51 protein-coding genes and 1 pseudogene (1 of these 52 cut by a window edge) are annotated in these 56,602 nt (G+C 64.1%); 29 read left to right on the top strand and 23 right to left on the bottom strand.

Annotation, left to right across the window (positions count from 1 at the left end):
• Window positions 1-459 precede the first annotated feature (459 nt).
• Window positions 460-2,301, bottom strand: coding sequence for a dihydroxy-acid dehydratase (ilvD, locus tag J2Y55_RS20425; RefSeq protein WP_310157353.1), 1,842 nt, complete (start codon window positions 2,299-2,301; stop codon window positions 460-462).
• Window positions 2,302-2,500: 199 nt separating this feature from the next.
• On the opposite strand from ilvD, the gene J2Y55_RS20420 reads away from it, so the two are divergent.
• Window positions 2,501-3,382 carry a LysR substrate-binding domain-containing protein gene (locus tag J2Y55_RS20420; RefSeq protein WP_310157351.1) on the top strand — a complete coding sequence of 294 codons (882 nt, stop codon included), beginning with the start codon at window positions 2,501-2,503 and terminating at the stop codon, window positions 3,380-3,382.
• A 6-nt stretch (window positions 3,383-3,388) separates the two neighbouring features.
• On the opposite strand, the gene cobT is transcribed toward J2Y55_RS20420, so the two are convergent.
• Window positions 3,389-4,420 (bottom strand): nicotinate-nucleotide--dimethylbenzimidazole phosphoribosyltransferase, encoded by a 1,032-nt coding sequence (gene cobT, locus J2Y55_RS20415; RefSeq protein ID WP_310157349.1) that lies wholly within the window; start codon window positions 4,418-4,420, stop codon window positions 3,389-3,391.
• Between the two features lie 115 nt (window positions 4,421-4,535).
• Here cobT and J2Y55_RS20410 point away from each other — a divergent pair, with 115 nt between their 5' ends.
• Together J2Y55_RS20410 and J2Y55_RS20405 are read left to right on the top strand one after the other, a co-directional pair.
• Window positions 4,536-5,408: an adenosylcobinamide-GDP ribazoletransferase gene (locus J2Y55_RS20410; protein ID WP_310157348.1), complete on the top strand. Its 873-nt coding sequence runs from the start codon at window positions 4,536-4,538 to the stop codon at window positions 5,406-5,408.
• Window positions 5,405-5,587: a DUF1289 domain-containing protein gene (locus J2Y55_RS20405; protein WP_310157345.1), complete on the top strand. Its 183-nt coding sequence runs from the start codon at window positions 5,405-5,407 to the stop codon at window positions 5,585-5,587. Before J2Y55_RS20410 ends, J2Y55_RS20405 begins: the two co-directional genes overlap by 4 nt.
• Window positions 5,588-5,714: 127 nt before the next feature.
• Here the strand turns inward: J2Y55_RS20405 and J2Y55_RS20400 are convergent, their stop codons facing one another.
• Together J2Y55_RS20400 and J2Y55_RS20395 are read right to left on the bottom strand one after the other, a co-directional pair.
• Window positions 5,715-6,206, bottom strand: coding sequence for a GNAT family N-acetyltransferase (locus tag J2Y55_RS20400; RefSeq protein ID WP_310157342.1), 492 nt, complete (start codon window positions 6,204-6,206; stop codon window positions 5,715-5,717).
• A 13-nt stretch (window positions 6,207-6,219) separates the two neighbouring features.
• Window positions 6,220-7,053, bottom strand: a complete 834-nt coding sequence (locus J2Y55_RS20395) for a sulfite exporter TauE/SafE family protein (protein ID WP_310157340.1) — start codon at window positions 7,051-7,053, stop codon at window positions 6,220-6,222.
• A 323-nt stretch (window positions 7,054-7,376) separates the two neighbouring features.
• Here J2Y55_RS20395 and J2Y55_RS20390 point away from each other — a divergent pair, with 323 nt between their 5' ends.
• Window positions 7,377-8,603, top strand: a complete 1,227-nt coding sequence (locus tag J2Y55_RS20390; protein ID WP_310157337.1) for an SMP-30/gluconolactonase/LRE family protein — start codon at window positions 7,377-7,379, stop codon at window positions 8,601-8,603.
• 85 nt (window positions 8,604-8,688) lie between these two features.
• Here the strand turns inward: J2Y55_RS20390 and J2Y55_RS20385 are convergent, their stop codons facing one another.
• From J2Y55_RS20385 to J2Y55_RS20370, 4 genes are all read right to left on the bottom strand, one after another.
• On the bottom strand, window positions 8,689-9,399 hold the full coding sequence (locus J2Y55_RS20385) for a DUF1428 domain-containing protein (RefSeq protein ID WP_310157334.1): 711 nt from the start codon (window positions 9,397-9,399) through the stop codon (window positions 8,689-8,691).
• 71 nt (window positions 9,400-9,470) lie between these two features.
• A complete protein-coding gene (locus J2Y55_RS20380) occupies window positions 9,471-10,220 on the bottom strand; it encodes a DUF899 domain-containing protein (RefSeq protein WP_310157331.1) in 750 nt (249 codons plus the stop codon).
• A gap of 107 nt (window positions 10,221-10,327) precedes the next feature.
• A complete protein-coding gene (locus J2Y55_RS20375) occupies window positions 10,328-10,798 on the bottom strand; it encodes an SRPBCC family protein (protein WP_310157327.1) in 471 nt (156 codons plus the stop codon).
• 89 nt (window positions 10,799-10,887) lie between these two features.
• The gene (locus tag J2Y55_RS20370) at window positions 10,888-11,232 is read right to left on the bottom strand and encodes an ArsR/SmtB family transcription factor (RefSeq protein ID WP_310157325.1); all 345 of its coding nucleotides are present in this window, start codon (window positions 11,230-11,232) and stop codon (window positions 10,888-10,890) included.
• A gap of 313 nt (window positions 11,233-11,545) precedes the next feature.
• Between J2Y55_RS20370 and treY the strand changes: the two genes are divergently transcribed.
• A complete protein-coding gene (treY, locus tag J2Y55_RS20365) occupies window positions 11,546-14,164 on the top strand; it encodes a malto-oligosyltrehalose synthase (protein WP_310157323.1) in 2,619 nt (872 codons plus the stop codon).
• Window positions 14,165-14,269: 105 nt separating this feature from the next.
• On the opposite strand, the gene malQ is transcribed toward treY, so the two are convergent.
• On the bottom strand, window positions 14,270-16,336 hold the full coding sequence (gene malQ, locus J2Y55_RS20360) for a 4-alpha-glucanotransferase (RefSeq protein WP_310157321.1): 2,067 nt from the start codon (window positions 16,334-16,336) through the stop codon (window positions 14,270-14,272).
• Between the two features lie 703 nt (window positions 16,337-17,039).
• Between malQ and J2Y55_RS20355 the strand changes: the two genes are divergently transcribed.
• The 3 genes from J2Y55_RS20355 (at window position 17,040) to J2Y55_RS20345 (ending at window position 19,470) form a co-directional block, all read left to right on the top strand.
• Entirely contained in the window at window positions 17,040-17,270 is a 231-nt protein-coding gene (locus J2Y55_RS20355) for a hypothetical protein (protein WP_310157318.1), read from the top strand.
• A 76-nt stretch (window positions 17,271-17,346) separates the two neighbouring features.
• Window positions 17,347-17,622, top strand: coding sequence for an acyl carrier protein (locus J2Y55_RS20350; RefSeq protein WP_310157316.1), 276 nt, complete (start codon window positions 17,347-17,349; stop codon window positions 17,620-17,622).
• Window positions 17,623-18,009: 387 nt separating this feature from the next.
• Window positions 18,010-19,470: a PAS domain S-box protein gene (locus J2Y55_RS20345; RefSeq protein WP_310157314.1), complete on the top strand. Its 1,461-nt coding sequence runs from the start codon at window positions 18,010-18,012 to the stop codon at window positions 19,468-19,470.
• 239 nt (window positions 19,471-19,709) lie between these two features.
• On the opposite strand, the gene J2Y55_RS20340 is transcribed toward J2Y55_RS20345, so the two are convergent.
• Both J2Y55_RS20340 and J2Y55_RS20335 read right to left on the bottom strand, forming a co-directional pair.
• A complete protein-coding gene (locus J2Y55_RS20340) occupies window positions 19,710-20,558 on the bottom strand; it encodes an IclR family transcriptional regulator (RefSeq protein WP_310157312.1) in 849 nt (282 codons plus the stop codon).
• Between the two features lies 1 nt (window position 20,559).
• A complete protein-coding gene (locus J2Y55_RS20335; protein ID WP_310157310.1) occupies window positions 20,560-21,576 on the bottom strand; it encodes an IclR family transcriptional regulator in 1,017 nt (338 codons plus the stop codon).
• On the opposite strand from J2Y55_RS20335, the gene J2Y55_RS20330 reads away from it, so the two are divergent.
• The 8 genes from J2Y55_RS20330 to J2Y55_RS20295 all read left to right on the top strand — a co-directional run bounded on the left by J2Y55_RS20330 (window position 21,575) and on the right by J2Y55_RS20295 (window position 28,495).
• The gene (locus tag J2Y55_RS20330; protein ID WP_310157307.1) at window positions 21,575-22,303 is read left to right on the top strand and encodes a shikimate dehydrogenase family protein; all 729 of its coding nucleotides are present in this window, start codon (window positions 21,575-21,577) and stop codon (window positions 22,301-22,303) included. The two genes, J2Y55_RS20335 and J2Y55_RS20330, sit on opposite strands and share 2 nt — an antisense overlap.
• 42 nt (window positions 22,304-22,345) lie before the next feature.
• A complete protein-coding gene (locus J2Y55_RS20325; protein WP_310157303.1) occupies window positions 22,346-23,014 on the top strand; it encodes an amino acid ABC transporter permease in 669 nt (222 codons plus the stop codon).
• 6 nt (window positions 23,015-23,020) lie between these two features.
• Window positions 23,021-23,671, top strand: a complete 651-nt coding sequence (locus J2Y55_RS20320) for an amino acid ABC transporter permease (RefSeq protein ID WP_310157300.1) — start codon at window positions 23,021-23,023, stop codon at window positions 23,669-23,671.
• Window positions 23,672-23,707: 36 nt separating this feature from the next.
• Window positions 23,708-24,553, top strand: coding sequence for a transporter substrate-binding domain-containing protein (locus J2Y55_RS20315; RefSeq protein ID WP_310157298.1), 846 nt, complete (start codon window positions 23,708-23,710; stop codon window positions 24,551-24,553).
• Between the two features lie 63 nt (window positions 24,554-24,616).
• Window positions 24,617-25,402: an amino acid ABC transporter ATP-binding protein gene (locus J2Y55_RS20310; protein ID WP_310157296.1), complete on the top strand. Its 786-nt coding sequence runs from the start codon at window positions 24,617-24,619 to the stop codon at window positions 25,400-25,402.
• A 74-nt stretch (window positions 25,403-25,476) separates the two neighbouring features.
• The gene (locus J2Y55_RS20305; protein WP_310157293.1) at window positions 25,477-25,944 is read left to right on the top strand and encodes a MaoC family dehydratase; all 468 of its coding nucleotides are present in this window, start codon (window positions 25,477-25,479) and stop codon (window positions 25,942-25,944) included.
• Window positions 25,941-27,470 (top strand): acyl CoA:acetate/3-ketoacid CoA transferase, encoded by a 1,530-nt coding sequence (locus J2Y55_RS20300; RefSeq protein WP_310157291.1) that lies wholly within the window; start codon window positions 25,941-25,943, stop codon window positions 27,468-27,470. Before J2Y55_RS20305 ends, J2Y55_RS20300 begins: the two co-directional genes overlap by 4 nt.
• A 38-nt stretch (window positions 27,471-27,508) precedes the next feature.
• The gene (locus J2Y55_RS20295) at window positions 27,509-28,495 is read left to right on the top strand and encodes an aldo/keto reductase (RefSeq protein WP_310157288.1); all 987 of its coding nucleotides are present in this window, start codon (window positions 27,509-27,511) and stop codon (window positions 28,493-28,495) included.
• Between the two features lie 744 nt (window positions 28,496-29,239).
• Here the strand turns inward: J2Y55_RS20295 and J2Y55_RS20290 are convergent.
• Window positions 29,240-29,887 carry a TetR/AcrR family transcriptional regulator gene (locus tag J2Y55_RS20290; RefSeq protein WP_310157287.1) on the bottom strand — a complete coding sequence of 216 codons (648 nt, stop codon included), beginning with the start codon at window positions 29,885-29,887 and terminating at the stop codon, window positions 29,240-29,242.
• A gap of 381 nt (window positions 29,888-30,268) precedes the next feature.
• Between J2Y55_RS20290 and J2Y55_RS20285 the strand changes: the two genes are divergently transcribed.
• From J2Y55_RS20285 to J2Y55_RS20255, 7 genes and pseudogenes are all read left to right on the top strand, one after another.
• Window positions 30,269-31,162 carry an NAD(P)/FAD-dependent oxidoreductase gene (locus tag J2Y55_RS20285; RefSeq protein WP_310157512.1) on the top strand — a complete coding sequence of 298 codons (894 nt, stop codon included), beginning with the start codon at window positions 30,269-30,271 and terminating at the stop codon, window positions 31,160-31,162.
• Between the two features lie 127 nt (window positions 31,163-31,289).
• Window positions 31,290-32,333, top strand: coding sequence for an efflux RND transporter periplasmic adaptor subunit (locus J2Y55_RS20280; RefSeq protein WP_404978988.1), 1,044 nt, complete (start codon window positions 31,290-31,292; stop codon window positions 32,331-32,333).
• Window positions 32,333-35,455 (top strand): efflux RND transporter permease subunit, encoded by a 3,123-nt coding sequence (locus J2Y55_RS20275; RefSeq protein WP_310157282.1) that lies wholly within the window; start codon window positions 32,333-32,335, stop codon window positions 35,453-35,455. The genes J2Y55_RS20280 and J2Y55_RS20275 overlap by 1 nt, the downstream gene beginning before the upstream one ends.
• Before the next feature lie 195 nt (window positions 35,456-35,650).
• A pseudogene (locus J2Y55_RS20270) lies at window positions 35,651-35,755 on the top strand (NAD(P)/FAD-dependent oxidoreductase); the annotation flags it as partial.
• Between the two features lie 58 nt (window positions 35,756-35,813).
• Complete coding sequence (locus J2Y55_RS20265; RefSeq protein WP_310157279.1) at window positions 35,814-36,191, top strand: antibiotic biosynthesis monooxygenase family protein; 378 nt, start codon at window positions 35,814-35,816, stop codon at window positions 36,189-36,191.
• Between the two features lie 82 nt (window positions 36,192-36,273).
• Window positions 36,274-36,747: a methyltransferase family protein gene (locus J2Y55_RS20260; protein WP_310157277.1), complete on the top strand. Its 474-nt coding sequence runs from the start codon at window positions 36,274-36,276 to the stop codon at window positions 36,745-36,747.
• Between the two features lie 223 nt (window positions 36,748-36,970).
• Entirely contained in the window at window positions 36,971-37,816 is an 846-nt protein-coding gene (locus J2Y55_RS20255; protein ID WP_310157275.1) for an alpha/beta fold hydrolase, read from the top strand.
• 548 nt (window positions 37,817-38,364) lie between these two features.
• Here the strand turns inward: J2Y55_RS20255 and J2Y55_RS20250 are convergent.
• The 4 genes from J2Y55_RS20250 to J2Y55_RS20235 form a co-directional block, all read right to left on the bottom strand.
• Window positions 38,365-38,523, bottom strand: a complete 159-nt coding sequence (locus tag J2Y55_RS20250) for a tripartite tricarboxylate transporter substrate-binding protein (protein WP_310157273.1) — start codon at window positions 38,521-38,523, stop codon at window positions 38,365-38,367.
• Window positions 38,524-38,539: 16 nt separating this feature from the next.
• Window positions 38,540-39,550, bottom strand: coding sequence for an aldo/keto reductase (locus J2Y55_RS20245; RefSeq protein WP_310157271.1), 1,011 nt, complete (start codon window positions 39,548-39,550; stop codon window positions 38,540-38,542).
• A gap of 81 nt (window positions 39,551-39,631) precedes the next feature.
• Window positions 39,632-41,221, bottom strand: coding sequence for an MDR family MFS transporter (locus J2Y55_RS20240; protein WP_310157269.1), 1,590 nt, complete (start codon window positions 41,219-41,221; stop codon window positions 39,632-39,634).
• A 31-nt stretch (window positions 41,222-41,252) separates the two neighbouring features.
• Window positions 41,253-42,443, bottom strand: a complete 1,191-nt coding sequence (locus J2Y55_RS20235) for an HlyD family secretion protein (RefSeq protein WP_310157266.1) — start codon at window positions 42,441-42,443, stop codon at window positions 41,253-41,255.
• 110 nt (window positions 42,444-42,553) lie between these two features.
• Between J2Y55_RS20235 and J2Y55_RS20230 the strand changes: the two genes are divergently transcribed.
• Window positions 42,554-43,201: a TetR/AcrR family transcriptional regulator gene (locus J2Y55_RS20230; protein WP_310157264.1), complete on the top strand. Its 648-nt coding sequence runs from the start codon at window positions 42,554-42,556 to the stop codon at window positions 43,199-43,201.
• A gap of 225 nt (window positions 43,202-43,426) precedes the next feature.
• On the opposite strand, the gene J2Y55_RS20225 is transcribed toward J2Y55_RS20230, so the two are convergent.
• The 6 genes from J2Y55_RS20225 to J2Y55_RS20200 all read right to left on the bottom strand — a co-directional run bounded on the left by J2Y55_RS20225 (window position 43,427) and on the right by J2Y55_RS20200 (window position 49,367).
• Entirely contained in the window at window positions 43,427-44,476 is a 1,050-nt protein-coding gene (locus tag J2Y55_RS20225) for a LacI family DNA-binding transcriptional regulator (protein WP_310157262.1), read from the bottom strand.
• The gene (locus J2Y55_RS20220) at window positions 44,476-45,117 is read right to left on the bottom strand and encodes a ThuA domain-containing protein (RefSeq protein WP_310157260.1); all 642 of its coding nucleotides are present in this window, start codon (window positions 45,115-45,117) and stop codon (window positions 44,476-44,478) included. Before J2Y55_RS20220 ends, J2Y55_RS20225 begins: the two co-directional genes overlap by 1 nt.
• 17 nt (window positions 45,118-45,134) lie before the next feature.
• Window positions 45,135-46,232 carry a Gfo/Idh/MocA family protein gene (locus tag J2Y55_RS20215; RefSeq protein WP_310157258.1) on the bottom strand — a complete coding sequence of 366 codons (1,098 nt, stop codon included), beginning with the start codon at window positions 46,230-46,232 and terminating at the stop codon, window positions 45,135-45,137.
• A 45-nt stretch (window positions 46,233-46,277) separates the two neighbouring features.
• A complete protein-coding gene (locus J2Y55_RS20210; RefSeq protein ID WP_310157256.1) occupies window positions 46,278-47,129 on the bottom strand; it encodes a carbohydrate ABC transporter permease in 852 nt (283 codons plus the stop codon).
• Window positions 47,122-48,027, bottom strand: a complete 906-nt coding sequence (locus tag J2Y55_RS20205) for a carbohydrate ABC transporter permease (protein WP_404978987.1) — start codon at window positions 48,025-48,027, stop codon at window positions 47,122-47,124. The genes J2Y55_RS20210 and J2Y55_RS20205 overlap by 8 nt, the downstream gene beginning before the upstream one ends.
• 80 nt (window positions 48,028-48,107) lie before the next feature.
• Window positions 48,108-49,367: an extracellular solute-binding protein gene (locus tag J2Y55_RS20200; RefSeq protein WP_310157251.1), complete on the bottom strand. Its 1,260-nt coding sequence runs from the start codon at window positions 49,365-49,367 to the stop codon at window positions 48,108-48,110.
• A 181-nt stretch (window positions 49,368-49,548) separates the two neighbouring features.
• Between J2Y55_RS20200 and J2Y55_RS20195 the strand changes: the two genes are divergently transcribed.
• Complete coding sequence (locus J2Y55_RS20195; RefSeq protein WP_310157249.1) at window positions 49,549-50,307, top strand: SDR family NAD(P)-dependent oxidoreductase; 759 nt, start codon at window positions 49,549-49,551, stop codon at window positions 50,305-50,307.
• Window positions 50,308-50,462: 155 nt separating this feature from the next.
• Here J2Y55_RS20195 and J2Y55_RS20190 read toward each other — a convergent pair whose 3' ends face one another.
• Window positions 50,463-51,389, bottom strand: coding sequence for a LysR family transcriptional regulator (locus J2Y55_RS20190; RefSeq protein WP_310157247.1), 927 nt, complete (start codon window positions 51,387-51,389; stop codon window positions 50,463-50,465).
• A 211-nt stretch (window positions 51,390-51,600) separates the two neighbouring features.
• Between J2Y55_RS20190 and J2Y55_RS20185 the strand changes: the two genes are divergently transcribed.
• From J2Y55_RS20185 to J2Y55_RS20170, 4 genes are all read left to right on the top strand, one after another.
• A complete protein-coding gene (locus tag J2Y55_RS20185; protein ID WP_310157244.1) occupies window positions 51,601-52,710 on the top strand; it encodes a pyridoxal phosphate-dependent aminotransferase in 1,110 nt (369 codons plus the stop codon).
• Window positions 52,707-53,636, top strand: coding sequence for an AEC family transporter (locus J2Y55_RS20180; RefSeq protein ID WP_310157242.1), 930 nt, complete (start codon window positions 52,707-52,709; stop codon window positions 53,634-53,636). Before J2Y55_RS20185 ends, J2Y55_RS20180 begins: the two co-directional genes overlap by 4 nt.
• A 459-nt stretch (window positions 53,637-54,095) precedes the next feature.
• Window positions 54,096-55,724 carry a PAS-domain containing protein gene (locus J2Y55_RS20175; RefSeq protein ID WP_310157240.1) on the top strand — a complete coding sequence of 543 codons (1,629 nt, stop codon included), beginning with the start codon at window positions 54,096-54,098 and terminating at the stop codon, window positions 55,722-55,724.
• 156 nt (window positions 55,725-55,880) lie between these two features.
• Window positions 55,881-56,602, top strand: the 5' portion of a protein-coding gene (locus J2Y55_RS20170; RefSeq protein WP_310157239.1) for an aldose epimerase family protein. It continues 364 nt past the right edge of the window; only the first 722 of its 1,086 coding nucleotides appear in the window; the start codon lies at window positions 55,881-55,883; the stop codon falls past the right edge of the window.

Below are 56,602 nucleotides of genomic sequence, written 5' to 3'. Positions count from 1 at the left end.
AACAACACAGCGAAGCAGCGGTGAGGTCACGGCCAAAGCGTCAAACGGCCGACACCTCACCCTGCCCTCTCCTTACAAGAGAGGGTTCCCCGCGCTTGCACGTGCGCACTTTCCCTTCTCCCCCGGCGGGAGAAGGTGGCTCGGCGAAGCCGAGACGGATGAGGGGGCGCTGTGAGCTCACCGTCTGGCCTGAAACGCCGCCAACCGGAAAGGGCACGGAGCCCCCTCATCCAGCGCTGCGCGCCACCTTCTCCCGCCAGGGGAGAAGGGAAGAGCGAGCGCCTCTGGATTGCTTCGCGGAGCCTGTACTCGGGCTTGCCGAAGGCAAGACCCGGGGGCTGCGCCCGGAATGACGCAGCGGAGGTGGTCAGGACAGGGCCATTGAAATCTTTGGCTTCATCTCGGGCCAGCCTCTGAAGAGGCGAATGGCGAGAGTGCTGCCTCTCGCTCCTCCCCCCTTCAATCCACGACCCGGACCGCGCCCTTGGCGGCGCTCGTCGTCATCGCGGCATAGGCCTTGAGCGCGGTCGTGATCTTGCGCTTGCGCGGCGCGGCGGGCTTCCAGGCGTCCTTGCCCCTGGCCTCCATCGCGGCGCGCCGGCGCGCCAGCTCCTCCTGCGAGACCTGCAGGCTGATGCCGCGATTCGGGATATCGATGGCGATGATGTCGCCGTTCTCGACAAGACCGATCGCGCCGCCCTCGGCGGCTTCAGGCGAGACATGGCCGATCGAGAGGCCGGACGAGCCGCCCGAGAAGCGCCCATCGGTGACCAGCGCGCAGGCCTTGCCGAGCCCCTTCGATTTCAGATAGCTCGTCGGATAGAGCATTTCCTGCATGCCCGGTCCGCCGCGCGGCCCCTCATAGCGAATGACGACGACGTCGCCCTCCTTGACCTTGCGGTTGAGGATGCCCTCGACGGCCGCGTCCTGGCTCTCGAAGATCACCGCCGGCCCGGAGAAGCTCAGGATCGAGGCGTCGACGCCGGCCGTCTTCACGATGCAACCGTCGAGCGCGATGTTCCCGGACAGCACGGCAAGCCCGCCATCCCTGGAATGGGCATGGTCCTTGTCGCGGATGACGCCACCGGCGCGATCGAGATCGAGTTCCTCGAAGCGGCGCTCCTGGCTGAAGGCGACCTGGGTCGGCACGCCGCCCGGCGCCGCGCTGTAAAATGAGCGCACCGCCTCGCTCTGTGTGCGCGTGATGTCCCAGCGCGACAGGGCCTCGGCCATCGTCGCCGCATGGACCGTCGGCAGCGAGGTGTCGATCAGCCCGGCGCGCTCGAGCTCGCCGAGGATCGCCATGATGCCGCCAGCGCGGTGGACATCCTCCATATGGACGTTGGCCACGGAGGGCGCGACCTTGCACAGCACGGGCACGCGCCGCGACAGCCGGTCGATATCGGCCATGGTGAAGGCGATCTCGGCCTCATGGGCGGCGGCGAGCAGATGCAGCACCGTATTGGTCGAGCCGCCCATGGCGATGTCGAGCGTCATCGCGTTCTCGAAGGCCTTGAAGCTCGCGACATTGCGCGGCAGCACGGAGCTGTCGTCCTGCTCGTACCAGCGCCGGGCGATGTCGACGATCAGGTGCCCGGCCTCGACGAAGAGGCGCTTGCGGTCGGCATGGGTCGCCAGCACCGAGCCATTGCCCGGCAGCGCCAGCCCCAGCGCCTCGGTCAGGCAGTTCATCGAATTGGCGGTGAACATGCCCGAGCAGGAGCCGCAGGTCGGGCAGGCGGAGCGCTCGATCACATCGACTTCGCTGTCGGAATATTTGCTATCGGCGGCGGCCACCATCGCATCGACGAGGTCGACCTTCTTGAGCACGCCCTCGGCGATGTATTTGCCCGCTTCCATCGGCCCGCCGGAGACGAAGACGGCGGGGATGTTGAGCCGCATCGCCGCCATCAGCATGCCGGGCGTGATCTTGTCGCAATTCGAGATGCAGACCATGGCGTCGGCGCAATGGGCGTTGACCATGTACTCGACGCTGTCGGCGATGATCTCGCGCGAGGGCAGGCTGTAGAGCATGCCGTCATGGCCCATCGCGATGCCGTCATCGACCGCGATGGTGTTGAACTCCTTGGCGACACCGCCGGCCTTTTCGATCTCTCGGGCGACGAGCTGGCCGAGATCCTTGAGATGGACATGGCCCGGCACGAACTGGGTGAAGGAGTTGACCACGGCGATGATCGGCTTGCCGAAATCGCTGTCCTTCATGCCGGTGGCGCGCCAGAGGCCGCGCGCGCCGGCCATGTTGCGGCCCTTGGTGGTGGTGTCTGATCTCAGCTTCGGCATGATTCACCCTCTCCGCCCGGGAGACTGGACGTCAAAATATCGCCGGCACGCTAATCGCTGTGCTGCCTCCCTCAAAATTGAATTCCTCGATTTCCAAGATCGGCATTGCCGATCATAGGTGGCTGGAGACGGCCCGCCGGAGTTGGCATAACGGGCTAGGCCGGCGGTTTCGACGGCAGGCGCGTCGGGAAGACACCGCATGATCCGCAACATCGACATCGACCTGATGCGCTGCCTGGTGACCATCGCCGAAAAGGGCAGTTTTACGCGCGCCGCGGCAGCGCTGTTCCGCAGCCAGTCGACGATCAGCTCGCAGGTGCGTCGGCTGGAGGAGCTGGTCGGCCACACCTTGCTGCAGCGCTCGCCCCATGAGGTGGCGCTGACGCGCGCCGGCGAGGATTTCCTGGGCTATGCGCGCCGCATCGTGGCCTTGCATGACGAGGCGCTCGACGTCGCCGATGCGCAGAGCGTGAGCGGGCCGGTGCGGCTGGCGGTGATGGACGACTATGCCACGATCGTGCTGCCGGAGACGCTCGCCCGCTTCGTGCGCTCCCATCCCGATGTCGAGCTCGAGGTCACGACCGGCTTCACTCGCGATCTGCTGACCAGGCTCGGCGAAGAGTTCGACCTCGTGCTCACCACCCAGAAGCAGGGCGACGGGCGCGGCGAGGTGCTGCGCAGCGAACGGACGCTCTGGGCCTGCTCCGACCGGCATGGCCTGTCACTGGAGGAGCCCCTCAAGCTGGCTCTGCTCAGCGCCCCCAACATGTACCGGGAATGGGGGCTTGCCGCCTTGAACGCGGCGGGGCTGAGCTGGCGCATCCTGTTCAGCAGCTCCAGCATCGGCGCGGTCGAGGCCATGGCGGCCTCGGGCGCCGCCGTGACCATCGTCAAGGCCGGCACGGCGCGGCCGGGCCTGCGCTTGCTCGACGCGAACGACGGCCTGCCGGCCCTGCCGGCCTCCGAAATAGCGCTGCACATGGCGCCTGGCCGCGCCAGCCCCGCCATGCGAGCGCTACGCGACTTCCTGCGGCAGGCGCTGACGCAAGGCGGCGACGAGAGCGGCCAGGGCGAAGCCTGACGAGGCTCAGGCCTCCGCCGTCCTCTTCCCCGCCACACCAGCCTGGGCGAAGGTCGCCATGCCGGAATGGATTGCGGCCGCGGCCTTGACCAGCGAGGCGGCGAGCGCCGCCCCCGTGCCCTCGCCCAGCCGCATGTCGAGCGCCAGCAGCGGCTGCTTGCCGAGCCGGGCCAGGACCTGCGCATGCGCGCCCTCGGCCGAGAGATGGCCGGCGAGGCAATGGTCGATCGATGACGGCTCCAGCGCGTGCAGGATCGCGGCGGCGGCGGTGACGACATAGCCGTCGAGAATGACCGGGATGCGCTGCGAGCGCGCGGCGATGATGGCGCCGCAGATCGCCGCGATCTCGCGCCCGCCGAAGCGGCGCAGGACCTCGAGCGGGTCGCCGAGATGGGCTGCGTGCAGGGCAAGCCCCGTCTCGACGGCGGCGACCTTGCGCTTCAGACCGGCGTCGTCGACGCCGGTGCCGCGGCCGCACCAGATCGCGGCATCGCCGCCATAGAGCGCGGCATAGATCGCGGCTGCCGAGGTGGTGTTGCCGATGCCCATCTCGCCGAGGCAAAGCAGATCGGCCCCGCCCGCGAGCGCCTCCATGCCGAAGGCCATGGTGGCGACGCAGGCGCGCTCGTCGAGCGCATCGCCTTGCGTGAAATCGCCGGTCGGCAGGTCGAGCGCGAGGTCGAAGACCTTGAAGCCGATATCGAAGGCCGCGCAGATCTGGTTGATCGCCGCGCCGCCGGCGGCGAAATTCTCCAGCATCTGGCGCGTCACCGCCTGCGGAAAGGCGGAGACGCCTTGCGCCACCACGCCATGATTTCCGGCGAAGACGCAGACCAGCGGCCGGTCGACGCGCGGGATCGGCTTGGCCTGCCAGGCGGCGAGCCATTCGGCGATCTCCTCCATGCGGCCGAGGCTGCCAGCGGGCTTGGTCAGCTCCTTGTCGCGGGCACGCACCGCATTGGCCGCGGCCATGTCGGGGCCGGGCATGGCGGCGATGAGCTCTCGGATATCGTCGAAGGGCAAGCCGGAAGCGGGCATGGGCGTCTCGTCGGGCGATGCGGAGATGGGCGCCGGGCGCTTCGCCATGGCGGCCGGCTCGCCGCTGCTGCTATAGGCTCGGACGCATGAAGACAATCGAGGACAACGAGACGGCATGAGCGAGACGCAGGCCGAGAGCGCAAACACCCGGCAAGGCGAGCCGTCATCTCAGGACAAGCTGACTTGGCCGGGCTGGCTGGCGGCAACCGCGATCTGCGTGCGCTTCTATTCGCGGCTGCCGTTTCCGCGCCTGGCGCGCGAAGGTGACGTCCACGCCATGCCGGATTTCCGGCTGGTGCCGCGCGCCCTGCCGCTCGCCGCTCTCCTCATCGCGCTGCCCGCCGCGCTGCTCCTGCTGGGCGCGGGCCTTGCCGGCATCAACCCGACGCTTTCCGCCGCGCTCGCCATCACCGCGCTCGCGCTCACCACGGGAGCCTTCCATGAGGACGGTCTCGCCGACGCCACTGATGGGCTGTTCGGCGGACATACCCCGGAGCGGCGCCTGGAGATCATGAAGGACAGCCGCGTCGGCACTTTTGGGGCGATGGCGCTGGGATTGTCGCTGCTGCTGCGGGTCACCGCGCTGGCCGCGATCCTGGCCGCGGCCGGCCCCTGGGCGGCGGCCGGCGCCGTCCTCATCGCCGCGCCCTGGTCGCGCACGGAGGGCATCTATCTGCTCGCGACCGAGAAACCGGCGCGCATGGAGGGGACGTCAGTGGCGGTCGGCCGGCCGACGGGACGCACCGCCCTGATCGCATTTTGCCTGTCGGCTGTCTTTGCGATCGCTCTCGACACCTTGCTCGCCTTGCCCCCCTTCGGCCTGGTACTCGGCTGGTTCCTCAGCTTCGGCACCGGGGCGGTCTTCAAGCGGCTCTGCCGCCGCCTGATCGGCGGGCAGACCGGCGATATCGTCGGCGCGATGCAGCAGCTCTCGGAAATCGCGATCTATCTCGGCTTCGCGCTGATGCTGGGTGCGGCCAAGCTGTGACCACCGCGTCGAGTCCCTGCATCAAGGTCTGCGTGATCGACCCCGCCAGCAAGCTCTGCCAGGGCTGCGGCCGGACGCTCCGGGAAATCGCGCAATGGGCCGGCATGAGCGAGGCGCAGCGGCTGGCGGTGATGGCGCTGCTGCCGGAACGCATGCGGGCGCAAGCCGATCGAAACTGAACATCCGCGACCCGTCATTGCGAGGAGCGAAGCGACGAAGCAATCCAGAGGACCGGGTAGGACGCCTCGCCCAGTCCCCTGGATTGCTTCGCTCCGCTCGCAATGACGGATGCGGTACCGAGCGGGCTTATTCCGGCCCTGCCGCCGTCGCAACGAGCGCTTCGCCCGCCAGCCGATAGAAGATCTTCTCCCGCTGCGCGACCGCGCCCAGGCTTTCATAGAAGCGCAGCAATTCAGGATTGGCGGCGTCCGCCGTCCAGTCGAGACGCTTATGGCCGCGCACTAAGGCGAGGTCGGCAAGGGCGCGCATCAGGGCGCGGCCGATGCCGGCTCCGCGCGCCTCACGCGCCACGTAAAGCTCCTTCAGGAAGAAGCCCGAGGTCAGGCCGGGGCCCGGATAGATCGCCGCGGCCGCGGCGAAGCCGAGCAGCGCCGCCCCGTCCCCAGCGATCAACAGCTCGACGCCGGCCGGCGGCGAGGCGATGCCGGCCAGGATCTGCGCCGGCTCCGGGCACGGCACACGGTAATGCCCCTGCATCTCGACCATCAGCGCCACCAGCGCCGGATGGTCGGCTTCCGTGAGAGGACGAATGCGGATTTGCCGGGTCTGAACAGCCATCATCCGCTCCCCTTCAGACAAGCAGCGACCAGAGGAAACGCGCGGCGATGACCAGCAGGAACAGCCCGAAGGCCACCTCCAGCTTGCGCTTCGAGAGCCTATGCGCCAGGCGCGCGCCGATCGGGGCCGTCCAGATCGAGGTCGGGATGAAGAGCAGGAAGCCGATGAAGGAGACATAGCCGAGCGAGAGCGGCGGCAGCACGTCCATCTTCGGCCAGCCGGCATAGATGAAGCCGAGCGCGCCGGGGATCGAGATCAGCACGCCCAGCCCCGAGGAGGTCGCGACGGCCTGGTGGATCGGGCGGCCATAGAAGGTCATGAACAGGCTCGATAATTGGCCGCCGCCAATGCCCATCAGGGCCGAGAGCACGCCGATGACGCCGCCATAGACCGTCATCAGCGGCCTGCCCGGCATCTCGGAGCCGAGCTGCCAGCGATCCGAAGCGAAGAGCAGGCGCATGGCGCTGGCGACCGCGACGACGACGAAGACGATCTTGAACAGATCAGGCGGCGCGAAGCGGGCGACATAGCTGCCGAGGAGGACGCCGAGCACGACCGGAACGGCCCAGATCCTGAGGATGTCGAGATCGACCAGCCCCTTGGCGCGATGGGCGTTGAAGGAGCGGATCGAGGTCGGGATGATGATGGCGAGCGAGGTGCCGACGCAAAGCGGCATGCGCACCTCTTCGGGCACGCCGATGACGCGGAAGACCTCGTAGAGCACGGGTACGATGACGGCGCCGCCGCCGACGCCGAAAAGGCCTGCGAGCACGCCGGTGAAGGCGCCTGCGACGACGAGCGAGACGGCGAGGAAGACGAGATCGCCGATCGGTATTCCAGCAAACATGGGATGAGCCCGGTGATTTCCAGGTGCATCCTGTGGGCGATTTCGCCTGCGACGGCAAGGCGCCTGCGGCAGAGCCGGCATGCCAGGACAGGAGCCGGGCAAGGAGTGGGGCAAGCAAGAGCCGGACCGTGGCGAGGCTCATCGCATGCGGTGGTGGCAAGGCAGCCCCGCTGCCATGAGGGCTCGACCGAGCGCAACAGCGCGGCCGATCCTGAGGCGGCACTGCTGCAACCCATCATCGGAAAGGATCAGAGACCACTCGGAGAGGCCGTGCAGCAGCCGGACTAAATCGTTTCAATCAATAAAAATTGAGGGAGGTTATGATGACAGACCCCTATGAAGCGACATCCCAGCAAGGCGCGCTTTCGCGGCGAGCCCTGATCAGGGCGACCGGCGCCGGCATGCTCGCCGCGGCAGCCGGCCCCGTTCTGGCGCAGACTGCAGCCAGCCCCGCCGCACCGCCCACCACCATCACCAATCCGCCGCGCGATTTCAGCCCGCGCGGCGCGCCTACGACCTATTTCTGGGACCCCGACATCATCGCGGTCGATCCCTCCTTCAACGGTCTGGCGCAGCCCAACAGCGCCATCAAGCGGCTCTGGACCGGCGGGCTCTGGGTCGAGGGGCCGGCCTGGAACGCGCAGGGGCAATACCTGGTCTGGAGCGACATCCCGCGCAACCGCCAGATGCGCTGGATCGAGGATGACGGGCATGTCAGCGTCTTCCGCGCGCCATCGGGCAACAGCAACGGCAACAGCTTCGATTTCCAGGGCCGGCAGCTCTCCTGCGAGCATCTCAACCGCCGCGTCGTGCGCTATGAGCTCGACGGCTCGGCGACCGTGCTCGCCGACGCTTTCCAGGGCAAGAAACTGAACTCGCCCAACGATATCGTCGCTCATCCAGACGGCAGCTACTGGTTCACCGATCCGCCCTATGGCGGCCAGCTCTATGAGGGTGCACCGGACGCGGCCGGCGGCCCGAGCAACGCCAATGGCAAGATCAATCCGCGGCTCGGCCAGCTGCCCGGCATCGGGCTGGCGAAGCGCGAATTGCCGACCAACACCTACCGGCTCGACCCGAGCGGGCGCCTCGACATCGTCGCCACCGAGCAGCAGGTGCCCGACCCCAACGGCCTCGCCTTCTCGCCCGATTTCAAGAAGCTCTACATCGCCTCGACCGGCAAGGGCCCGGGCGACACCGGGCCGGGCGGCAAGGGCGACATCCACGTCTTCGACGTCGGCGCCGACAACAAGCTCTCGAACCAGAAGCTCTTCGCCGATTGCATGATCGACGGCATCAATTGCGGGCCGGACGGCTTGCGCTGCGATGTCGAGGGCAATCTCTGGGCTTCGTCCAATGCCGGGCGCAATGTCGGTTATAACGGCGTCACGGTGTTCAACCCGGCCGGCAAGGTGATCGGCCGGATCAGGCTGCCTGAGGTCTGCGGCAACATCTGCTTCGGCGGCCCCAAGCGCAACCGGCTGTTCATGGCCGCGAGCCAGTCGATCTACGCGGTCTATCTTGCGACGCAGGGAGCCGGGCCGGGCTGAGCCGGCCTGACGGCACTTATGGAAGGAGCCCCGGGGCGTGTTGCTCCGGGGCTTCTGCGTCATTCCGGCAGCAAAGCAGACGTCCTTACGCGTCGAGGATCGGGGCGAAGCCGCCATGGATCAGGCGCTTGCCGTCGAAGGGCATCTCGCGCTGCATCCGCGGATCGGCCATGACCTTCTGCCAGCCGGCATCGCGGACCTGCTTTGAGGGCCATTCGATCCAGGAATAGACCACCTTCTCGTCGCCCGTCGCCTTCACCGCCCGCTTGAAATCGGTGAGCTTGCCGTCGGGGACATCCTCGCCCCAGCTGTCGACGACGCGAGCAGCGCCGTGTTCGCATAAAATCGCGCCATGATGCCTGGCGAAGTCGCGATAGGCCTCCTTGTTGCCGGTTGGAACCGCCGCGACCATGCCGTCGACATAAGCCATGCCGCCAAGGGCGCCCTGCTGGGCCAGCGAAGCGAAACCGCCATAGATCATGCGCTTGCCATCGAAGGGCATCGACGCGCCCATCTCCTTCATGCGCGGATCGCTCATCATCTTCTCATTTGCGGCGTTGGCGACGGCCTTGTCGGGAAATTCGAGCCAGGAGAAGACGACGACCTCGTCTGGTGTCGCCTGCACCGCGCCCTTGAAGTCGGTCAGCTTGCCGTCGGGGATGTCGTCGCCCCAGGCCTCGACGATGCGGGTCGCGCCGAACTCCCTGAAGATCGGGGCGGCATCAGCGGCATGCTTGCGATAGGCCTCCTTGTTCGCGGCCGGAACGGCGACGACGAATCCCTGCACATAGGTCATGGCTTCACTCCCATAGGTTCGAGGCGGGTTAGAGCAATTCCGATCTGATTGGATCGTTCAGTTGCGCGGGCTCAGCCGCAGCAGGCGCTCGCGGTCGCCGGCTCGGGGACTCCCTTCGCGGCGGGTTTGTTCTCGTAGCGATCATGATGGCGCATCCAGTCCATGATCGTCGTCTCGTTACGGCCCTTCGGCATCATGTCGAGAAAGTTGTTCGCACCGATCAGCAGGTCGCCGCCGCGCGCATAAGTCGAGTAGGTGTGGAAGATCTCGCCGGCCTCGTTGCGATAGAACACGCTGAAGCCCGGCATCTCGCCGCCCTCCCCGTCATGCGTCTCGTAATTGTACTCGTAGCGTCCCGCAGCGCGCTCGGCTGGGCTCGGCGAGACGTGGAAGTCGTAGTTGAAGTCGCAGCCCTCCGAGGAGACCCAGGCGAAATCCCAACCCATGCGCCGCTTGAAGGCCTGGAACTCGGCGAAGGGCGCGCGCGAGACCGCCACCAGGCTGACGTCATGATGCTTCAGATGGAGATTGGCGCCGTCGAAATGGTCGGCGAGGAAGGAGCAGCCCGGGCAGCCCTCGGTCCAGCCCGGCCCGAACATGAAATGATAGATCAGGAGCTGGCTGTTGGCGCCGAACAGATCGGCCAACGTCAGACGGCCACCCTGCCCCTCGAAGGCATAGTCCTTGTCGACCCTGACCCAGGGCAAGGCGCGCCGCTCGGCGCTGAGCGCGTCGCGCTGCCGGGTGAAGGCCTTTTCGCGGGCGAGATGCGCCTTGCGGGCTAGGAGCCATTCATCGCGGGATACGACTTGATGTTGCATCGTCTCGTCTCCTTTGTTGGTTTGGTTTTTTTGGTTGGGCCGGGCTTTTCGTCGACAGGGCTTTGCCCGGCCGGCTTCCTCCAAGCTGTTCCCGATCGCCTGCGCGGTCAGGCGAACAACGCCTCCAGCTTGACCATCGAGCCGGTCCAGCCATGGGTGTGGCCCTTGACCGCCTGCTCGTCGAAGAGCTGCTCATGCAGCAGCGTCAGGATGGTGATGTCGCCATCGGGCTTCAGCGTGACCGTGACGCGCGAGACGCGCTCGGGCGTCGTCACCCAGGACCAGCTGAAGACCAGCCGCTCATTCGCGACGACCTCGTGATAGGCGCCCGAAACCTGATGCCGCTCGCCGGTGTTTTCGAGCATCACGATGCGGTAGACGCCGCCCACGCGGACATCGAGCTCGGCCTCCAGCGTCTCGACGTTCTCCGGCCCGAACCAGCGCGTCAGCAGCTTGGGATCGGTCCAGGCCCGATAGACCTCGGCGGGGCTGGCATTCAAGCGCCGCTTCATCGTCAGGCTCGGAGTGGTCTTGGTCGGATTGATCTTGGTCGGAGTGGTCTTGGCTCGAGCGTCCATCGCATCGCCTCCCGGCGCGTTTCTTGTTTCAGGCGCGGCCCTCGTTGGGGCGTCGTCTTTCAGCGGTTCGCGTTCAGGTCTTCTCTCTTTCACGTCTTCTCTTGGCGCTGCGCGTTCAGCATCGCCTCCAGCGCATCGAGGCGCTGCGTCCAGAACCGTTGGTAGCGCGCGAGCCAGCCCATCGCCTCCTCCATCGGTTCCGCGTTGAGGCGGCACGACACCGTGCGCCCCTGCTTCGAGCGCGTGACCAGCCCGGCATCGGAGAGCACGTCGAGATGTTTCATGATCGCCGGCAGCGAGACCGGAAAGGGCCGCGCCAAGTCGCTGATCGAGAGCCCGTCCTCCCCCTCGAGACGCGCCAGCAGCGCCCGCCGCGTCGGATCGGACAGAGCGGAAAAGGTGCGGTCGAGCTGCGCCTCTTGAAACTTAACCATTGAGTTAAGTTTAGGGCGGCGACACGACGCCGTCAAGGCTCACGTCTCGCATGGGCAAGAAAGCCTGTAGGGAAGCCCAAGGTTTGCGACTGTTGAGCACAAGTGCAGCAAACTGCGCCAGCGCGCTGTCCGAGCGCAACGCGCGCAACGAAACGATCGACACCGCCTTCAAACGCATCGCCATTCGCGCGTCGCCCTTGGTCGCGTACGCGGCTGAGCCCATTCGGTCGGCAGCGTCCCGCGGAGGAACAAGCAGCGCCATTCGCCGTTCAAATTGCGGTCGTGTTCGCGGCTGCAAACTTGAAAGGCGATGATGACGAACGCGCCCCACGGCTCCATCGCAGCGTCGAGATCGACTCCAAATTCAACCTATCGCCTGCAGTTCCATAAAGGCTTTCCCTTCTCGGCCGGACGGGATCTCGCCGCCTATCTCGAGGAACTCGGGGTCAGCCATGTCTATTCCTCGCCTATCCTGACGGCGCGAGCCGGCTCGATCCATGGCTATGACGTCGTCGACTACGACGCGGTCAATCCAGAGCTCGGCGGCGAAGCGGACTTTCGTTCGATGGCGGAGGTTTTGCGCCGCCGGAACATCGGAATTATCCTCGACATCGTGCCAAACCACATGGCGGTCGGCGGCGCGGACAACAGGCTTTGGCTCGATCTGCTGAAGCATGGCCGCAACAGCGCCTATGCCTCCTGGTTCGACGTGGACTTCGATTGTCCTGATCCGGAACTGAACGGAAAGGTTCACGCACCCTTCCTGGGAACGCCGCTTCGCGAGGCGCTCGCGTCGAACGCGCTTTCACTTGTCGCCCATGGCAGCGGTTACGCCGTTGCCTACGGCGAGCATCTCTTCCCGATCCGCCCGGACGATGAGGAGGAGATCGCGAAAGCCGGGATTGCCGCCTATCGCGATGCCACCGTGCTGGGTGGCTTGATCCAGCGACAGAACTTCGTGCTCGACTGGTGGCGCAATGCAGGCGACCGGATCAACTGGCGCCGCTTCTTCGATATCACCCAGCTGGCCGCGGTACGGATGGAGGAGCCGGCGGCGTTCGCCGCGAAACATGCGGTTGCGCTGCGCCTCTATCGCGAAGGCCTGATCGACGGCCTGCGGATCGACCATGTCGATGGGCTCGCCGATCCCGCCGGCTATTGCCTTGAGCTGCGCAGGCAGTTGGATGATTTGCACCAGCAACGGCCGCAGGAGCTGAGCCATGAGCGCGCATGGCTGATCGTCGAGAAAATTCTCGCGCCGGGGGAGCCTATCCCGGCTGGCTGGGACGTGGACGGGTCGACCGGTTACGATTTCATGGACCAGGTGTCGGCCTTCCAGCACCAATGCGCCGCAGCTCCGGAATTGGCTGCGAACTGGGCGGCGATCAGCGGACGGCTGCGCGATTTTCACGGCGAGGAGGAAATCGCGCGCCACGAGATCCTGTCCCACAGCTTCGATGGGCAGCGCGAGCGGTTGGTCGACGCCCTGGAGGAAGCGGGCGCCGGACATCGCGCTGGCGAGGGCCTGACGCGCGCGGCTCTACGGAGAGCTGTCACCAGCCTCATAGCCCAATTGCGGGCCTATCGCAGCTATGCGACCGGTCGGGGTGACGGCGCAGCGGCTGGCCCGCCTTTCGAGGTCGCTCTGAAAGCGGCCCTGGCCTCACCCCTCAATGATCCTCCTGCCCTGCACTTGATCGCCTCCGTGCTTTCCGGCGAGGGCGTTGAAACCACGCGTCCTTCACGCATAAGGGCGATCCGCCGCTTCAATCAGCTGAGCGCGCCGCTTGCCGCAAAGGCTGTCGAAGACACGGCGTTTTATCGCTATGGGCGCCTCCTTTCACGCAACGACGTGGGCTTCGATGCCGGGCTTCTGGGGCTGCACGGCGATGCATTTCACGCGCTGATGCAGACACGTGCGGAAGTGACCCCGCATGCCATGTTGGCGACCGCGACGCACGACCACAAGCGCGGTGAGGATGTTCGCGCGCGTCTGGCGGTGGTCAGTGAAATCCCGCGAGAGTGGATCGCTGCTTCACAACGGTGGAGCGAGCTGAACGCGCCAATTCGTCCGGCAGAATTGGATCCGGGCGACGAGTACATGGTCTACCAAATGCTCATTGGCGCCTGGCCGCTGAACCTGACGGTCGGAGATGCCGGGGGGTTAGCGGAGTTTGCGGAGCGGTTGGTGGCGTGGTCGCGCAAAGCCCTGCGCGAAGCCAAGCTTCGCTCTGGCTGGGCCGCGCCCGATCGGACCTATGAAGCAAGCGCAGCTGACTTCATCTCAACCGCATTGACGCCATCGCGCAGCGCGGCGTTCTTGTCCGATGTCGAGGCTTTCGTCGAACGTGTCGCGCGCCCAGGCGCTCTGAACGGGCTGGTCCAGCTGGCACTGAGGGCGACCGTGCCGGGCGTCCCCGACACCTATCAGGGGACGGAGTTTTGGGATTTCAGCCTCGTCGATCCAGATAATCGCCGGCCGGTGGATTTCGCGGCCAGACGGATCGCATTGTCGCAGCATCTCACGCTTGATCTTCTGGCCGAGACCTGGCGCGACGGGAGGATCAAGCAGGCCGTGCTGCGCAAGCTGCTCGCCTTTCGCAAGGCCGAGCCCGAGCTATTTTCAAACGGGGGCTATGACCCGCTGAGAGTCCATGGAGCGCGGGCTGAAAGCACGATCGCCTTCATGCGCCGGCATCGAGACAAGGCCGTGTTGGTCGTCGCAGCACGGGCCTGCTCACAAGGCGTGAGTGCGTCTGACCGACTTGTCCCCGATCCGGGCTGGTGGGGAGATACCCACATCGCCTTGCCGACGATGCCGTCGCATTCTCGCGCTGTCCTGGGGCCCGAGATTGCATTTGGCGATCGCCTCGCTTTGCAGGAAGTCTTGCCCGTCGTGCCAGTCGGCGTCTGGGCCTTGCGATACAGCTAAAGCATTTTCGAGCGGAGTGGACACCGGCTCGCGTGAAGACAACGCGTTGAAACAAGGAGCTCGAGCCTTTCCGCGGCTCGAGGAAGCGCAGGAATGCTCTGGAACTCAGCTTTCGGCTCTTCGCGGCGGACCAAGGTGAGCCAGCCGACGACGGACGTCCTCGTCATCCAGCAAGGCTGCGGCGTCACCTTGAAGCCGGTGGCGCCAGTTCGGCTTTTCAGTTGTGGTGCCGGGGACGTTTGGCTGGGCGTCGATACCCAGCGCATCCTCGATGGACAGCAATTTGAGGGTGCATGGCGTCTTGGCGACAAAGCGTATCGCGGCGTCGACGACGCTTGAGGGGTTCTCCGGCGCAGGGCGTTCGCCATCGACAAGGGCGGCATTGTTGAATGCGCCCCACATAACTCCCCTATCCCACGCACGTATGCCCTGGTGGTCGACGCCGTCGTCGCTCGGTTCAAGATCGGCCCCGCGCCACCATCCTGCAGTGGGCATCAAATCATGTGTGGTGGTCAGGGCAGCCGCGGCGGGATCCCATTCCTCCGGCGGAATGTAGCCGTGTTCAGATTTCTCAAAGCGGAGAACCCGCAGGCCCGCGACCCCCTGCTCGCGAAGATAATCTCTAAACCCATCCGGCAGGGTGCCAAGGTCCTCGCCTATAACGATGGCCCTGTGCCGCCAGGATTCGAGTGCGATCAGTCGAAACAGCGTCTCGGAGGGGAAGTTCACATACGCACCATCCAGCGCGCTCGCGCCTTCAGGGACAAGCCAAAGCCGGCTCATGCCCATGACATGGTCGATACGGATGCCGCCGACATAACGAAGACTCGCGCGGAGTGTCTCGATGAAGGGCGCAAAGCCCGATGCCGCAAGCCCGCGCGGCGAGAAGGTCGTCAACCCCCAGCTCTGCCCTTCCGCCGAATAGTAGTCTGGCGGAGCGCCGATGCTGAGGCCGCCCAGGACCTCATGCTGGCGGCTCCAGGCATGGCTCCCTGATCCATCCATTCCGATAGCAAGGTCGGCGATAAGCCCAACCTTCATTCCGCTCTCGCGGCAGGCCCGCTGGGCCTCGCCATAGGATCGCCCGGTCAGCCATTGCAGGAAGACCTGATAGGCAACGTCATCGGCATGCTCCAACGCAAAAGCTGCAACCTCTGCGCTTTCCGGATCACGGTAGGCCGTCTCCCAATCGCGCCAATTCCAGGCGCCGGGTTCCCGGCCCAGCTGTCGCGCATGCAAGACTTCAAACGTTGCATGCGCTCGCAAGAGTGGAGAGGTGTTGGCCAGGGCAAGCTCGAAGTCGGCGCGGATGGGATCGGCGGCGAGCCCCGGATCTCGCAGCGCCTTGAACAGACCCCGCAAGAGCGTTTGACGCAAAGGAGTTGCTGCAATCCAGTCAACCTGGGCCAGGTTCGACAGATGCGTCATCTGCTCGGTGAGACCGGCCTTCTCCATGACGTTACGGAAAAGCCCCTCCGGCAATACGGCTTCAGGATCCGCGTGCAAGGGGTTGTAGAAAAGCCGCGTCGATGGAGAGTATGGGCTGAAATGGCGTGGCTCGACGCCATAGAGGGCGTGAACGGGGCTGATAGCCAAGGCATCTGCCCCCTGCTCGGCGGAACGACGCGCAAGTTCGGCAACGCCGGCAAAGTTACCGATTCCGCCGTCGCTCTGGCTTCGCAGCGAGTAGATTTGCGCAGCAAGCCCCCACCCGGGCGCACCGCCATTCAAATCGGCAAATGTGATGCAGCGCTCAGGAGCCGTTGCGACGGTAAAATCACCCACTGCAGTCCGCACAGTGTGGTAGCCCGGTTCGTCGAATGGGGGCAACGTTAGAGCGCCATCATATCCGTCCTCGGAGAGAACAACCCGATGAGCTCCGCTTTCGAGCACGATCTCGATAACGGATCCGCCTGGGGCGTGCAGCGGCAAGCTGACGGGTTGGCCCACGCGAGCTGTCGTGAATAGCGAAGCAGCGACAGGGCTGACACCGCTTTCGACAAGCGACAGCGAGTTTCGCAGCGCTGAATCGGTATCTGCCGGGAGACCCAGCGCGGCAAGAATGGCTCTCAGCGTTTCGGGTGTGACCGCTCGCTCACGACCGGCTTGATCGGTCCAATACGGCACAACGCCGGCCTTGATCGCCAGCTGTTGCAATGTGTCGTCACTCATGCGGGCCCCGCCACTCGTTTGATGAGGCCTTGGGCCCGGTTGCGTAACAACGGAGTCCGTTAGCGCGCGTGAGCGGTACGATCCGGAGCGATCATGGTCTTGGTCGCAGCACTTTGAGGTGCAAGCGGCGCCCGCGTCGGAGCGCCAATGCAATTGACGCACTCCCAAGCGTCGATGGCTTCGCTCAGCTCGGCCTGTCTAAGAACGTTCCGCTTCGGCGGCGTCGTGGCCAAGATCGACATCATTTCGTCGATGGCCTGGTGATGCTCCAACGCGCTTCTGATCATCATAAGTTCGGCCTCCTGGTCCCCGTTCAACTGATCCCGGCAACGATCTGTTCCAAGGCATCGCAGCATATTTCGAGCCGAGGACATTCGCAGATTTGAACTGTTTGCAACGATGGAACGGCCAGGTCGTCAGGTCGTTGCTCGTCGAGCTGGCGGAAGGTCGCATACCCTCGAGCACCCGCTGGCGGAGCGGAGAGATGGCATCAGCGCTCGTGGACGTCCCGTTTGAGGTGAGATGAACCCCTCGATCCTCAGATCGCCGCCCCCTACGTCATGCTCCGTAACACCACCGACACGCGCCGCCCCTGCCGCGAGAGTGGCTTAGCCCGCATCTGTCATGTGCTGGCAGACTCCTGTGACTGCAATGGAACACGTCTCCGGTGTCATTGGTTTCCTCGGCAGAAGAGGAGGAAACGATGGCAAAGCAACCCGAGGCCCTGGCCACTTTCGCGGCGAGTGCGCGCAACAACAGCAAGAAACCAGACGATGTCGGCTTGGAGGCCACGCCGGAAACAGACGGCCTGAAAACCAATCCGGCTCAGAAGGTCGAGGCGGCGACCAAGGTGCTGCGCGAGGGCGTCCTTCACCGTGACGAAGGAGCGGACGAAGCCGTCGATAAACTGCCGGACCGGACGCGGGACCTGTGAGCAGCTGATGGCTCGGAACCGAGACGCATATAGACGACGTGACACCCTGGCGTAAGCAAGCCTGACGAGGAAAGGCATGTCTGACACTACAAGCAGCGAATCCAGGCTCGTCGAGAAATTGTTGGAGATCATTGCCGCCGAAGGCTTGGTCCATCAAGAAAAGCTCGACCCAGCAGCAAGCGTGGAAAACGATCTAGGCTTGTCGGTCGATGATTTGACCTTGATCGGGAACGCGATCGAGCGGGAGTTCGATTGCGACATGCCCGACAACGACATGCAAGTGTGCAAAACAGTGCGCCAACTTGTGGATCTGATCGTCGTCCGGATTAACGCTAAGGCCAAACCGGCCTAGTCAAGGGCCGGTTTGGCAGCGTTCGGCCCGCGGGTAGCCAAGATGCTCGTTGCAGCCGGCCTTCATCGTGACGGACGCGGATGGGAGAAAGCGAGTGACCACGCGCTGGTATGGGTGGAGCTTTTCGGAGGTCCGCCTGCCAGACGGTGCCGGAGAGCTCGATGATCCCGACGAGCGGCCAATGGCAGCTTGCCTCATATCAACAGACGCATCTGCCGACCTGGGCAACTCCGGAACAGATCAGAACGGCGCTCGCCGAGGTTCAAGCGCGGCGGGGGTCGTCCGGGCATTCAGTGCAGCGCGGCATCGACAATCTTGACGCGCACGTGCATGGGACGGATGGTCTCCGCGGCCAGTCCAGTACCGGGTCGAGCTTCGGGAGAGACCATGCCGCTTGCACCTTTGAGCGATCAACCGGGTCCTTCAAGCGGTTTCGACCCGAAGCATGTCACTTTGCCCTCCGATACTGTTCAAGCGCTCACCGAGAGCGAGGCGTCCTACAAGGCGGCTCTTCAAGCCGGCAATATGGGTAGTTGGGAAACGGACCTGCGCTCGGGGCTGAGGATATGGACCGAAGAGGGCATGGCGCTTTTCGGGGTCGATTTGCCCGACGGCAAGGGATGCGTCGGAGGCCCGAACGATGAATGGGTGGCGGCGATCCATCCCGAGGACCGCAGCCTCGCATTGGAACTGCGTCAACTAGCCCAGACACGCGACTCCTTTCCAGCCGAGTACAGGATCAAGCGGCCGTCGGGTACGGTGGTCTGGTTGTCAGGTCGGGGGCGCGTCCTGGAACGCGACGATGCGGGCCGGCCAATCCGGCTCGTCAGCATCATGGCTGACATCTCAGACCGCAAGGCCGCAGAAATGGCATTGCGTGAGAGCGAGGCCCGTTTTCGCAGCCTTTTCGAGAATGCAGCAGTCGGCATGGCCTATGCAGATCTCGATGGAACGTGGATCACGGTCAACCAACGCCTCTGCGATATGTTGGGTTTTGCCGAGGCCGACCTGGTCGGTCGTTCCGCGGACGAGCTGGTCGAACCGCCAGAACGCGGACGGGAAGCCAAGGAGCTGGATCGCCTGCTCTCGCGAGAGATCGCGCATGCGGCATTCGAAATCCCGTATCGGCGTCGCGACGGCTCAAAGGTTTGGATCGGGCAGACGACCTCCCTCGTCCTGGATCGCGATGGCGTGCCCCTGTACTTCGTCTCCGTCTATCGCGACATCTCCGTGCAACGATCGGCGCTGGAGCGCCAGCGCTTCCTGCTGGCCGAACTGGCCCACCGCTCGAAGAACCTGCTTGCCGTGATTCAGGGCATCGCAGGCCAGACCATTCGCTCGGTCGAGACACTTTCAGATTTCAAGACGCGCTTCACGCAACGCTTGCAGGGAATTGCCGCGACGCAGGACATCCTGGTGCGTCAGGATTGGACCGGCGGGGACCTGCGCCAACTCGTCGCCACGCAACTCGAGCTCTTCGACCTGAGCAAAGCGCGCATCTCCGTCTCGGGGCCGGACGTCACATTGTCGGCTGACGCGGTGCAGAGCGTTGGTCTGGCCCTCCACGAACTTGCCACCAACGCGCTGAAATACGGTGCCCTGTCGGCGCCTGCGGGCCAGGTGCGTGTCAGATGGGATAGCCAGGCAGATGGAAGCCTGATCGTCACCTGGATCGAGGAGGGCGGACCGCCGGTCATCGCGCCGTCGCGGACAGGTTTCGGCAGCACGGTCTTGGACAGGATGGCGGCCTCGAGCGTCGATGGCGTCGTCGAGTTGGAGTATGCGCAAGGCGGTTTGAAGTGGGTACTCACCATCCCTGGCAAACATCTCACCATTCACGTCGACTGACGACGGACAGGGTCTGATCGCAGCTGCGCGGATTGCCGATTATTCGCAACTTGCGCGCAACGCATGCGAGCGCTCTTGCAGGGCATTCCCGCAGGCAAGCCGACCTGTCGCGTGTCGACCCGCATGGACATCGGTTGGCTCTCCTGAGACTGTGGAGGCGTAACACAGTCGGGTCGCCTCCCGGCGCGCTTCTTGTTTCAGGCGCCGCCTCGTTCGGGCGTCGTTGGTCATCTGCGCTCTTATCGTTCAGGTCTTCTCTGGGCGCTCAGCTCTTCTCTTAGCGCGGTGCGTTCAGCATCGCCTCCAGCGCGTCGAGGCAAGGCAAAGAGCGGGGAGGAAGCAGCGGCCGCTCCCAACTCCTCCGCACTGGACAGAAGCCACGGGCTGATCTCCGCCATCCTCGATGCGGTCATGCGGATCGTGGGACCGGCCACACTGACCGTGCCGACGGGCATGCCCTGCCCTCTTCGCCGTATCGCAGTGGCGATAGCGGATGTTCCGATCTCGTAGGCTTCGGTCACGGTGGCGAAGTTCTGTGCCCGTGCTAACTCGACTTGGAAGCGCAGGGAATCGATATCGTGGGGGGCGTTAGGACCAATACCAGACGTCTTTATGCCTTGCTTCTCGACGAGGCGCTGAACCTCGGAGTTCGGCAGGCAGGCGAGCCAAGCCTGGCCGTTGGCTGTGGCGGGAAGATACACCTCCGTACCGGTATCGGGCGTATAGAACAGGCCGCTGCGGGTACTCTGCGACTTTGCAACCCATGTCAGGCGATCGCCTTCGACAACGGCGAGCCTGACGAGTTCGCCGGTCCGCTTGGCGAGATCGTCGAGAATGGGCTGTACGAGATCCGTGATCCCGCTCGCTCCGAGATAGGCGAGGCCGAGCGCAGCGAGCCTGACGCGAAGCCGGATCAGGCCGGAGCCTTGATCGATGGTGACAAAGTCGCCATCGGCGAGACCGGCGAGAAGCCGGTCCGTAGCAGATATCGGAATTGCAAGACGCGCCGCGATGTCCCGTAGGGCAAGGCCTGCAGGAAACTGGGCGAGAAGCTCCAGGATGGCCAGGGCACGGATCCGGCTCGACATCCTAGTGCTCCGCTCGATCGAAGATCGGGAGGCCAGCGCCCTTCAGTCCGATTTCCCTCGCCGCCTCGACGAGAGCCGGAGTGATGCGATCCATCATGCTCTCAGTCATGCGGATGCAGGGTCCCGCGACGCTGACGGTGCCGATCGGCACGGTCCCGTCAGCCCGGAAGATCGGGACTGCCACCGCCGCGGTGCCTGCCTCATAGGTCTCGAAGATCTTGGCGCAGCCGGCGACGCGAGCGCGTTCGACGAAGTCGAGGAGCTCCTTCAGCGAGCGCGGCGCGTTGGGGCCGTAGCCCTCTCGTTTGAATCCCTGCTTCGCGACGAGTTGCAAGACGTCCTCATCATCGAGACACGACAGCCAGGCGTGTCCGTTGGACGTCGCGGCGAGATAGACCTCCGCCCCTTCATCCGGATTGTAGAGCAGGCCCCTGCGGGCGCCTTGGGCCTTCGCCAGCCTTATCAGCCGCCCAGCGTCGATGACGGCCAAGGTGACGAGCTCACCGGTCTCTTCAGCCAGGCGATCAAGTACGGGCTGGACCCGGCTGGTTGCCCCGGCCGCCGCCAAATAGGTGAACCCCAGCGCGACGATCTTCGCGGTCAGGCGATAGGCGCCACCTTCGTAGTCCTGCCTGACATATCCCTCATCACGCAGGTCGCCGAGCAGGCGATGCGTCGCGCTGCGCGGAATGGCGAGGTCATCGGCAATCGTCATCAAGGGCAGGCCGGACGCATGCCGCGACAATAGCTCAACGATTGCGACAGCCCTGTCCATCGGCGCCTCCGTTCCACAGTGGAATGTATTCCAATTGGAACGCAGTGTCACGCGCGTTGACAAACATGGAATGATGTCCATAGTGGAATGAATTCCACTTTTGATGGCGATGGCTCGTGAAAGCAATTTTCCAATCAGGTGCGAGGCCACAGTGAACGCGCTGACGGGCCGTTCCAGCATCCCCTGCCCTTCCGGCACAACGCGGTTGTTCGCCGTGATCGGGGATCCTGTCGCCCAGGTCATGGCTCCCGAACTGATGAACCCGCTGTTCCTTGATCGGGGCTGCGACGCCGTTCTGACGGCTGTCGAGGTGAAGCCGGAACACCTCGCGATCGTTCTTGCCGGGCTGAAGCAGATCGCCAACCTCGATGGCATCCTGGTCACGGTCCCGCACAAATTCGCCGTCTGCTCTCAGATCGACGCTGCCAGCGAGGCTGTGACACTTGCCGGCTCGGCTAACGCATTGCGCAGAGAACCCGACGGCTCATGGAGTGGCGACAATTTCGACGGCAAGGGGTTCGTGCGCGGCCTGCAGATCGCTGGTCATGCCCCCGCTGGAAAGGTCGTCAGCCTCGTTGGCGCCGGCGGCGCCGGCGTGTCCGTGGCCGTGGCCCTGATGATCGCCGGAGCTCGGCGGCTCCATGTGACCGATGTCTCCGCCGAGCGCGCCGGAGGTCTTGTCGATCGCTTGTCGAAAAAGTGGCCTGGCCGGATCTCGTTGGCAGCAGCTCCCGATTCCCGGAGCGATATCGTCGTCAACGCGACGCCGCTTGGCCTGGTGGAAACCGATCCGCTGCCGTTCGACCCGGCCCTGCTGCCTGCGACGGCCGTCGTCGCCGACATCATCATGAAGCCGGCGGAAACACGGCTGCTCAAAGCAGCGGCTGAGATCGGGCTCCCGACACACCCGGGCATCCACATGCTGACGAACCAAGTGGAGCTCTACCGGGAGTTTTTCCGCATTCCATAAGAACAACGATCCCCACGCAAAGCGGGGACGCCTGGAGGAAGCATGACCTACGAATTCGATTTCTCGGTGCTCCTGCCGTATTGGGAGCAATTCCTGCGCGGCTGCTGGCTGACGGTCCTGCTGTCGACGATCGCCATCCTGGCGGGATTGTCGATCGGCATCTTGACCGCGCTCGCCAAGCAGAGCCCGGCCGCGTGGGTGCGCCTCGCCGCCACGAGCTATGTCGAGGCGATCCGCAACACGCCCTTTCTCGTCCAGGTCTTCTTCATCTATTTCGGCCTGCCGACGATAGGCGTCAGCTTCCAGCCGTGGAGCGCCGCAGTGCTCGCCTTGAGCCTGAACTGCGGCGCCTTCTCGGCCGAGGTCATCCGCGGCGGCATCGACGCGATCTCGCGCGGACAGTTCGAGGCCGGCGCCGCGCTCGGGCTCAAGCGGCTGCAGGTCTACCGCTACATCGTCCTCAAGCCGGCGCTTCGGATCATCTTCCCGGCCCTCTCCGGCCAGTTCGTGCTCGCGCTCCTCACCACGAGCATCGTTTCGTCGATCTCGGCGGAAGAGTTGACCTCGATAGCCCAGTCGATCGATACCCTGACCTTCAGGAGCTTCGAGATCTACATCGTCACCACGGTGCTGTACCTGGTGATGGCGCTGGGCTTCGCCCACATCTTCAAGGCTGTCGACCGCGCCTACTTCTCCTATCCGGTGAAGTGAGGCGTCATGATCAGGCAATTCGGCCTCTCCGAGATCCTGTCGATCCTGGCCGGCGTCCAGTCGACGGTGATGCTGTCGCTGGTGGCCTTCGCGGGCGGTGGCATCGTTGGCCTCGCCATCGCCCTGATGCGGACCTCCGAGAGATCCTGGCTGCAGCGGCTCGCCGGCGGCTATATCGACTTCTTCCAGGGCACGCCGCTGCTGATGCAGCTCTTCCTCGTGTTCTACGGCCTGCCCGTGTTCGGCTACAAGGTCGGCCCCTGGACGGCCGTCAGCATCGGCCTGACCCTCCATGCGAGCGCCTTCCTCGGAGAGATCTGGCGCGGCTCGATCCAGGCCGTCCCGAAGGGCCAGACCGAGGCCGCCAAGGCGCTTGGCCTCCGTTACTTCAACCGGATGAGGGACGTCGTCCTTCCGCAGGCGATGCGGATCTCGATCGCCCCGACCGTCAGCTTCCTCGTTCAGCTCATCAAAGGAACGTCCCTGGCGGCGATCGTTGGATTCGTCGAATTGTCGCGCTCGGCTCAGATGATAGCAAGTACGACATACAAGCCTCTATTGGCCTACGGCTTCGCAGCGATCGTCTATTTCATCATATGCTTTCCACTCTCGCGCTTCAGCATGAAGATTGAGAAGAGATTTCAAGTAAAAACCTAAATCAACAATACGGAATGATCCGTAGGAGGAGGAAACATGCAAATGATCTCTCGCATTCGCGGCTTGCTCTTGGGCGCGGCGTTCGCCCTGGCGGTCGCTCCGCTCAGCCTCGGCAGTGCAGCCGCACAGACCGTCGATTCCATCAAGAAGGGCGGCGTTCTCAAGATCGGATCCCAGGTGGCGCAGGTTCCGTGGGGCTTCACCGACGGCGCCGGGAAACTCACAGGGTTCGACATCGAGCTCGGCGAGATGCTGGCGAAGGATCTCGGCGTGAAGGTCGAGGTCACGCCGGTGACGTCGAGCAACCGGGTCGCCGCCCTCCTGACGGGACAGGTGGACGTCCTGGCAGCCGTGATGGGCATCTTCGCCGACCGGCAGAAGGTCGTGCTCTTCGCGCGCCCCTACACGACGAATGACACGATCTACATCGGCAAGACCGGGGCGAACATCAAGGGCTGGGACGATCTCAAGGGGCTTCGCGTCGGCGTTCCCCGTGGCACGCCGCAAGACATCGCGGTGACCAAGGCCGCCCCCGCCGGCACGGTCATTCAGAGGTTCGATGACGACGCGAGCACCGTCCAGGCGCTGATCGCCGGGCAGGTCGACGTCATCGGCGGAGCGGCGACCCAGGTGCCCAACATCGCGCAGGTCGCCGGTCCCGGAAAATACGAGGAGAAGTTCGTCGTCGCCCGCGCGTTCAATGCTTTCGCGGTTCGACCGGCCTCGCGCGAATGGGCCAATTACCTCAGCGATTTCGTGGCGCGCAAGGTCGAAAGCGGCGAGCTCAAGGCCCTCTACAAGAAGTGGATCGGAAGCGAGCTCGCCGCGATGCCGACCACAGGGGAAGGCGAAGCCGCCCTGCCGATCTCGATGGTGAAGTGATGGCCACGGCGGGCGGCGAGCTGCCGCCCGCCGTCCCTCCCGCGTGTTTTTGAAAGTCGCGACATGAACCCAGCGCCTTATGGCTCGACCGAGACAGCGCCTGCTGCAAAGCAGTCGCCAATCATCGCCATCTCCGGCTTGCAGAAGTGGTACGACAGGTTCCACGCCCTCAAGGACATCGACCTGGATGTTCAGCGGGGCGAGCGGATCGTCATCTGCGGCCCGTCGGGATCAGGCAAATCGACCCTGATCCGCTGCATCAACAGCCTCGAACTCTACCAGGGCGGCCGCATCGTCGTGGACGGTTTCGACCTCGGCGAAGGCGAGAAGAGCATCGACGCCGTGCGCGGCGAAGTCGGCATGGTGTTCCAGCAATTCAACCTCTTCCCCCATCTCACGGTGAAGGAGAACTGCATGCTCGCCCCGATGAGGGTGCGCGGCATCGCCAGGAATCGCGCCGCTGAACTCGCGATGACCTATCTGGAGCGCGTGCGCATCGCAGAGCAGGCGGAGAAATATCCCGCCGAGCTGTCCGGCGGACAGCAGCAGCGCGTCGCCATCGCGCGGGCGCTCTGCATGAACCCCAAGGTGATGCTGTTCGACGAGCCGACCTCGGCGCTCGATCCCGAGATGGTCAAGGAGGTGCTCGACACCATGGTCGGCCTCGCCGAGGACGGCATGACGATGCTGTGCGTCACGCATGAAATGGGCTTTGCCCGAAGCGTCGCGGACCGGGTCATCTTCATGGACCGCGGCGAGATCATCGAAAGCGACAAGCCCGGCCCCTTCTTCGCCAACCCGAAGAATCCACGGACGCAGGCCTTCCTCGGCCAACTGCTCCATCACTGACCCAACCCGTTTCGAAGACGCCAGACCAGTCGCGCAACGGCCGCGCGACGACGACGCATCGCGAGGACATCATCATGCTTCCCGGCAAACTCTATGACGAGATCAAGGTGGGGGACGAGCAACTCACGCCCCGCGTGACGGTCACCGAAGGACACGTTCTCGCCTATGCCGGCGTGGCCGGCGACTTCTCTCCCGTCCACATGGACGAGGTCTACGCGCAGTCCACGGTATTCGGCGGCCGCATCGCCCATGGTCTCATGGGCCTTTCCCTGACCGACGGGCTCAAGGTCCAGTCGGGGTTCTTCAGAGACGGCATCGCCCTGGGTTGGACCTGGAACTTCAAGAAGCCGATCCAGATCGGCGACACCCTGCAGGTGAAGTTCAGGGTGACCGAGATGCGCATTCCGAAAAGCCGGAGCGACATGGGCATCCTGTTCATCGCGATCGAACTGATCAACCAGCGCGGCGAGGTCGTTCAAGAGGGCGAGCACCGTCTCATGGTGCCAAGGCAGCCGGCGGAGAGCCAAGAGGCCGTCCAATGACCCGCAACAAATTCATGACCGCCGAGGCTGCCGTCGGGCTGATCAAGGATGGCGACACGGTTGCGCTCGTGGGCGGCGGCGGCGGCCTCATGGAGGCCACGCATACGTTTCGCGCGGTGTCGCGGCGGTTCCTGTCGACCGGCTATCCGCGCAACCTGAAGGTCGTCCATGCGCTCGGCATCGGCGACAAGAAGAGCGAGGGGATGAATCACTTTGCCCATGAGGGCCTGGTGAAGCGCGTGATCGGCGGGCACTGGGTCTGGTCGCCCAAGATGCAGGAGATGGCCAGGGACGATAAGATCGAAGCCTATGTCCTTCCGAGCGGCTGCGTCATGCAGCTGTACCGCGAGATCGGCGGCAAGCGACCCGGCCTCTTCACCCATGTCGGCCTTGGCACCTTCGTTGATCCACGCCACCAGGGCGGCAAGATGAACAGCGCCGCCAGGGAGGATCTCGTCGAGGTCGTCACGATCGGCGGCCAGGAACTCCTTTGGTACAAGTCGTTCCCGATCAACGTCGCCATCATCCGCGGCTCTTTCGGGGATCCCGATGGCAATATCAGCCTGGACCAGGAGGCTGCGAACGTCGATGTCTACGCGGCCGCGCTCGCAGCTCATAACTCCGGCGGCATCGTCATCGCGCAGGTCCGCACGGCGGTCGACCTGAATTCGCTTCCAGCCCGCTCCGTGCGCGTTCCCGGCGCCATCGTCGACGCGGTCGTGGTCGATCCCGATCAACGCATGAGCTATGATCTGCCTTACGATCCCCTGATCTCCGGGGAGAGGCGCGGGCCGGTCATCATCGACCCGCCCGAGCCGCTGAACGTCCGCACGCTGATCGCGCGGCGCGCCTATCAGGAGCTCAAAGACGGCGATGTCATCAACTTCGGCGTCGGCATCGGCGAAGGCGTCGCCAAGATGGTCGCCGAGCGGGGCGAGGTCGGGCGCTACTACCAGACCATCGAGCACGGCACCTATGGCGGCGCACTCCTCGTCGGGCTGCTGTTCGGGTTCGCGCGAAGCGCCTCGGCGATGATCGACGGACCGTCGCAGTTCGATTTCTACGCAGGAGGCGGTCTCGACACCGCCTTCCTGGGCTTCGGCGAGCTCGATGCGGTCGGCGACGTCAACGTCTCCAAATTGGGCGGCCTGACCGTGGGGCCCGGCGGGTTCATGGACATCGCCCAGAACGCCAGGAAGGTGGTGTTCTGCGGCACCTTCGACGCCAAGGGCGGCAAGGTCGCCATCGGCGAGGGAAAGCTCTCCATCCACAGTCACGGCAGCGTGCGCAAGCTCGTGAGCAAGGTGGAGCAGATCACATATTCCGGTCGCCAGGCGCTGAAGCGCGGGCATGAGGCCGTCTTCGTTACCGAGCGGGCGGTCTTCAGGCTGACGGATGAGGGGCTGCGGCTCGACGAGGTCGCGCCTGGTATCGACATCCGTCGCGATATCCTCGACCGGATGGATTTCGCGCCGCTCATGCCGCGAGATCCAAAGGTCATGGATCAGGCCATATTCGCCGACTGAATGTCGGATCCGCATGATTGAAAAGGGGCCGCGGCCAAATGGAATACCGAAATCTGGGAAGCACCGGGCTGAAAGTCTCCCGGATCGCCCTAGGCTGCATGAGCTATGGAGATCCGTCCAAGGGCAACCATAGCTGGGTCATGACCGAGGCCGAGGGACAGCCGTTCTTCCGACGGGCGGTCGAGGCCGGCATCACCTTCTTCGACACCGCCAACGTCTACTCGGACGGCGCGAGCGAGGAGGTGCTAGGTCGCGCCATCCGGGCGTTCACGACCCGGGACGCCGCCGTCATCGCGACGAAGGCGTATGGTCGCATGCGGCCCGATGCCAACGGGCTCGGCCTGTCGCGAAAGGCGATCTTCTCGGAGGTCGATGCCAGCTTGCGGCGCTTGGGCACCGATTACATCGATCTCTACCAGATCCACCGCTGGGACTATGAGACACCGATCGAGGAGACGCTGGAGGCGCTCCACGACGTCGTGCGTGCAGGCAAGGCTCGCTATATCGGCGCATCCTCGATGTACGCCTGGCAGTTCATGAAGGCACTGGGGCTGCAGCGTCAGCACGGCTGGGCGCGCTTCGTCTCGATGCAGAACCACCTGAACCTGCTCTATCGCGAGGAGGAAAGAGAAATGCTCCCGCTCTGCATCTCGGAAGGGATAGCCGTCGTGCCATGGTCGCCTCTTGCGCGAGGGCGGCTGACCCGCCCCTGGGAGGATACGCCGTCCACGGCGCGCGCCGCGACTGACGAGGTCGGGAAGGCCTTCTACGCGAAAGCCCAGGAGGCGGACCGCATGGTCGTCGGTCGCGTCGGCGAGATCGCGGAGGCGCGCGGCATTCCACGCGCGCAGATCGCGCTGGCTTGGCTGCTTCACAAGAAGGGCGTCACGTCCCCGCTCGTCGGTGCGACCAAGATGCACCAGCTCGAGGACGCGCTCGCCGCGATGGACGTCAGGCTGAGCGGAGAGGAAATCCAATCACTGGAGGAACTCTACACGCCCCATCTCCTGTCCGGATACGCGTGATCGATGCTGCCGGCAGCAGGACGTCTCAACCGCGTCCAGTTGGACGAGCCATTGATCTCTTATGCCCGCGCCATCCCAATGGCGCTCTCGGACCTCTCTTCCGGAGCGCCCCCGAGACCGATAAGGCCGCTTGAACCGAATCGACATGTGACGGCGCTGTTGAGCGCGCATGCCCAACAGCGCGATTGAGCATCGTCACGAGCTGTTCTAGGCAAGTGTGTTACCCTCGTCAGCCCCGGTCCTTACAGGCCTTCTCGACGATTGGTTTGGGCTTTCCTCGGTCGAGGAAAGCCGCATTGCGGCGGGTGGCAGTGGTTTACGCCTTGAATGGCTTCGCCAAGGCTCCCCTCGCCTGCTCCATCGGTTCCGCGTTGACGGCACGGCGCCGTCAAGCCTCGTGCGTCGCAGCTGTCGCAGATGTAGGGAAACCCGAAATTTGCCGCAGTTGAGAAAAACTGCCGCAAACTGCCCCGTCAGCCGAAGTTCGTCACTCGCGCTTGATCAGCGAACGCGCAGATTGCCATCTCACGACGCGCCGGACTGGCGGGTCTGGTAAGCGACCCAGCGCTCCCCGCTTTGGCCATTCCAGTCGGCGACCTGATCGGCATTCTACTGTGCCATGCCGTTTCCTTGTTCTGATTTTGCGCTTCGCGCTTCGGCAGATGAAAACCTCATTGGCGCCGTTCCGGCTGCTCAAGTTCGGTCGAGGACGATGACCACACGCTCTCCGCAGCCTCGTCTAGGCTATCCGCCCGCGTGGTCGTTGCCACCGTGCGCGGCGATGAACATGGCGACAGCCGACCGGCAATAGGATTCGATTTCGTTGTCGTCCTCTGCTCTCGCCTGATCGAAGCGTGCGATAATCAGGAGATCGGATCCTTTGATAAGCGCGGCAAACAAGCGGGCGGACCGGAGAGGATCGGGCACGTTCAGAACCGCCTTCGCGTGCAACTGACGCAACAGGGCCTCGATTTGGGCGATGACATAGGCGGGGCCGGCTTCGTAAAACAGTTTGCTTAACGACTTTTGGTTCGTCTTGTCGGCCATGATCATGGCTTCGACACTGCGGACGTCCGGGCTCAACAGCGTGCGAAGCAGGGATATCCCCGCCGCCATGAGCTGATCTTCGGCCGAACCGTCGACGCCTTCAAAAAGGGCCTGTGGTGCAAACTGATGGCAGTGGGCCGCGATGGCCGCGCCGAACAGCGCCTCCTTGTTCTCGAAGTGCCGATAGATGCTGAGCTTGGAGATCTTCGCTCGCTGGGCGACCTTGTCCAAGGTCGTCGCTTGAAAACCCAACTCCACAAAGAGTTCGACCGCGGCGTCGACTATCGTTTGGCCAAGCGCCTCGTTGGCGGGCCGGCCGCGCCGGGCCTGGCTGTTTTCGGTCACCACAATTTCAGTCCTTGACAGTATCGTAATCCCTGCATTATGATACCATGCAGTATCTGAAATGTGCAAGCGACTGACTAGGTTTCAACTTGTCCTCCAAATCAAGTTTCCCCGGGCCGTCCGGCGACATCGAATGCGGCATTGCCCGGTCGGCCAAAACAGTGCCGGGCGACTTTCTCGTCGATGCCGAAGCCTTGCTCTCCGCCCGTCTCAAGCGCGTGTCGCTGGACGATATTGCGCCGCCTAAAACACAAGGGGACTTCCATGCAACGACGAGCCCTTTTGAAGTTGGCCGCGCTTTCCACCATCGGCCTCGCCCGCTCCCAGGCCACCGCCAAGGCCAGCCCAACCCCCTCCATCCGCAACACGGAGCTTATCACCATGGATGACGTCATCATCATCGGCGGCAGCTTTGCCGGTCTCGCCGGCGCCCTGCAGCTCGGCCGCGCCCGCCGCAAGGTCACCGTTCTCGATACCGGCCTGCCGCGCAACCGCTTCGCCGGCCACTCGCATGGCCTGCTCGGCCACGATCACAAGCCGCCGCTGGACATCCTGGCCGAGGCGCGGCAGCAACTGGCGCGCTATCCTACGATCAAGCTGGTCAATGCCCGCGCCGACAGCATTTCCGGCGCCATCGACAATTTCTCGGTCCTCACTGGCGATGGCGAAAGCCTTAGGGCGCGCCGCCTGATCCTGAGCTATGGCATCGTAGACCAGATGCCTGCTGTTCCGGGCTTTGCCGAAGGCTGGGGCACATCCATCATCCCTTGCCCCTATTGCGACGGCTTTGAAGTCGCCGGCCAGCATTGGGGTCTCGTCTGGTCCAGCCGGCAGTCGCACAATCAGGCCAGGCTGTTCCACGACTGGACCGACACGCTGACGCTCTTCGCCGATGGTCACGACATTCCGGCCGATATCCGGGCCGATCTGGCGCGTCGCAACATACCTGTCTTCGATGGCCGGATCACCGAGATTGCCCGTCACGGGAACCATAATGCCACCGTCAAGCTCGATACCGGCCCCGATGTCGCGGTCGATATCCTGTTCGCGCATCCGCGCAACAAGCCGTCTGCAAGCCTGCATGAATCACTAGGCCTCGCCACGGTCGATACGCCCGTCGGCATCGCCCTCAAGGTCGATGAGCGCCGCGAAACCAGCATGCCCGGCATCTACGCCGCCGGCGACCTCGCCAACCCCGGAATGCCCTCGGTCACTACGGCATCGTGGCAGGGCGCAACGGCCGGCATCTCCGCTCAGCAGTCGATGCTGGCTTGAGAGCAAGCACAATGAAGTTCGAACACGCCAACGCAACCTGTTCGGCAGTCGGCTTATGACACACAGATCTAAACTTCTTCTGATGGCGGTGGCCATTCTCGTCGCTGCTGGCATCCTTGGCGTTGTGATGCGGGCAGCCTCAAGGTCTTCGGCCTCTGCATCGGCCGATCCCCGACAGGATCCTCCCCTCGTGCGCGTCGCGATTGCGAGCCCGGTCTCCGGCGCGGAGCGCCGCTTCACCGGTGCCGTCGCGGCCCGGGTGCAGAGCAATCTGGGCTTCCGCGTTCCCGGCAAGATCGTCGAACGCCTGGTGAATGTCGGCCATGCCGTGGCGGCCGGCCAGCCGTTGCTGCGGATCGACGAGACGGATTTGCGGCTCGCCCTCGCTGCCAAACGCAACGCCGTTGCGGCGGCTCGCGCTGTCCTGGTTCAGGCCCGTGCCGACGAGAAGCGTTATGCCGTTCTGGTCAAGGACGGTTTCGCGGCCAGCCCACAGCGCTATGAACAGGCAAAGGCTGCACTCGACACCGCCGCCGCCCAGCTTGCGGCCGCCGAGGCCGACGAGAAAGTGGCTGAGAACGGATCGAGCTATTCGGTCCTGGTCGCCGACGCCGATGGAATCGTCGTCGAGACCCTCGGTGAGCCGGGCCAGGTCGTAACCGCCGGGCAGACCGTCATCCGGCTGGCCCAGGCCGGCCCGCGCGAGGCGGTCGTGGCGCTGCCTGAGACGATCAGGCCGGCCATCGGTTCTGCGGCCGTGGCCACTCTCTATGGCGCGGAGGCCCGCCGCTACGCGGCTACGCTGCGGCAGCTCTCGGATTCCGCAGATCCCCAGACCCGCACCTATGAAGCGCGCTATGTGCTCGACGGCGAGGCCGCCTCAGCGCCGCTCGGCGCAACCGTGACGATCCGGCTGGCGAGCCAGAGCGGCCGACCCGAAGTTCAGGTGCCATTGGGGGCTATGCTCGATGACGGCCAGAAAACCGGCGTCTGGGTATTCGACGGCACCACTGCGACAGTGCGACTTCAGCCCGTCGGCCTTGTACGTGTGACGAATGAAACTGCCGTGGTCACCGGTCTGAAGTCCGGAGAGCCGGTTGTCTCGCTCGGCGCTCACCTTCTGCAGGACGGTGCTCGCGTACGGATAGCATCTCAGAACAGGGGCAACTGATGAGCCTCAATCTTTCAGCGATCGCCGTACGCGAACGGGCCGTCACCCTGTTCTCGATCATCCTGCTGGTTGCGGCAGGCGCCTATGCGTTCGTGAAGCTTGGGCGAGCCGAAGATCCAAGTTTTACCATCAAGACGTTGACGGTCACATCCGTCTGGCCGGGCGCGACGGCGCGCGAGATGCAGGATCTGGTCGCCGAGCCGCTGGAGAAACGGCTGCAGGAACTCACCTGGTACGACCGGGTGGAGACGACGACACGGCCGGGATATGCCTACCTGACGGTCAACTTGAAGGACGCCACCCCGCCATCACAGGTGCAGGAGGAGTTCTACCAGGCTCGCAAGAAGCTCGCGGACGAAGCCCGCAACCTGCCGCCCGGCGTGCTCGGCCCCTTCGTCAACGATGAATATTCTGACGTCAGCTTCGCCCTTTACGCGCTGAAGGCCAAAGGCATGCCGATGCGGGAACTGGCCCGGCAGGCCGAGACCATCCGCCAGGACCTCCTGCACGTGCCTGGGGTGAAGAAGGTCAACATCCTGGGCGAGCGCCCCGAACAGATCTTCGTCGAGTTTTCCTACACCAAGCTGGCGACTCTCGGCGTCTCGGCCCAGGACATCGTTACCGCCCTGCAGCGGCAGAACGCCGTCACGCCGGCGGGCTCCGTCGACACCAAGGGACCGCGCGTCTTCATTCGGATCGATGGCGCCTATGACGGCGTCCAGGCCATCGCCGATACGCCGATCGTCGCTGGTGGGCGCACGCTGAAGCTGTCCGACATCGCCGATGTCCGCCGCGGGTATGAAGACCCGCCGAGCTTCGTCATCCGGCACCAGGGCGAACCCAGCCTCATGGTCGCCGCGGTCATGCAGGAGGGCTGGGACGGGCTCGCCCTCGGCAAGGCCCTGGAGAGCAAGACCACCTCGATCGCACAGGCGCTGCCGCTCGGGATGTCGCTCGACAAGGTAACGGACCAGGCCGTCAACATTTCCTCGGCCGTCGACGAGTTCATGATGAAGTTCGCGATGGCGCTCGGCGTGGTGCTGCTGGTGAGCTTACTCAGCCTCGGCTGGCGTGTCGGCATCGTCGTCGCCGCGGCTATTCCGCTCACGCTGGCCGTCGTGTTCTTCATCATGCTGGAGACCGGCCGCTTCTTCGACCGGATCACGCTCGGCGCCCTCATTCTGGCGCTCGGCCTTCTCGTCGACGACGCCATCATCGCCATCGAGGTCATGGTGGTGAAGATGGAAGAGGGCATGGACCGCATCAAGGCGGCCTCCTATGCCTGGAGCCATACCGCAGCGCCGATGCTGTCGGGCACGCTGGTGACGATCGCCGGCTTCCTGCCGGTCGGTTTCGCGCCTTCGACGGCCGGCGAGTATGCCGGCAACATCTTCTGGGTCGTGGGCTTCGCTCTCATCGTGTCCTGGATCGTCGCGGTGGTCTTCACGCCCTATCTCGGCGTCAAGATGCTGCCCGAGATCAAGCCGGTCGAAGGCGGTACGCACGCGATCTACGACACGCCGAACTATCGGCGCCTGCGACGGCTCATCACCTTTGCCGTGCGCCACAAGATCCTAACCTGCGCGGTCGTCGGCCTCGCCTTCGTAGCGTCGATCGTCGGCATGGGCGGGCTGAAGCAGCAATTCTTCCCCACCTCCGATCGGCCCGAGGTGCTCGTCGAAGTCCGTCTGCCGGAAGGCAGCAGCATCGAGACGACGACTGCGGCGGTCGAGAAGGTCGAGCGCTGGCTCGAACGACAGTCCGAGGCCAAGATCGTCACGAGCTATGTGGGCCAGGGTGCCCCGCGGTTCTTCCTCGCGCTGTCGCCGGAACTCCCCGATCCGGCTTTCGCCAAGATCGTCGTGCTGACCCCGGACGCCCATGCGCGCGAGGCGCTGAAGCAGCGGTTGCGTGAGGCCATCTCGAACGGGCTCGCGCCCGAGGCTTATGTTCGCGCCACTCAGTTCGTCTTCGGGCCTCCGTCGGTGTTCCCGGTCGAGTTCCGCGTGACCGGGCCCGACGCCTCCGAACTCTACAGGATCTCCGAAAAGGCTCTGGAGGTCATGCGCGGGGTCGCCGACGTCAGGGAGGCCAACCGCGACTGGGGCAATCGCACTCCCGTGCTTCGCTTTGTCCCGGACCAGGATCGGTTGAACCTCATCGGTCTCTCGCCGGCGGAGGTGGGCCAGCAGCTGCAATTCCTCCTCACCGGCATCGCCGTCACGCAGGTCCGCGAGGATATCCGCAACGTACCGGTCGTGGCCCGCAGCGCCGGCGCCGAGCGTCTCGACCCCACCCGCCTCGCCGACTTCTCCCTGATGAGCCGGGACGGCCGCCAGGTCCCGCTCGACCAGATCGGTCGCTCTGAGATCCGCTTGGAGGAACCTATCCTGAAGCGCCGCGACCGGATGCCCACGATTACGGTCCGGTCGGAGATCAACGACGCGACCCAGCCTCCCGAAGTGTCCAAGCAGGTCATGAGCGCCTTGGAGCCGCTGATCGCCGCCCTGCCCACCGGCTACCGCATCGAGATGGGCGGGTCGATCGAGGAGGCAACGAAGGCGAACGACGCGTTGGCGAAGATCTTCCCGGTCATGATCGCGGTCACCTTGATCGTCATCATGCTTCAGGTGCGATCGTTCTCGATGATGGCCATGGTGCTGCTGACCGCGCCGCTCGGCGTGATCGGGTTGGTTCCGACATTGCTGGCCTTCAACCAGCCCTTCGGCTTCAACGCCATCCTCGGGCTGATCGGCTTGGCCGGTATCCTGATGCGGAACACGCTAATCCTGACCGACCAGATCAAGGAGAACCAGATCGCGGGTCTGGACGACTATCACGCCGTGATCGAGGCGACGGTGCAGCGGACGCGGCCGGTGATCCTGACCGCACTCGCCGCCGTGCTTGCCTTCATTCCCCTGACGCATTCCGTCTTCTGGGGATCGATGGCCTACACGCTGATCGGCGGCACCGCCGTCGGCACCGTGCTCATTCTGCTCTTCCTGCCCGCGCTCTATATGGCCTGGTTCCGGATCAAGCCCTCATTGGCAAGCCCCAGCGAGGTCGAAGCCAGATCGAACGCCGGACATTCATTGCTCGCCTATGCGAAGGCGGCCGAATAGGCGATGGACCAGGTTAAATCAGAGCTCGGCTGCGAAGCCGTCACCAGGCACACGGCGTCGATCCAGCGGGCTGGGCAACTTTCTCGCCGACGCCAAAGCTCTGCTTGCTGCCCGTTTCGAGCGTGTATCGCTGGACGATATTGCGCGCCAGGCCCAGTCCAACCGCCTCCATCCACAACTCGGAGCCATCACCATCATGCTCCCGGCGATCTTGCAAACCCAGCCATGGCCTCGGTCACTACGGCAATAGCGCAAGGCGCGATGGCGGGGATCTCCACTCAGCAGTCGATGCTGGCTTGAGAGCAAGCAGCATCGATCACCTAGTTTCGATTTCTTCACACTAGACGGGAATACCGCCATGGAAGTCCTAAAGAAATTTAAGCCGCTAAGCGATGAATTCCCGCTTGAGCGCCAACTCGGCATCGCCGCCGCGCCGATCGTGCTCATCAACATATTCACGGTCGGTTCCGGCGACGAAGCGGGATTCCTGGATGCCTTTATGGCGGCTGGCGAAACCCTGAAGAAGCAGCCGGGCTTCATCTCCACCCAACTGCACCGAGCGATCGGCGATAGCCCAATCTTCCTGAATTATGTGGTGTGGGAATCCACCGAGACGCTCCGCGATGCCTTCGCCCGTCCCGAATTCGTCGCGAAGGTTTCTGCCTATCCGCCATCCGTCGTAGCCACCCCGCACCTGTTCCAGAAGGTCGCCGTCCCCGGCTTTTGTACCGCCTGACTCTGGAAATATGACAAGGCGCGGTGGCAGGTATCGTCGCCGGCAGTCAATACTGCTTTGAGAGCATGGATTGGAGATGACCATGGCCGTCGAACCGGACAGCGCGGGTGTGCGCTTCCCTCCGCCCTTCCTCTATCTGGGAGCGCTGCTACTGGGGCTGGCGGCGGATCGGTTCGTCACCCTGCGCTCTTTCGGCATCGACTGGCGGTTGCTGGTCGCGACGGGCGCGCTGCTGTGCGTTGCCGGCGCGGCGATGATGATTGCGGCGGCGGGGCTGTTCTTGCGGCTGGGCACCAACGTTCCGCCGTCGCGGCCAACGACCCTCATCGCAACGACCGGTCCCTATCGGTGGACCCGCAATCCCATGTATCTCGGCATGGCGCTCAGCTATGCCGGCCTTGCGATCGGCTGCGACGGGCCGATCGCCTTCGCCTTGCTCCCGTTGGTGCTGATCGTGATCCAGACGCAGGTGATCGCCCGCGAGGAGCGCTATCTCGAAGCGAAGTTCGGCGATGACTACCGCCGCTACAAGGCCGAGGTTCGCCGATGGCTCTGACTATTCCGCCGCTGCCGCCTGCGGGGCCGCGAAACCAGCATGGCCGGCATGGCCGCGGGCAATCAAATTCTGAAGGTTGCGGGCCGGTGTCACGGAAAACCGATGGGCCGGCTGACCTCTCAGTACCCCCCGCGCGGGAGGAAGCGCACATGCCCAAGACCAGAAACACCGAAGCCAGCCTCAGCATTTCTTCTCCGACCACTCTTGAAAAAGCCTGACACACATGGAGTTCGAACACGTCACCTTCGACCTGCCACACGGCACCTTTCACGCGTTGCAGGGTGGCGATCCCGATGGTCAACCGACGGTCGTCTTGCATGGTTTCCCGGACCATCCGCCGACCGCGAAGCCCTTCCTTGCCGAGCTCGGCCGTCGCGGACGTCACGTCGTTGCCCCCTGGCTTCGCGGTTACGCGCCGTCCCCGACCGCGGGGCCGTTCGACTTCGCAGCCCTCACCAGCGACGTGCTCGCGCTGATCGACCGCTGGTCTCCGGGGCGAGCCGTGGAGTTGATTGGCCACGACTGGGGCGCCCTGATCACATATGATGCCTGCGTCACCGCGCCGGAGCGGATCGAACGCGCGGTCACGCTCGCAATCCCTCATCCACTCACGTTCATGAGCCGGCTGACGCACCCCGCTCAGCTACGCCGGAGCTGGTACATGGGGCTCTTTCAACTGCCTGGAAGCGGCTGGGTGGCCACCGCCCGCGATCTCGCCCTCATTGACCACCTCTGGCGCCAGTGGTCGCCCGGCTTCTCGCTCGATCCTGCTCTCCAGGCGGAGCTGCACGAGCACTTGCGGGCGAGCATGCCGGCGCCTCTAAAGTACTACCGGGCGATGCTGCGACCCGGCATGCTTGGGGCGACGCGCCGCATGTCTCGGCCGATCACGGTGCCCCTGTTGCAGCTTCACGGTGCCAATGACGGCTGCATCCTCCCCGCGCAGGTCGACGACCGGCATCGGTTCGCCGCCCGGCACGCGATGGAGGTCGTCCCCGACGTCGGTCACTTCCTGCACATCGAGGCCCCCGAGGCGATCGCGGAACGGATCGCGGCATGGGCCGAGTAGCGGATCACTCGTCCAGGCTGAAGTCAGACGAGGGTTGGGAACGGACCTCCGCTTTGTGGTCTGGCAAAAGTCCGCTTCGCGGCGATAGCCCAATGTCAGCTCCGGGCGCATTTTTGCTCGGACAAAGGGGGACGTTCAGTGCCCTTTCCCGATCTTTGGCGCGTCTGCCTCGGGCAGCCATTTTGTTCAGCCCAAAAATGTCTTTCGAGGAGGCCGATAGCGTCTTTTGCCCAGCAATGCATAAACCACCGCGGCGGTGGAAAGTGTCCCTGTCGCGCCAACGAAGGCGATTGAAATCAACTGCCGTCACTGGGAACGGTTGGCGCGGGCGCTACGATGGCGTCGCATCGGCGGGTTCATGCGCTTGAACGACATCTGAGGCCTATTCCAGCGAAATACCGCTGGATCTTACGACCTCCCGCGCTTCTTGATTTCGGCGGCGATGAAGGTGGCATAGTCCTCCGCGCTGCCACCCCCCGGCAGATAGCCCCCAGATTCAAAGCGCTTTTTCATCTTCTCCTCTCGCAAAAACGCGTTTGCGAGAGTGTTCAGCTTCGTAATGATCGGTTGCGGGTACCGGCCGGGGCGGACAGTCTGAACCAGCCCTGTGCCTCGAAGCCCGGGAAGCCGCTCTCGGCAATCGTCGGGGCGTCTGGGTAGAGCGTGCTTCGAACGGGATGGGCGAGGATGATTTCGGTCTTCGGCATGATTGGCTCCTCTTTCTCAGGCGACCGCGCGCAGTGTCTTGACGGCGTCGCCCTGCGGCCTCGCCGGCTCGGCTCCGGCGGCACTAGCCGGGGCGCTCACCGCATCGAGCCGTTCGACTTCCTCTAACGAGAGCGCGAGATCCGTCGCGCCGAGATTGCTCCTCAGTTGATCGAGCGAGCGCGGTCCGATCATGGGGACGGCGTCACGGGCGCCCGCCCAGGCGATGGCGACCTGGTCCGGGCCAACACCGCGCTCTCCGGCAATGGCGAGCACGGTGTCGAGGATGGCGCTGCGCTGGGCTGAATCCTCGGCCTGGAAGACCTTGCCGCCCAGCGCCTCGGCCCTCCCCTTCTCGCCACGGCGATATTTGCCGGTCAGCACGCCGCCACCGAGCGGAGACCATGTGACGACCCCCAAGCCCAGCGCCTCACTCGCAGGGAAGAGGTCGGCCTCCGGCTCGCGGTGAACGAGGCTGTGCTCGAACTGCGCGGCAACGATCGGCACGGAACGCGTCAACTCCGCAAGAGTGACGGCGCGCGCCAGCCGCCAGGCCGGAAAGTTCGAGAGGCCGCCATAAAGGAGCTTGCCCGCCCGAGCGAGGTCGTCAAAACCGCGCACGATTTCCTCCGAAGGCGTCAAGCCATCGGGATGGTGCACCCAGTAAATATCGATCCGGTCGGTCTTCAGCCGCTTCAGACTCGCTTCGACCGAGGCGACCATCGCTTTGCGGCTGTTGCCGGTGACGAGGCGGCTGGCATTTGGGGCCGCACCATTCGTGAATTTCGTTGCCAGCACGAACTCCTCGCGCCGGCCTTGCAGCAATTCGCCGAGCATCGCCTCAGACTGGCCGAACTGGTAGATGTCGGCTGTATCGATGAAATTGCCGCCGGCCTCCGCAAATGCGTCGAGGATGGCGCGGCTTGTCTCGGCATCGGCGCCATGGCCCCAACCTGTGCCGAAATTGGCAGTGCCGAGTGCGATTTCGGAAACCCGCAGGCCTGTGCGGCCAAATAGCTTGTATTTCATGGGATGTGTCCCGGAGTGTGGAGGAGGTTGGGAATATTAGGGGAACTCGCCTGCGGCGGCGGCCGACCTCGGTTGTGGTGATCAGTGCGCGGCAGCCGAACTGCCCTGCCCTTTTCGGGCGAACAGGATCGCAACAGCCGCGATGGCCAGGATGACGCCGATGATCGCGAAGGTGTCGCTGAAGCCCATGACCAAAGCCTGCCGCTTCACCGTTTTGCCGAGCGCGATGACCGCCTGCTGCTGGGCAGCCGCATGATCCGAGACGCCGTGCGACATGAAGTAGCCCGTCATCTGGTCGAGGCGGCCCCTGACCTCCTCGCGGAAGGGCGTGACGGCCTGTCCGATGATGTTTGAATGGAACTGCTCCCGCTTGGTGATGATCGTCCCAAGCACCGCCGTGCCGACCGCACCTCCGAGATTGCGGAGCATGTTGAACAGTCCCGACGCGTTCGCCGCGTCCTTCGGCTGGATGCTCATCATCGCAATCGCCGTCAGCGGGGTGATCACCATCGACTGGCCGACGGCACGGACGACGTTGGGCCAGAACAGCTGGTCGCCGGAATAGTTCAGCGACATATGCGTGTTCATGAAACATGAGGCGGCAAACAGCGCGATGCCGACGAAGGTGATGTAACGGATGTCGAAGCGCTTCATCAGCATTGGGACGAGCGGAATGAGGAGAAGCTGCGGCAGCCCGGTCCACGCCAGGACCATGCCGATCTGCTCGGCGTTATAGCCCTGCACCTGGCCGAGATACTGCGGCAGGACATAGACCGAGCCGAACAGGCCAAACCCGACCAGGACGTTCGACAGCGTGCCGACTGTAAAGTTGCGGTTCCTCAACAGCGAGAGATCGACAAGCGGCTTTTTGACCGTCAGCTCGATCCAGATAAAGGACGCGAGAAACACAGCGGCAATCGCTGCGAGACGGACGATGAAGGTCGACTGGAACCAGTCCTCCTTGTTGCCCTCCTCGAGCAGGGTCTGCAGCGCCGACAGGCCGATCGCCATCGTCGCGATGCCAGCCCAGTCGCCCTCCTTGAGAAGGCCCAGCTGCAACGGCTGCTTTTCGAGCGTCAGTGAAAGCGCGACCACCATCGCGACGCTGGGCAGCGTGTTGATGAAAAAGATCGTCTGCCAGCCGTAGTTCTCGGTGAGGTAGCCGCCGATCGTCGGCCCGATCGCCGGAGCGAATGTCACCGCTAGCGCGAACATGGCCAGGCCCATCGGCTGCTGCGATTTCGGCAGGCGGGTCGCGACCATGGTGAAAGCCATCGGGATGAGCACGCCGCCGGCGAAGCCCTGAAGGCCGCGCATGGCGATCATCTCGCCGAGATTGCTGGCGAAGGCGCAGGCCATCGAGAACAGGGCGAACGCGATCGTGCTCCAGATCATATAGAGCTTGAACGAGAAGACGCGGCTGAGAAAACTCGTCAGCGGGATGACGATGATTTCGCCGATCAGGTAGGACGTCGAGATCCAGGCGCCGTTGTCGATGCCGGTGCCGATGCCTCCCTCGATATCGAGCAGCGAGGCATTGGTGATCTGAATGTTGAGGATCGCCATGAAGGCCCCGATGGCCCCGGCCGTGATCGCGATCCAGGTCGACAAGCTCGCCTTGTCCCCGGTTGACGGGGTCGATGGGGCAACGGTCGGCATCTGCGTAGACATGGCCCAGCTCCTTGCAAGCCGGGCGCGCGGATTACCGCGCGTCCGCCACTGAATTGTTCTTGGAAACCTTGGTATCGATAGTCGGAACGACCGACATTCCAGGTCGCAGGCTGCCAGTAAGGCCGTGGCCGGGATCGAGGACGATCTTGACCGGAACGCGCTGGACGACCTTGGTGAAATTGCCGGTCGCATTGTCGGGCGGAAGCAGGGCGAATTCCTGGCCGCTGGCCGGGGCGATGCTGTCGATATGCCCCTCCACCGTGACACCCGGGAACATGTCGACCTCGATCTCGACCTTCTGACCGGGCTTCACATTGGTCAGCTGTGTTTCCTTGAAATTCGCAACGACATAGGCGTCCGCAACCGGAACAACGGCCATCAGCTGCGTGCCCGCCTGGACATACTGGCCGACCCGAAGCGTCCGGTTTCCGACAACGCCATCCACGGGAGCGAGAACGGCGGTATAGGATAGGTTGAGTTCGGCCTGATGCTGAACGGCTTCGTCATGAGAGACCGTGGCTCTCGCCTGGGCCAGGTCGGCCTTGATCAGATCGACCTGCTTTCGTGCCTGGGCGAGCGAAGCGACATCGCGATCGATCGCAGCACGCGCAGCCGAGATTTTGGCGACCGCCGCCTGGGCGTTCTGCACGGAGCCATAGCCCGTCCTGGCGAGGTTGGCGTAGCGCTCGTTGTCCTGCTCGGCGAAATTCGCGTTGGCCTTGTCGACTTCGACCGTCGCCTTGGCTGTGTCGATCGCAGACTGCTGGGCCTCAAGCTGGGCCAGCTTGCTGGCGACGGCGGCTCGGGCTGCTTCGACGTCGGCCTTTGCCTGATCAAGCGCGACGCGGAAGTCTCGATCGTCGATCCGGGCAAGAGCCTGGCCGGCCTTGACCGGTTCGTTGTCGCGAACCAGCACTTCGCCGATATAGCCGGAGACCTTCGGAGCAATCGTCGTGCTGTCGGTCTTCACATAGGCATCGTCCGTCGAGATCTGAAAGCGACCGACGTTCCAATACCCATGACCCCAATAGCCGATGCCAACGAGCGCGATCAGTGCGACGCCTGCCAGCGCCACGCGGCGCAGGCCGTGGTTGCTGCGAGCTTTTTCCTCTGGCGGCGGCGACAAAGCAGAATCGACCGGCTTTTCAACGGCGGTTACCGGGACAACCCGCTCGCCAGGCACGGCGCGCTCGGCTTTGATGCGATCTTCATGTGTGCTCATCGATCCAGCTCCTACTGGGCGTCGTGATCGGCCGTTTCGTCATTTAGAAAATTGCTATTTTCCAAATAGTCCTTACATTGGCTGTGTCAATGATATTTTGGAAAATAGCCATGCGCCAAAATCACGAGACGGTGAAGCGTTCTCGCGGACGCCCCCAGAAGCGGTGCGATGCCGACACCCTGCATCTCATCGTTGAAGCGGCCGATCGCGAATTTCAGTCGAAGGGCTATGCCGGTACGAGCATCATGACGGTGGCGCAGCACGCCGGTGTCTCGACCAAGACGCTCTACAAGCTCGTCGCCACAAAGGCGGAGTTGTTCGAGCGTACGATCCAGGATCGCATTGGCCGCTTCCTGCTCGATGTGGTCGACGACATCAGCGACGACCTCGATCCGCGAGCCGCGCTTGAGCACATCCTGTTTGCATTCGGCGTCCTGACGCTGAGCCCGGAGACCATCGCGATCACGCGGCTCGTCATCAGCGAGTGCGAGCGGTTTCCCGAGGTCGCACGGGCTTTCTACCAATCAGCCATCGTGCCCGTGAACGGCATCATTGAAGCTTGGCTGACGAGGCAGAAGGACAAAGGTCTCCTGCGCTTTGACGACGTCCACATCACCTCGGGCCTGCTGCGCGGCATGATGATCATGGAGCCGCAGCGCACTGCGATGATGGGACAGCGAAGCGCTCCGCATCGCGACGAGATTGCGCTTCGGGCGAGGCAGTGCGCAGACGTCTTCTACAACGGCTGCAAGGCGTAACCCCAAGGCCCCAGCCCAGCCGAGACGACCCTTCAAGTGACGCCGTTGGCGGCAAGCTTCGTCTCGCCGGCGACGGCTAAGGCGAACAGAACGGGAGCGGATTTTGGGAAAGAAACTGGAGGCAAGTCGATCATCAGGAGAGGTCGCCGGGCCGAGCAAATCCTGGCTTGGACACCAAGATCCTGGACACCAAGATCCTGGACGCCAAAATCCCGAACACCAAGATCAAGGCAGATTGTCCCGCAGGAAGATATCGATCCCGATGCGTTCCTGATCCGCCACCAGCCGATCGCCTGAGCAGTATGCCAGCAGAACGCGCGCCGCCGAGCGCGCTTCGTGACCCGGATCCTGGCTGATGATCGCGTCGATGTCGCCGTGCAGCAGGAAGCGCCGCGTATGCGGCGTCAATTCATGAGCGACCCAGACGATCTCCTGGGCACGACCGGCCTGCTGCAGCGCTGCTGCGATGCCACGGTTGCCGGCGCCCGCATTATAGAGACCGACGAGATCCGTGTGCTGCCGTAACAGGGCCGCTGTCGCTGCCAGCGTTTGCTCGTTGTCGTCGCGCCCCTGTACCGCCGGAAGCATGGTCAGATCAGGAAATTCGCGCGCCATGACCTGATTGAAGCCATAGAGGCGCTCTGCATGGTCGCGTAGCGAAAGCGAACCGGCGACCACAGCGACGACGCCCTGGCGGCCGCGCAGGAAGCGGCCCATCAGCGTCGCCGCTGTGCGTCCGGCAGCGGGATTGTCGATGCCGACATAATGCAGGCGCCGCGCGCTCGGCACGTCGGAGACCAGGGTGACGACGGGGACGCCGCGATCGGTGAGATCGTCGATGGCGGCGCGCACGCGCGGATGGTCGAGCGCGATCGTCGCAACGCCGTGATAGCCGGGCAAGACGCCCTCGAGGACGCGCGCCAGCGCATCGGCATCAAATACGTCGACATGCTCCACATCGATGAAAGCGCGCTGGGCGGCAAGCCACTCGGCGGTGCGCGCAACCTGCTCGCCCAGCATGGTCATGAAGCTGTTGGCTCCGCTGGGCAGTACGAAGAGGAAGCGGAAGTTCTGATTGCGGGCGAGACGGGCGGCTGCGGGATCGGCCCGGTAGCCAAGCCTGGAGACGGCCGCCTCGACCCGCGCGATCGTCTTGTCGCGCACGCCGTCACGGCGGTTGACGACGCGGTCCGCGGTCGCGAGCGACACGCCCGCGGCGCGCGCGACATCCTCCAGCGTCGCCCGGCCGATGACCCCTGCGTCTCCTGCCCCCATTATCGCGCCGCCCAGAGCATCCCGCGCGTCAGCATGGTGCGTATCTCCGGCAGATCCAGCTCATAGGCGCGGTGACCCAGCGAGCAGTAGAACACGCGGCCCTGCCCATAGCGCTTCTTCCACACGACCGGCATCTCGACGCCATCGATCCAGGAGGCATGCTCGCCGCTGAACCGCGTCGTCGCCAGGACCTCGTTGGCGGGGTCGACATGCATGTAGTACTGCTCCGAACGGTGCTCGAAACCGGAAATGCCAGCCATGATCGGGTCATCGGGCCTCGTAATATCGACCTTGTAGTCGATGATGTTGCCGGGATGGGCAACCCACTGGCCGCCGCACATGAACTGGTAGTCCACAGAATCGCGAAACGCGTCGCACATGCCGCCATGATGGCCGGCCAGCCCGACGCCGCCGCGGACGGCATCGCACAGCGCCAGCGCCTCCGGCTTCTCGATCTTCGACATCGTGTAGATCGGCACGATCAGGGAGAGATCGCGGATCGCGGGATCGAGGAAGGCTTCCGTCGACGTCTCGACGCGCACCTCGAAACCCTCAGTCTTCAGCCAGCCCCTCATCATCGAGGCGCAGAGATCGGGATCGTGACCCGCCCAGCCGCCCCATACGATCATCGCCTTGCGCATTCCAGTTGTCCTTTGCTTCAGTCGATCTGGCCGGTCACGCGCCCGGCGGGCAGAGGCGCCGGTCTCTCGACACGGCTCTCGATTTTGATCCGGCGCCCCTCATCGGCCGATTTCTGGAATGCCTCCATCACCTCGAGGACGTGGAAGGCGAGTGCGCCGCTGGCGCGATGCGGGCGGCCTGCAATGATCGCGGCGGCCATGTCGGCAACGCCGATCGAGCGGAACTCGCCATCGGCATGGCCATGCGAAAGGGCAACCGATTCCCAACTGCCCCGCGGCTTGGCGATCTTGACCTCGCCGCCGAACTTGTTCGGATCGGGCACCAGCAGGCTTGCCTTGTCACCGTGGATCTCGATCGGCGAATGGGTGTGCTGAGGCACGTCGAAGCTCATCGTGATCGAGACCACGGCGCCGCTCTCGAACTCCAGCGTCCCGGCGACATGGGTTTCGACCTCGACCGGGATCAGCGCGCCGTTCATCGGCTGGCTGGTGACCAGCCTCTCGGAGCGCGGCCGCGCCGTCGAGCCCATCACGCCGGCCACGGGCCCCAGCAACTGCACCAGATCCGTGATGTAGTAGGGCCCCATGTCGAGCATCGGGCCGCCGCCGCGCAGATAGTAGAAGCCCGGCGCCGGATGCCAGCTCTCATGGCCGGGGCAGCCGAAAAAGGCGCTGCCGGCGACCGGCGTGCCGATCGCGCCATCGTCGATCAGCTTTCGCGCGGTCTGGTGGCCACCGCCGAGGAAGGTGTCCGGCGCGCAGCCGACGCGCAGATCTTTCTGGGCGGCGAGATCCATGACCTTGCGGGCCTCGAGCGTATTGATGCCAAGCGGCTTCTCGGAGTGGACATGCTTGCCGGCGTTGAGCACCGCGAGGCTGACATCGGTATGGGCCAGCGGCACGGTCAGATTGACGACGATCTCGACGTCGTCGCGCTTGAGGAGCTCGCCCACGCGCAGCCCGGGCACGCCGAACTCGGCGCCGCGCTTCTCCGCAGCAGTGCTGCGCATATCTGCGACGGCCTTGAGCTCCACCATCGGAAACTGCCTGATCGCCTCGAGATATTTCGTGCTGATGTTGCCGCAGCCGATGACGCCGATTCCGACTTTGCGCATTCTTGTCTCCATAGCTGATGTCCAAGGCCGTTTATTCGAGACGCGTCAGCCCTTGACCGCACCGGCGGTGAGACCCGCGACGATGTGCTTCTGGGCAAAGATGAAGAGCAGGATCGTCGGCAGCAGGGTCAGCGTGATGAACGCCAGGATCAGGTGCCATTCCGACGAGAATTCGCCCTGATAGATCATGATGCCGAGCGGCCAGGGATAAAGCTGTTCGGAATTCAGCATCACCAGAGGCAGCAGGTAGCTGTTCCAGCTGTGGACGAAGGTGATGGTGCCGACGGTCGCGAGAATCGGCCGCGACAGAGGCAGCGTCACATGACGGAAGAAGGCGAAGTAGCTGCAGCCATCGACGAGCGCCGCCTCCAGCAGTTCGTGGGGCAGATCCTTGAAGAAGCGCCGCAGGAGCAGGATGCTCATGGCCAGGCTGAAGGCGACCTGAGGCAGAATGACGCCGAAATAATTGTCCAGCAGGCCGAGATCGCGAACCTTGATGAACAGCGGCAGGATGGCGGTGGCGGCCGGGAACAACAGTCCCATGGTGAGGTAGCTCAGCAGCATGGAGCTGCCGAAGAAATGGATGTGAGCGAAGGCGAAGGCCGCCATCGACGCCACGATCAGCGTCAGGACGACAGTGAAGCTCCCGATCACCAACGAGTTCCACAGCAACTGCCAGTAGCGTTTGGATAACAGGATGCCCGTGTAGTTCTGCCACTCCCACGTCTGCGGCAGGCCGAACGGATTGGTGCGCAGCTCACCAAGCGTCTTGAAGCCGCCGAGCAAGGTCGCCAGCAGCGGCACGGCGACGAATGCCGCCACCAGCGCGAGGAACAGCACCTTGTAGACCAGGACGAGATCAAGCGGCCGGCGGCCAGCGACGGATGTGTCACTCATCGCGCATGAACCAGCGTTTGTAGGTGATGGCGAAGGTCACGCAGATCACGAACAGGATCACGCCGATGGCGCTGCCATAGCCGACGCGCATGCGCGAGACGCCGTGGTTGTAAAGGAAACTGACCATCGTGTTGGAGGAGTCGGCCGGCCCGCCCCGGGTCAGCGGCATGACGAGGTCGAAGAGCTGCAGTGAGCCGACGACGGCGAAGAACACCGAGAGGCGGATCGTCGGGTAAAGCAGCGGGACCACGACATGGCGCAGCACCTGCCAGCGCGAGGCACCGTCGATCCGCGCCGCCTCGACCAGATTGCGGTCCATGCCCTGCAGCGCGGCGATGAACAGCATCATGTGGAAGCCGAAATACTTCCAGATGACGACGACCAGGATGGCCAGCATCGAGGTCTGCGTGCTGGCGAGCAGGTGCGGCGCCTCGGCCCCAAACGTCCTGTAGACGGATGCGAGAAGCCCATAATTGCCGTCATAGATGAAGCTGAAGATCAGGCCGGTCGCGACCTCGGCCAGCACATAGGGCAGGAAGAACAGCATGCGCAGCGCCACCGAGCCGCGAAACTTCTCGGCGAGGATGAGAGCCAGCGTCAGCGCCAGAGGCAGCTGGATCACCAGCGACACCGCGATGATCAGCAGGTTGTTGCGAAACGCCGTGCCGAAGCCGCGCGTATCGAAGACGAAGCGGTAATTGTCGAAGCCGATCCAGCGCGTCGGGCTGCCAAACCCGTTCCAGTTGAAGCCGGAATACCAGGCGGCCTCGCCGATCGGCAGCACCACGAATAGCGTGAAGAGCAGCAATGCCGGCGGCAGGAACAGCAGGAGCGAGGCGAGGCGCCCGTCGCTCGCCGCTCTCCGGCGAGCGCTGGACGCTGCAGGCTTGCCGCTCATGATGGCCGCTGCGCTGTGTTGAGACATCGATGTCGCTCGCAGGTTGACGCGCCCGGGCCGGTCTCAATTGCCTTGCTTGCTCAATTGCCTTGCTTGAAGGCGTCCTGGATCGCTTTGGCGGCCTGTTTCGGCGTCATCGAGCCGCCGGCGATCTCGGCCGTCGCGTCATTCACCACCCGGCCGACCGAGGGACCCAGATCCTGGTCGTAGAAATTCTGGTGGTACTGGGACGCGGCGATGTTCTTGGCGACGTTCTGCATGAAGGCGGCGCTCAGGGCTGCTTCCGCCCCCTTGAAGGTCGGGATGATGAAGTTCTGCTTGGCGAGCTCGCGCTGGACCTCGTCCGAGATGAAGAACTTGACGAATTCGACGGCCTCCTTCGGCGCGCCCTTGGTGATGATCCAGCCATTGACGCCGCCGAGCGTGTCGGACGGCCGGCCCTTGGCGCCGGCGGGCATCGGGAAGTCAAACCAGCCCAGCTTCTCCTCGGAGATGCCCTTCTTGTCGGCCGCCAGCGCGCGCTGCGTCGCCGAGTGACTGGAGATCGCGAGGTTCATCGCGGCCTTGCCATCACCGAAGAAGCCGAGCGCCTGCTGGTTCTTGAAGCCGAGGAAGCCATTCTGGAACGGCTCGAGATCGACAAGCTGCTTCATCAGCTCGCCGGCCTTCTGGAAGGTCTCGCCTTCAAAGCCGCCATTCTGGCCCTTGAGCGCGGCCTCGAAGGCCGGCTTGCCGCCGAGCCGGACCGCGAGATGCGTCCAGTAGAAATGCAGCGGCCACTTGTCCTGCCCGCCAACGGCGATCGGCGTGACACCGGCAGCCTTGAGCGTCTTCACCGCGGCCAGGAGGTCGTCCCAGGTCTTGATCGCGCCGCCGTCGACGCCAGCCTTGGCGAAGAGGTCCTTGTTGTACATGAACCCGACCTGCGAGACCGTGTAAGGCAGGCCGTAGAGCTTGCCATCGATCGCGAAGGCTGCGACTGCGCCTGCCGACAGATTGTCCTTGTAGGCGCCGACGCCGGCGGTGACATCCTCCAGCACGCCAGCCTCGACCTGGGCTTTCAGCACGCCGCCGGCCCAGGAATAGAGAATGTGCGGCCGGTCCTTGGACTGCAGGATGGTCGGAAGCTTGGCCTTGTAGGCCTCGTTTTCGAGGAACTGCATCTCGACCTTGACGCCGGCGTTCTTGGCCTCGAAGCGCCGCGCGACCTCCTCCCAGATCTTCACCTGGGCGGGGTTCTGCTCGAGGTGGAGCCAGCGGACGGTGGTCTGCGCGGCCGCTGCGCCGGCGGCCAATGTCAATCCTGCGGCGGCGAGCGCCAGCCTCGTGAGAAATCGCATCGCATCCTCCCAATCCCGTCTGTCTGCGGGTTGACGCAAACCTAACTCAAATTCTGAGGTACGCAACTCAGAAAATGCGTTGCATGACCGCTCGGCAGATGCTTTCGTCGGTTTTGCAACTGACTGGCCGCTCAGCAGAACCGGGCCGAGCGGTCAGCGCCAATGCATGTCGGAGGAGATGATGTCTGCCGTATATCGCGATCTTGCCGGCAAGGTGGTTCTGGTCACAGGCGGCGCTTCAGGCATCGGCGCGGCGATCTCGCGCCGATTTGCCGAGCAGGGATCGACCGTGGTGCTGTTCGACATCATGCGCGACACCGGCGAGGCGCTGGCGCGGGAACTGGGTGCGGCTGGATTGGCGGCGCATTTCCAGCCTGTCGACCTGACCGACATCCCGGCACTGAGGGCCGGCATCGAACAGGCGCGCGCGCTCCACGGGCCGATAGACATCCTCGTGAACAATGCGGCCCATGATGAGCGGCATGCGACCGAGGAGGTCACGCCGGAGTACTGGGATGATCGGATCGCGGTCAATCTGAAGCACCAGTTCTTTGCAGCACAAGCGGTGCTGCCGGATATGAAGGCGGCCAATGGCGGCGCCATCATCAACTTCGGATCGACCTCCTGGATGGCGGGTCAAGGCGGCATGGCCGCCTACACCGCCAGCAAATCCGGCGTGATCGGCCTCACCCGCTCGCTGGCGCGCGATTACGGCGCCTACAACATCCGCGTGAACGCCATCGCGCCCGGCTGGATCATGACCGAGCGACAGATCGAGAAATGGCTGACGCCGGAGAGCGAGGCCGAGCTGATGCGGCGGCAATGCCTCAAGCGCCGGCTGACGCCGGACGAATTGGCGAAGTTCACCGTATTCCTCGCATCGGATGAGGCGTCGGCCTGCACCGCGCAGCATTATGTCGTGGATGGCGGGTGGGTCTAGATCTGCCCCCTGCCCGCCTTGCCCACGTCTGGCGCAGCCAGCGCATAAGCCACGATATCTGGAGCAGCGGCACGGTCTTGCCTGGGCTGGGCTTCCGAAATTCGCCCCGTTGCGGACTCCGGCAAGGTCCGCTTCCCGGCAATTCGGCTCGATGGCTATCCCGATCGTGACTTTCCGCCATGTGACGGCTGCAAAACCTGGCAACCGCTATCGAGGTCGACATTGTTCGTTATCGCTTTGCAAAGTGCGGCGCCAAGGCTCTGGGTTTGGCTGTTGTTGCGTTGCAGGAGCACGATGTTTCGAACGAGTTGGGGCTCGCCGAACGGCAGGCAGGTCAGAGCCAGTCTGCTGACGACGTTATCGGACAGGGCGATGACCGAAGCGCCCAGCCCCTTTTCCACCATCTTGATGATGACCTCCTGGCTATCGAGAACCATCTCCTCGCGAACAGGAATGCTCAGGCGCCGGAGCTCACGCTCGACCATACGCCCGGCCCAGGCGCGCCCGTCGAACCGGATGAAGGGGAACTGCAGGAGAAGTTCACGCGCGTTTTTGTCATCGTTTCCGGCGGGCGCGATCACCCAGAACCGGTCGGCGTAGAGCGGCGTCCAGACGAGATCGGCCGGATGTGGCCGGACCGGTTCGGTCGTCACGGCCGCGTCGAGGTCGCCGGCTGCGACCTTGCTCGCGAGTTCGGCGGACATGCCGGCTGAAACATGGACGCGTACGCGCGGATGCGTTCGGTTGAGCGCGATGAGCGAGTTCGGAAGCGGGCCCGACAGCGCCGTCTGGATGGCGCCGATCCTCAGCCGGCCAGCCAATGACCGCTCATTGCTGAGGTCCTGCGCGATTCCATCGTAAAGCCCGAGGACCTCTTCCGCCTTGGCCAGAACGATCCTGCCGGTTTCGGTCAATGTCGGATAGCGCCGGGTTCGGTCGAAGAGCCGTGTACCGAACTCAGCCTCCATCTCCTTGACCTGCAGGCTCACCGCGGACTGCGTCAGCCCCATGGATTCCCCTGCCCGGGCAAAGGAACCATGCAACGCAATGGCTCTGAGAATGCGCAGCCTCCGCAGCGACATTGGCGATCCTTCATCGGGAGGGGCGCCCGAACAACGCGTGGTCGACCCCGTTTAATCAGATAAACTCATGGTATGGTAGATATTTAAGAATTTCTTCTTGTCTAAGCGGCCGGCTATGAGGAGTGCGTCTCACCAGATCGCGAGTTCGCCTATGTCCTCATTCAACGCCCTGAAGAATGGTCCCGTTGTCAAAACATCGCCGATCCTGGCGATGGCGCGGCGAGCCGCCGAGTTGCGCGCCGCGGGCCGCGACGTCATCGACCTGACGCTTGGCGAGCCGGATTTCGCGCCACCTGCGCATGTCGGCGAGGCCGCCGTCGAAGCCGCCCTCCGCCCACTGGGCTACACGCCGTCAAACGGCATTCCAGCCCTGCGTGAAGCGGCGCTCGCGGCAATCGCGCGCGATCGTGGGCTGCTTTACGGGGGCGACGAGATCGCCGTCGGGTGCGGCGCGAAACAAGTCATCTTCAACGCCTTCATGGCGACCTTGACGAAAGGTGACGAGGTCATCATCCCAACGCCGTATTGGGCGAGCTATCCCGATATGGTGCGCCTCGTGGGAGCCTCACCGGTTTTCATTCACTGTCCGGCCGGCACCGGATTTCGTCTGTCGCCTGACGATCTCGCCGCTGCGATCACGCCGCGCACGCGCTGGATCATCATCAATGCTCCCGGCAATCCTTCGGGCGTCGACTACGATGGCGAGCATCTCCACGCCTTGGCCGAGGTCCTGCGCAGGCACCCCCACGTCATGGCGATGTCCGATGAGATCTATGCCCATATCCGCTACGCCGACGAAGCCTATGCCAGCCTGGCAATGGTCGCTCCCGATCTGCGCTCTCGCATTCTGATCGTCGACGGTGTCTCAAAAGCCTACGCCATGACAGGTTGGCGCGTGGGATGGGGTTTCGGCCCGGCCGATCTGATCGCCCGGATATCGGCGATCCAGGGACAGAACTGCACGCAGACAGCGACGCTCAGCCAGATCGCTGCCGTGGCGGCGCTGACGGGGCCGCAGCAAGTGCTCGCCGAGCGCAAAGCCATCTATCGCGCCCGCCGTGATTCCGGGGTCGCCCTGCTGTCGCGCAGCGATCACCTGCAGACGATCACACCGGCTGGCGCATTCTACCTCTTTCCCGCCTTGAAGCGGGGCCTGGACGATGTAGCGGTCGCCGACAGGCTGCTCGAGGCCGGCGTCGCCACAGTGCCGGGCAGTGCATTCGGGGCGCCTGGCCATTTGCGGCTATCATTCGCGACAGAGCTGGGCACTCTGGACGAGGGCTGCCGTCGCATCGTCGCCGCTCTGGGGGCTTCGCTGTGACGGGCGCGGTCATTCTGGCGCTGTTGCCGATCCTGCTGCTCATTGGGCTCGGCGTCGTCCTGCGCCAGCGCCGGTTTGTCGCCGAAAGCTTCTGGGCGCAGGCGGAGCGCCTCGGCTATTTCGTGCTGCTGCCCGCATTGTTTTTCCACGGGCTCGCCATGGCTGATCTCGGGTCGCTGGCAGTCGCCGAGCTCGCGATGACGCTGATCCTGTCGACCTTGATCGTCGCCTGTCTCGTGGTACTGGCCCGTCCGCTCATGGGCGTAGACGGGCCTGGCTTCACGTCGATCTTCCAGGGCAGCGTTCGCTTCAACAACTATGTTGGCGTCACGCTCGCAGCGGGCCTCTTCGGAGCCCAGGGCATCGCGCTTGCCGCAATCTGCAACGCTGCAATCGTGCCGACGGTCAATGTGCTTTGCGTGCTCGTCTTCGCGCGCCATGGCACGGCGCGGCTGGATGCACGTGGTATCCTCAGGCACCTGGCGATGAACCCGCTGGTCGTCTCCTGCCTTGCCGGCATCGCTTTCCAGTTGATCGGACTGCGCATCCCTCCCGGTGTTGAGCCCGCGCTGCGTTCGCTGGGCGCGGCCTCGCTGCCTCTGGGTCTTCTCTGCGTCGGCGCAGCGTTGGAGTTCCACGCGGCCCGAAGCTGGATCGCTCCGGTGGCCATCTCGTCGCTGGTCAAGTTTCTGGCAATGCCGCTGGCAACGCTCCTTGTGGCCAAGGGATTGGGGCTCCAGGGCCAGGCGCTGACAACCGCACTGCTGTTCCAAGTCCTGCCGACGGCCTCTTCCGCCTACATCATGGCCCGGCAACTGGGTGGCAACGCGCCACTCATGGCTGGGATCACCGCCACCCAGACAGTGCTTGCCTTTGCCATCATCCCCATCGTCCTGATCAGCCTTCTGACAATGGGTCTTTTCTAGATGCGGGAAACGTCCGCTGGCGGCCATCCGTGCGCGGCGCGGCCGCCCTGTGCCGCCTCAACCCCGCTTCGGGGCCCCTCCGCTTCGCTCTGGTGACGACGGCATCCCACGATCGAGATGCCCTGGACGAGCAGGCAGCCGCCTGCCCTAGCCTGCGTGTTCTGCCGCCTCGCGGGTAAAAACGACCCAGCAGCAATGACCGGCGACTGTCATGGGGGGCCGTTGATCGTGTCGGATTCCGATCTCGCGAAGGCATTGCGGGATGCAGACGTTGCGAGACGATCGGTTTTGAAAGCGGGCCATAGCGTCGCCGCGAATGTCCGAAAGTTCTGCAATCCGATTTGCGCGCCCGCCCCGGTGAGCGCTCAACCGCACAGGGTCAAAAACGCCGAAGCGAAAGCAAAATTCAATACTCTAGGCTATAAACTTCGATTCAAGGGGCGATAAAAGGCAGATGTAATGGCTGCGCTAACGCATAAATTACCATACAGCCTGCACGAAACCAGTATAAAAGTAAAATTTTATGTTGCGTTTTCCGGTTTATTAATCCTAATTCTGATGTTGGTCGCGCTTTCCGTTTATTCGGTCCGTGAACAATCCGCCTATCACGGGCAACTTGACGTTTCCTCGCGGGCTGCCGCCAACGTCGAAAAGGTCAACGGCCTGATCTTCGCCGTCGTCATGGAATCACGCGGCATCTACATGTCGAGCGATATGGCGGCTGTGAAGCGCTATGGCGACGCGCTCCTGCAGCGAAACCGCGAATTGGCCGAGGTCTTGGATCAATGGCAGCAGATCGTTCGCGATGACGACACGGAACTCTTCGCGGCCTTCAAGACCCGTGTCTCTGAGTTTATCCGTTTCCGCGCAGAGCTCGTGCGGCGCGCGAACACCATCGGCCAGGCAGCAGGTCGCGAATGGGGAGACAACGACGCGAACCGCAAGGTGCGCATCGCGCTCAACGAGGATCTCGCGGCTCTCGCCACGGTCTATTTCAAGCGCGCCCACGCCAACGCAAAGCTGGGAGAGCAGGTCGAGTTCACGACTATATTGCTGATGATCGTCGGCATCGGCGCTATCGCCCTGACCTGGCTGGTGGCCTCTCAGTTCAAGGCCTCGGTGATCGAGCCGCTGCTCGCCATCACATGGGCAACCGACAGCATCGCCTCCGGCAAGATGATGGCGGCAATCCCGCACGCCAGCAGAAAGGATGAAATCGGCAAGCTCGCTTTGGCTGTCCAGCAACTGCAGAGCACGACCGAGCGAAACCGCGAACTCCAGAAGAGCGAACTGGCGACGTCGCGGGAACGCGATCACCTCGAAGAAAACAAGGTCCATCTCATCGCAGCGATCAATAACATGGCCCAGGGCCTGATCATGCTTGATGTGCACGCAAACGTCATTCTCATGAACGAATCCTACCGGAAGATGTATCATCTGCCGAAGGAGCTCATGGCTTCGCGCTGCAATCTTCGCGACATACTGCGATACCGCGCCGAATCCGGCCTGTTTTCCGGAGACACCAAAACTTACGTCAAAACCATCCTGACCCGGATCGCACTCGGCCAACCCTCAGTAAGCCATGTCGATTTGAAAGACGGCCGCAAGATCCGCGTGTTCGAGCAGCCGACACCCGATGGCGGCTGGGTCGCGACCCATGAGGACTTCACCAAACAGCAGCAGCTTCAGCAGACGCTGGAGCGCATGGAGCGCTTGTTTGGAACGATCGTCGAGAATGTGCACGAGGCCATCCTGGCCAAGGACGCGCTCAGCCATCGCTATCTGCTCGTCAACCGGGCCGCGGAAACCCTGTTCGGCCTGCCGCGCGCCGACATTGTCGGACGAACGGCACGCGATGTCTTCGGCGAGGAGACTGCCGAGGCGATCGAGGGCACCAGCAAGACCTCGCCCGCCAAGGCCGCCGCGGTTGCGATCCGGAGGATCACGACGCCCGGCAATGGCGAGCGCGTCGCGGCAATCCGGCATCTTCCCGCTTCGGACGGTGAAGATGGAGCGCAGTACCTGATCAGCCTGATCGAAGACCGGACCGAACAGGCCGCCGCGATACCCCGGCTGCGGGCAGGCTGAGCGGCTGCAGACGTTGCGATTACCGCGGGCTGGATGCCGCGGGATTTGAGAACGATGTACATTGCGCCGCCGTGGCGGCAGACTTCAGTCACGATGGCGAGCTTCAGCTTGCCGACATAGGCTGCCCTGCCGAAGAGCGCTGAACCAGAGAGACGCATGCCGGTCGAACGCGAGATCTTCGGGCATCTGCCGGATGGCACCGCCATCGAGCGCGTCACGCTCAGGCGCAATGGCGGGCTGACGGCGCGCATCATCAGCTATGGCGCCGCTCTCCAGGCGCTGCTGGTGGCCGACAGTGCAGGGGCGATCGACGACGTCGTCCTCGGCTTTGACGCGCTCGAGCCCTATACCCGGCCGGGCTGCTATTTTGGCATGACGGTCGGGCGCTACGCCAACCGCATTGCGGGCGGACGCTTCGTCATCGATGGGGCGCAGGTTTCGCTTGCCTGCAACAATGGCCGCAATGCGTTGCATGGCGGCATCAATGGCTTCAGCCGCAAGGCCTGGAGGATCGTCTCGGCGGAGGATGGACCGGTTCCCACGCTGACGCTGGCCTGCCGCAGCCCCGATGGCGAGGAAGGCTATCCCGGCACGGTCGAGACGCAGGTGCGTTATAGCCTGCCGGCCCCTGATGAACTCCTGCTCGACATCGCCGCGACGAGCGACCGGGCGACGGTGGTCAACCTGACCAATCACAGCTTCTTCAATCTCGATGGCACGATGGCGGGCGATATCCTCCAGCACCGGCTGCAGATCGCAGCCGATCATTTCCTGGCGGTAGACGAGACCGCGATCCCGTTGCAGGAGCCGCCGCGAGACGTCACTGGCACGCCGTTCGATTTCCGCCAGCCGCATCCGATCGGCGCCCGCATCCGGCA

The organism is Allobosea sp. BE125, assembly GCF_031456075.1.
GTDB lineage: Bacteria > Pseudomonadota > Alphaproteobacteria > Rhizobiales > Beijerinckiaceae > Allobosea.
This window is presented reverse-complemented; position numbering and strand designations above follow the sequence as displayed.

Coding starts and splice junctions, on each gene's coding strand:
- ilvD (WP_310157353.1), bottom strand. CDS start 2,301: ATGCCGAAGCTGAGATCAGACACCACCACCAAGGGCCGCAACATGGCC.
- J2Y55_RS20420 (WP_310157351.1), top strand. CDS start 2,501: ATGATCCGCAACATCGACATCGACCTGATGCGCTGCCTGGTGACCATC.
- cobT (WP_310157349.1), bottom strand. CDS start 4,420: ATGCCCGCTTCCGGCTTGCCCTTCGACGATATCCGAGAGCTCATCGCC.
- J2Y55_RS20410 (WP_310157348.1), top strand. CDS start 4,536: ATGAGCGAGACGCAGGCCGAGAGCGCAAACACCCGGCAAGGCGAGCCG.
- J2Y55_RS20400 (WP_310157342.1), bottom strand. CDS start 6,206: ATGGCTGTTCAGACCCGGCAAATCCGCATTCGTCCTCTCACGGAAGCC.
- J2Y55_RS20395 (WP_310157340.1), bottom strand. CDS start 7,053: ATGTTTGCTGGAATACCGATCGGCGATCTCGTCTTCCTCGCCGTCTCG.
- J2Y55_RS20390 (WP_310157337.1), top strand. CDS start 7,377: ATGACAGACCCCTATGAAGCGACATCCCAGCAAGGCGCGCTTTCGCGG.
- J2Y55_RS20385 (WP_310157334.1), bottom strand. CDS start 9,399: ATGACCTATGTGCAGGGATTCGTCGTCGCCGTTCCGGCCGCGAACAAG.
- J2Y55_RS20380 (WP_310157331.1), bottom strand. CDS start 10,220: ATGCAACATCAAGTCGTATCCCGCGATGAATGGCTCCTAGCCCGCAAG.
- J2Y55_RS20375 (WP_310157327.1), bottom strand. CDS start 10,798: ATGGACGCTCGAGCCAAGACCACTCCGACCAAGATCAATCCGACCAAG.
- J2Y55_RS20370 (WP_310157325.1), bottom strand. CDS start 11,232: ATGGTTAAGTTTCAAGAGGCGCAGCTCGACCGCACCTTTTCCGCTCTG.
- treY (WP_310157323.1), top strand. CDS start 11,546: ATGACGAACGCGCCCCACGGCTCCATCGCAGCGTCGAGATCGACTCCA.
- malQ (WP_310157321.1), bottom strand. CDS start 16,336: ATGAGTGACGACACATTGCAACAGCTGGCGATCAAGGCCGGCGTTGTG.
- J2Y55_RS20355 (WP_310157318.1), top strand. CDS start 17,040: ATGGCAAAGCAACCCGAGGCCCTGGCCACTTTCGCGGCGAGTGCGCGC.
- J2Y55_RS20350 (WP_310157316.1), top strand. CDS start 17,347: ATGTCTGACACTACAAGCAGCGAATCCAGGCTCGTCGAGAAATTGTTG.
- J2Y55_RS20345 (WP_310157314.1), top strand. CDS start 18,010: ATGCCGCTTGCACCTTTGAGCGATCAACCGGGTCCTTCAAGCGGTTTC.
- J2Y55_RS20340 (WP_310157312.1), bottom strand. CDS start 20,558: ATGTCGAGCCGGATCCGTGCCCTGGCCATCCTGGAGCTTCTCGCCCAG.
- J2Y55_RS20330 (WP_310157307.1), top strand. CDS start 21,575: ATGGCTCCCGAACTGATGAACCCGCTGTTCCTTGATCGGGGCTGCGAC.
- J2Y55_RS20335 (WP_310157310.1), bottom strand. CDS start 21,576: ATGACCTGGGCGACAGGATCCCCGATCACGGCGAACAACCGCGTTGTG.
- J2Y55_RS20325 (WP_310157303.1), top strand. CDS start 22,346: ATGACCTACGAATTCGATTTCTCGGTGCTCCTGCCGTATTGGGAGCAA.
- J2Y55_RS20320 (WP_310157300.1), top strand. CDS start 23,021: ATGATCAGGCAATTCGGCCTCTCCGAGATCCTGTCGATCCTGGCCGGC.
- J2Y55_RS20315 (WP_310157298.1), top strand. CDS start 23,708: ATGCAAATGATCTCTCGCATTCGCGGCTTGCTCTTGGGCGCGGCGTTC.
- J2Y55_RS20310 (WP_310157296.1), top strand. CDS start 24,617: ATGAACCCAGCGCCTTATGGCTCGACCGAGACAGCGCCTGCTGCAAAG.
- J2Y55_RS20305 (WP_310157293.1), top strand. CDS start 25,477: ATGCTTCCCGGCAAACTCTATGACGAGATCAAGGTGGGGGACGAGCAA.
- J2Y55_RS20300 (WP_310157291.1), top strand. CDS start 25,941: ATGACCCGCAACAAATTCATGACCGCCGAGGCTGCCGTCGGGCTGATC.
- J2Y55_RS20295 (WP_310157288.1), top strand. CDS start 27,509: ATGGAATACCGAAATCTGGGAAGCACCGGGCTGAAAGTCTCCCGGATC.
- J2Y55_RS20285 (WP_310157512.1), top strand. CDS start 30,269: ATGGATGACGTCATCATCATCGGCGGCAGCTTTGCCGGTCTCGCCGGC.
- J2Y55_RS20280 (WP_404978988.1), top strand. CDS start 31,290: ATGCGGGCAGCCTCAAGGTCTTCGGCCTCTGCATCGGCCGATCCCCGA.
- J2Y55_RS20275 (WP_310157282.1), top strand. CDS start 32,333: ATGAGCCTCAATCTTTCAGCGATCGCCGTACGCGAACGGGCCGTCACC.
- J2Y55_RS20265 (WP_310157279.1), top strand. CDS start 35,814: ATGGAAGTCCTAAAGAAATTTAAGCCGCTAAGCGATGAATTCCCGCTT.
- J2Y55_RS20260 (WP_310157277.1), top strand. CDS start 36,274: ATGGCCGTCGAACCGGACAGCGCGGGTGTGCGCTTCCCTCCGCCCTTC.
- J2Y55_RS20255 (WP_310157275.1), top strand. CDS start 36,971: ATGGAGTTCGAACACGTCACCTTCGACCTGCCACACGGCACCTTTCAC.
- J2Y55_RS20250 (WP_310157273.1), bottom strand. CDS start 38,523: ATGCCGAAGACCGAAATCATCCTCGCCCATCCCGTTCGAAGCACGCTC.
- J2Y55_RS20245 (WP_310157271.1), bottom strand. CDS start 39,550: ATGAAATACAAGCTATTTGGCCGCACAGGCCTGCGGGTTTCCGAAATC.
- J2Y55_RS20240 (WP_310157269.1), bottom strand. CDS start 41,221: ATGTCTACGCAGATGCCGACCGTTGCCCCATCGACCCCGTCAACCGGG.
- J2Y55_RS20235 (WP_310157266.1), bottom strand. CDS start 42,443: ATGAGCACACATGAAGATCGCATCAAAGCCGAGCGCGCCGTGCCTGGC.
- J2Y55_RS20230 (WP_310157264.1), top strand. CDS start 42,554: ATGCGCCAAAATCACGAGACGGTGAAGCGTTCTCGCGGACGCCCCCAG.
- J2Y55_RS20225 (WP_310157262.1), bottom strand. CDS start 44,476: ATGGGGGCAGGAGACGCAGGGGTCATCGGCCGGGCGACGCTGGAGGAT.
- J2Y55_RS20220 (WP_310157260.1), bottom strand. CDS start 45,117: ATGCGCAAGGCGATGATCGTATGGGGCGGCTGGGCGGGTCACGATCCC.
- J2Y55_RS20215 (WP_310157258.1), bottom strand. CDS start 46,232: ATGCGCAAAGTCGGAATCGGCGTCATCGGCTGCGGCAACATCAGCACG.
- J2Y55_RS20210 (WP_310157256.1), bottom strand. CDS start 47,129: ATGAGTGACACATCCGTCGCTGGCCGCCGGCCGCTTGATCTCGTCCTG.
- J2Y55_RS20205 (WP_404978987.1), bottom strand. CDS start 48,027: ATGAGCGGCAAGCCTGCAGCGTCCAGCGCTCGCCGGAGAGCGGCGAGC.
- J2Y55_RS20200 (WP_310157251.1), bottom strand. CDS start 49,367: ATGCGATTTCTCACGAGGCTGGCGCTCGCCGCCGCAGGATTGACATTG.
- J2Y55_RS20195 (WP_310157249.1), top strand. CDS start 49,549: ATGTCTGCCGTATATCGCGATCTTGCCGGCAAGGTGGTTCTGGTCACA.
- J2Y55_RS20190 (WP_310157247.1), bottom strand. CDS start 51,389: ATGTCGCTGCGGAGGCTGCGCATTCTCAGAGCCATTGCGTTGCATGGT.
- J2Y55_RS20185 (WP_310157244.1), top strand. CDS start 51,601: ATGGCGCGGCGAGCCGCCGAGTTGCGCGCCGCGGGCCGCGACGTCATC.
- J2Y55_RS20175 (WP_310157240.1), top strand. CDS start 54,096: ATGGCTGCGCTAACGCATAAATTACCATACAGCCTGCACGAAACCAGT.